Here is a 55778-nt window from a genome sequence, read left to right as displayed (position 1 = left end):
GATAATTTGTGCCCCGCCGGCTTTCGAGTAGACGAAACCAGTTCTTCTGTTGGAATAGCAGCACAAATATGATTCGGAACAAGGTCGCACAAGTGAAGCCAAATTTCTTCTTAAAGCCAGCTTCATTCAAGTGTTTGATGACCTTCAGTTCATGGAAAGCCGGCTTAATTTCTGCTGGCAGTTGATCAATGGATAGTTTTTGTTCTATCATATAGAGGACACCTCTTCTGTGTGGTAGTAGTGTGACTTCGACACTCTCACTTTACCAAAGGAAGCGGTGTTTTTCTATTTTTCAATCAAGGTATCTTATCGATCACAAATCCAGTACGCACACGGACTTAGGCTGATTTATTAGATGCGAAAGTTGAGTTATAAAAAAATTGGATTTAATAATTTTAAAGATATCGAAGACACATGGCACCAAGTTATTAAATAACCCATTACTTCTTTAAGATAACAGGGAACGCTAGCTCCATAACAACACCACGAGGCTGCCGAGGGAAATAATCGGTGGCCTCGTTAAGCTATTGGACAGCAGGATAGTTCAAGTAGTTATGATGTTAAAATGGATTCAAGCTCCGCTAAATGATATTTAGTATTGAGGGGATACAATGAGGATAAGATCAGATAGTTTGAATGCTCAGATTACAAAGAATGTGAAGATAAATTATCTTCTCTCTTTTCCCGAAGGTTATGGAGAAGATGAAGAAGTTAAATGGGGACTTATTATTTTTTTACATGGTATGAATATGAGGGGTGAGGATGTAACTAAGCTAAAGAGCTATGGAATTTTCGGTATTGGCCAGGGTTTATCATTACCGTTTGTTATTGCAGTCCCCCAGTGTCCAAGTGAGTCGTACTGGAATATGGAACGTGACGCGGTTATGGCTTTGGTTACTGAACTTACTACAAATCATCGTATAGATTCAAGCCGTATATACTTAATTGGATATAGCATGGGGGGATACGGAGCTTGGGATTTAGCTATCAACTATCCTGAAACGTTTGCGGCGATTGTTCCATTGAGTTCTGGTGGACAGGTATCTAAAGCAGAGCAGTTAAAAGACACCCCTATATGGGCTTTTCACGGGGCCTTAGACGATATTGTACCAGTAGATCAGATGTCCAAAATGATTCGTACAGTAGAGCAATATTCGTCAAACATTAAACTTACTATTTACCCAGACCTTGGGCATGACATCATGGAAAGCACCCTCAACAATCAAGAACTTTATACTTGGCTGTTGGAACAGAGGAGGCTTACCTAATGGGATATGAAAGTATGTTGACAAATAACTCAACATGTGTAAAATGGTAAGTAGTGGAAGGTGATAATAAATATGAGTGAATTTGGCGAGCTTCTCCGAAATCTCCGCAAACAAAAAAAAGTTACTCAGCGGCAGCTTGCTGATCTAGTCGGTATTGATTTTACGTATATAAGCAAAATCGAAAGCGGAACAATGGACCCTCCAGCAGAAGATAAAATCATACGTATCGCGGAAGTGCTTTGTATTGAACCGGAGGAGCTTGTTTTAGCAGCAAAAAAGGTGCCGAGCAGTTTTCAGAGGCTGATAACAGAAAACAGCAATATCCCTGTCTTTTTAAGAAAGGCTTCAGATCTTTCTCCGACGCAATGGAAGAAAATTAAAGAGATTATTGGCGAGTCGGAGGAGGACAAGACGAAATGAAATCGCCGTGTTTTATCTCACGTGAGCAAATGGAACGCTTAACCGAGCAAATATTAATGGACTACGGGTTCGACCCTTACGATAAAATGGTTAAATCCGCTCCGATTGAGGAAATCATCGAATTTCACTTCGACCTGCAAATATGTTGGGAGTCCATCGATCACTTGGATAAAGATGGTCTTGTGATGGCCGCGATTCTTCCGACTGAAAAGCAAATCATTTTAAATGAATCACACCGCGAGCTATTTGATAACAAAATTGGGACATACCATTTTACACTTGCACATGAGCTCGGTCATTGGGTTCTTCATACGTCGGAAACGCCGTATTTGCTTCGTTTGGGGAATAGTGAACCTGAACGGCCCACAAAAGTTCAAGGTCAGCCCTTTTTTTGCCGAAGCACTGCTCAAAAGCCAATGGAAGAAATACAGGCAGATTTATTCGCAGGATGCCTTCTGATGCCCCGTCCGATGATAGAACGCGCTGTAGGCCAATTGAGAAAGATGAGGAAAATCCATCTTTCTCACCTATACGGGCTAGCACACTGCTTACGGGTTTCCATATCAGCCTTATCAGTGCGATTAACTCAGCTACAGCTCTTGACTATAGATCAATATGGCAATGTGAACCGTCCGGGTACGTACACGCATCCGGCATTCGAGCAGCTGACCTTAGACATCTAATTTTTTTTAATCATCAAGTTGAGTTGATTATCAACACAACATTATAAGCCGAATTGGTTTATATAAATAGTATCCATGGGTAAGCTCTTTAAACATCTCTGCCGAAGCAGCATGGATACAGCGAATGTCGCAGTTATATTTTATATCGAGATGGAGGAATTACTTTGAAAAAAACTGTATTGTGCAATGGGCTGACCGTCATTACCGACCATAACGAGAAGGCAGTATCCACATTGATATGCTATTGGGTGAAAGCAGGCGGGCATTATGAAGCAGCTTATCCGCACGGCATTGCCCACTTTCTAGAGCATATGATGTTCCAAGGAACGATGACACGTACGCAGGAGCGAATCAATGAACTGGTAGAGGAGTGCGGAGGGCGAAGAGGCGCTTCTACTGGTAACAACCGGACAAAGTATTTCATTTATACGCCATATGATGAGTGGAAGCAGGGCGTTGAGTTGCTGACGGATATGGTGTTTCATTCTACTTTCCCGGAACAAGAATTAGCCAAGGAAAAGAAGGTAGTTATTGAGGAAATCAAACGAGCGGAGGATAATCCTCGGGAGCATGGCAGAAGAGAGTTGATGCGAATGCTTAGCGGGATGCACCCGGAGCGTGCCAACTGCTTAGGGACGGAAGCATCCGTATCCTCGATCACCCGCGATGATCTGCTTCGGTTTCATGAGCAATTTTATCAGCCGAGCAATATCGTGCTTGTGGTTACTGGTCATATTGATCATGCAGCGTTAGTTGATTATTTAGAATCATTGACGATTCCGGCAGCACCGGAAATGTCAGCACCGATTGTCTTGGATAAGCTAAAGCTTTGTCCGCTTGACGGCCGCACGATTCACATCGCTCGCGATATACGTCAGTCGCAATTACATTGGGGGATGTATGGGCCCTACATAGATTCCGAGGAGAGATACACAGGCTTCGTCGCCCTGCACGTGCTGGGTGGAGGCAGTGCTTCCAGGTTAGGTAAACAGATCCGCGGAGACAGAGGGCTTGCCTATGACGTAAGTGTTAGACTGAGTCCGGGGGTCAGCGAAGGGTTTATTACCGGATATGTCGCTACCGATCCGCAGCGTATCGATGAAGCACGCAATATCATTATCGCCGAGTTAAATCGCCTAAAGATAGAGCGGTTGCAAGATGACGAGCTGACCCGCGCTAAGAAATGGATAACGGCACGTTACCTGGTCGCTGAGGATTACCCGGAAGCAATAAACTCTCGGCTAGCGTCAATCCACTTGTTTCATGGTGCAGTCGATCCGAATGACTTTGTCGACAAAATTCGTACCGTTTCGGTGGACGACGTACTGCACTTTGCTGAAACCTATTTGAATGCTGATAAAATGCTGTTTGTTCAGGTTAGCCGCGATGGTGATGCGTTCGTAGCGGACTTGAAGAACGATGGACGAACTGCCTAAAGAGATGAGGATAAGATAGGGATGAGTATGCATGGAACGTTTTGTGCATCTTCACGTGCATAGTGAATACAGTTTGCTGGACGGGGCGGCCCGGATCGAAGAGTTGGCCGCCCATGCGGCCGAGCTTGGCATGACGTCGCTTGCCTTGACCGATCACGGCGTCATGTATGGAGCGGTACCCTTCTACAAGGTGTGTACGGAGCGGGGAATCAAGCCGATCATCGGCTGTGAAGTATACTTTACGTCAGGCTCGATACGCGACAAAGGAAGGCAGAATCAGCCGGTTTATCATTTAATTTTGCTTGCCAAAAATGAAACGGGCTACCAAAATTTAATGAAACTGATCTCGATCGGCCATATGGAGGGCTTTCACTACAAGCCGCGTATTGATGCCGAGCGATTGGCGGCATATGCGGAAGGGTTGATTTGCTTAAGCTCCTGCCTCAAGGGTGAGATCTCCCAGCATCTACTTCATGCAAGGCGCGCCGAAGCGAAGCTGGCCGCCGAAAGGTATCGGAATATATTCGGCGATGATTTCTTTCTGGAGCTGCAGGATCACGGGCTGACCGAGCAAAAGAACGTGATGCGCGACATCATTGCGTTGAGCCGGGAAACCGGAATCCCGTTAATCGCCACGAACAATGTTCACTATATTAAGGCGTCAGATAGGGCAGTTCAGGATGTGCTCGTTTGCATCGGCACTGGAAAGACGGTGGATGATGCTGACAGGCTGCGTTCTACGACCGATCAATTGTACTTGAAAAGCGGTGAAGAAATGCGCAGGCTGTTCGCTCACGTCCCTGAGGCATTGACCAATACGGCCGTCGTGGCGGACCGATGCAATCTGTTGCTGGAATTCGGCCGCTCGATTATGCCTGAATTCCGGCCGATACCCGAAGGGTTAACCGCCGGAGGGTATTTGGCGGAATTGTGTCGACAAGGGCTTACCGCCCGATACGGTTGGAGCCGGGATGGACGCCATGAGGATGATGATGGTGGCGTTACAGTCGATGCTTCTTATCGGCGGATGATAGAGGAAAGATTACAGTTCGAACTTACGGTCATTGAAAAAATGGGGTACTCCGACTATTTTCTGATCGTCTGGGATTTTATACGCTTCGCCCATGAGCGCGGTATCGCCACCGGGCCGGGTCGGGGCTCGTCTGCCGGAAGTCTCGTCGCTTACACGCTGAAGATCACCGATGTCGATCCGATCCGGTACGGCCTGTTGTTCGAGCGCTTCCTGAACCCGGAGCGGGTATCGATGCCGGATATCGACATCGATTTCGACGACCTGCGAAGGGAAGAGGTGATCGCTTACGTCGTGGAGAAATACGGCAAAGACCATGTCGCGCAGATCATCACGTTTGGTACGATGGCCGCGAAGGCTGCATTGCGCGATGTCGGCAGGGTAATGAACGTACCCTATAACGATGTTGACAGGGTCGCCAGAATGATTACCGGCCATCTCGGGATCACGCTGCAGGAAGCGATTACGGTCCATTCCGAGCTGAAGGCGCTTGCAGCCAAGCAACCCAAAACCGCAGAACTGCTCGACATGGCGATGCGGATCGAAGGGCTGCCCCGTCACATGTCCACGCATGCGTCAGGCATCGTTATTTCCCGCGAGCCGCTTACCCGGTACGTGCCGCTCCAAGAGGGAGCGGAGGGGACCGCTTTGACGCAATATGCGATGGAGCATCTGGAAGCAATCGGATTACTGAAGATGGATTTTCTAGGTGTGCGCATGCTCTCGATAATCGAGCGCACATTGCGCTGGATTCGGGTTTGGAACGGCATCAAGATCGATTTGCGGAAGCTGCCAGAGAACGATCCAGCCACGTATGCGATGCTGTGTCGAGGCGAAACGGCGGCTGTATTCCAGTTGGAGTCGGCAGGCTACCGGCGGCTGTTGAAAGAAATGAAGCCGTCGGTGTTTGAGGATATTATTACCGTCGGCGCATTGTACCGGCCGGGACCGATGGAATATATCCCTAAGTATATTAGGGCTAAGCACAGGGAGATGGAGACGGAGTATCCCCATCCGTCGCTGGAGCCGATATTGCGCGATACGTACGGGATTATCCTCTATCAGGAGCAGATCATGCATATTGCTGCCAAGATGGCGGGATTCAGCCTCGGCGAGGCCGACTTGCTGCTGCACGCCGTTAGAAAAAAGAAGCGCGAGGTGATGAACGAGGAACGCGCCCGCTTTATCCGCGGCAGCTTGCGGAAGGGCCACAGTGAGGCTGACGCCAACAAGGTGTACGACATGATCGTGCGCTTCGCCGACTACGGCTTTCCACGTGCGCACGCTGCGGCCTATGCTGTCATGACCTATCGTACGGCTTGGCTGAAGGCGCACTACCCCGTGCCGTTCATGGCGGCGACGCTGACGTCTGTCATGGGGAATCACCGCAAGGCGGCAGAATACGTCGATGAATGTCGACGCATGAGGATTGCGGTGCTGCCGCCCGACGTGAACGAAAGTATAGAGGGGTTTACTCCTGTTTATCTGCGACGGAGCAGCGAAGAGCAGAACGTGGGCTTGAACGCGGAATCTCCTGACGAAGATGCCGACTCGAGAGCGATACGCTTTGGGCTTGCTGCGATCAAAAACGTCGGAACGCAGGCGATCGAAGCAATAATCCGTGAGCGAAAAAGCGCGCCTTATGAAGATTTGCTCGATTTTTGCCGAAGGGTGGATTTGCGGGCATGCAATAAAAGGGTGATCGAATCCTTAATTTCGGGAGGGGCATTCGATTCTCTCCCCGGCCACCGGGCGCAGCTGCTAGCCGTACTGGAACGGATGATCGAGGCAGTGCTGAAATGGAAAAAGGACCGGGAGGAGCTGCAACTGCACTTGGTCGGCTTGACCGAGGAGGTGAATTGGACGATCGAATACCCCGACGACGCCGCTCCGTATACTCAGCTTCAGAAGCTCGCGCTGGAACGTGAACTGCTCGGTATGTTTATTTCCGGCCATCCTCTCGACGCTTATGAACCGCTGCTGCACGAGCTCGATGCTATGCCGCTTCATCAGCTGGCAGAAGAGCCGGCTGCAAGCGTGGTGATCGTGGCGGGGATGATCGTATCCTGCAAAAACTTCCTGACCCAAAAAGGTCAGGCTATGGCTTTCGTGGAGCTGGAGGATCGCATCGAAAAGATCGAGGTCGTCATTTTCCCGGAAATCTGGACAAAATACGGAAACTGTGTACAGAAGGAGCGTCTCATGCTCATTCGCGGCAAGCTGCAGCAGCAAGACGCCGGCGTCAAGCTGCTGGCCGACCGCCTTACGCCGTTGGACGAGCCCCGTGCGCGCGAGACCGCGCTGCGCTGGCGCACCGCACCAATGTCCCGCCCAGCCGCCGGATCGAGGCCGTGCGTTTTCTTGAAGATCGACGCTGCTCACGAAAACACGCAAGTCCTGAGCAAGCTGAAACAGTTGCTTCAGCAGCACAAGGGTCCGCTTGGCGTCATTCTTTTCTACGAGCGGAGCAAGCATTCCTTAAGTTTGAGCGAACAGTACAGCATCAAGCCGTCTCCACAGCTGTTCCAAGCGATTGAGGCGCTGCTCGGACCGCAATCCGTTAAAGTATAATCCACCCCAATAGGGGTTCTTACGAAGAAAAAGACGACCCTTATGCCCATAAACTGGGATGAAGGTCGTCTCGTCTTATTTAATACCCATTCATGTTCCAACAACGCAAGTTCTTCAGTGGCTTCGCCTGTGGCCCTGGTCTTTTTTCGTGTCGAAAGCAGGGATTTCCAGCCAAAACGAGGAATATGTCCTAAGAACTATATATAAATTAGTAGTTGAATGGGGAGCTTGGAGGGGCATTGACCCGCAAGCTTGAAGAGGTGACGGATGATGAAGCAGAAGATTCTCATTGTTGAAGATGAACCGAGGATCTCCATGGTTCTAAAGGCATTTCTGGTCAAAGCCGGCTATGCGGTGGAGCAAGCCTATAACGGCGACCAGGCGATGTCTTTGTTTGAGTCGTGGGAGCCAACGCTGGTGCTATTGGATGTCATGCTGCCAGTCATGGACGGATGGTCGGTTCTTAATTGCATAAGAAAACGAAGCGCTTGTCCAGTCATTATGTTAACGGCACTCAGCGATATTCATTATCGGCTGGAAGGACTGAATGGGGGCGCTGACGATTATTTAGTCAAGCCATTCATCGGAGAAGAGGTTGTTGCTCGCGTGCGAGCTGTGTTAAGGCGCTTGCCGCAGGTTGCGACAGAAAATTCGGCGATCTTCGGCAATTTGAAGATTGATTTTAATTCGCATAAGGTGATGCTAAACGGGGATGAGGTTCATTTGACGCCGAGGGATCTATCGCTGTTTCTATATTTGGCCAGTCATCCGAACCAGACATTGGATCGAAACCAGTTGATTGACGCTGTATGGGGAAGGGATTACATGGGCAGCGATCGAGCCGTCGATATGGCCATAAAACGGATTCGCCAAAGCCTTACGGAATGGTCCGCCGAAGATGGGGGGATCATTACATTGAAACGATTGGGGTATCAATTTCGTGTCAAAGCGAGAACGTAAAAGCCTGCTCTATTATTGGTCGATCCGTTACTTTACGATTTTATTTATCAGTATCATGATCCTTGGTTTGCTTGCCATGTATGTTTTCTACAGGAATGCGTTATCTACCCAATATACCAGTGTGAAGAACATGGCGGGCGAACTTGAGGCCATCGCCACAGATAATAACGGGAGGCTTCCCCAGACTCCCGATATGGAGGGGTTTTTAAGCACTCTGGCTGAGCGGCATAATCTTCATAGCAGACCCATCATGTTCATCCTTAATCGAGATGGCCAAGTTGTTCAACAATACCCCTCTGTGCTACCCGAGGAAACAAAGCAAGTGATGATGCGAATCACGGATATTATGTCTGGAGAGGCGCATGTTATCGAACTGGAGGCACAACAAGGCCAAGAGCCCTATTTAGTGGGCATATATCCGATTATTGTTGAATCCTCCAACACGGGTTTTGCATTGTACATGGCCCCTCAGCGTAATGCGCTGGACGGCATGTTTGCTTTCAGATATCCAAGGTGGATTCTGCTGGCGTCCTTCTTGTTTATAGGCTGGGGAATTGTGCATGTATTAACAAGAAGATTGATCAAGCCAATACAGGAAGCGGCCAACGCAGCGAAGCAAATTGTGTCCGGCAATTATAATTTGCAATTTAGGAATGATTACAAAGAGAGGGAAATCCATGAGCTTGCTCATTCGTTCCAGGAGATGGCGGATCGGCTAAATCGCTTGGAGAAACTTCGTACGCAGCTGCTGGCAGGAGTTACACATGAATTGAAAACACCCGTTACAGCCATCAGCGGGTTAGTTCAGGCTGTCCGCGGGAAGGTAGTTGAAGGGGAAGAGGCGGAAGTATTCCTGGATCATTGCATGAATGAATGCAATCGTCTGCAAAAAATGGTAGAGGATTTACTGGATTTCAATAGCTTTGCAGCGGGTAATATTCAGGTGGATCGCGAGCTAATCGGCATGCAGGCGATGTTGACCGATATAGTGGAGCGATGGAGTTGCGTTCAAGAGCGCCAGTCGATTGAAGTTAAACTGGAGGCGTCAGCTCCGGCGGCGGAACTTCGACTTTTTACGGATCCGATCCGTATCGAACAGATTCTTATTAATTTGTTGAATAATGCGAGAGATGCAATCGTTGAAGGAGGCGTAGTTATCGTTCGTCTGGATACAACCGCATGTTATTGCCATATTAGCGTTCACGATACAGGCTGCGGGATGCCTGTAGCCGGGCAGAAGGATATATTCGAACCGTTCTATCGCGGCGCAGAGAAAAGGACGCTTGTACACGGGCTTGGCCTTGGATTGCCATTCAGTCGAATGATCGCACGATCGTTAGGCGGCGATCTGGTATTGACTCACAGTTCTTCAAGCGGTACAACCTTTGAACTCATTCTTCCGCTTGAATCATAATATTCGATGATGACTAAAAACAACATTTTCATGAGGATCATGTTCCTTGTGGAGAAGTTGTTTTTTTTATTTCGACAACAATACAAATTTATACACGTTCTGACATTTCACTGACACTTTGGGATGGTAGTCTGTGACTGTTTCATATTATTTATAGGATAAAAGGAGTAGTTCGTATGAGTATGTGGATGGGGTATATCGTTCTCATTGTTCTGGTCGGAATATGTGCGATCTCGTTATGGGCGGTATGGAAGTTGATGCATCCTGCGCGCAAGCCGGTGCTGGTGACTCCCGATGAGGAGGGGCTGCAATATGAATCCATCACTTTCCGAAGCCGGGACCAAACGGTTAATCTGAAGGGATGGTTTCTTCCCGCTGTCGGCTCGCCCAAGATGACAATTATATTCGCGCATGGATACAGGAGCAACCGCCTCCAGCATAAGGTCGCTGCACTTGGGTTAGCCAAGGCTCTCGTTCAGCGCAATTATAATGTAGTAATGTTTGATTTCCGCAATTGCGGGGATTCTGAAGGGCGGTTAACGACAATTGGTCTGGATGAACAACAAGACATCCTCGGCGCCATTGACTGGTGCCAAACGTTCTGTAAGGGACGAATCGGCTTAATTGGTTATTCAATGGGCGCGGCTGCGTCCCTCCTGGCAGCAGCGAAGTGCGCGGAAGTATCTGGTGTCATTGCGGACAGTCCGTTCAGTGATTTGAATCGGTATTTGCTGGATAATCTGTCGATATGGTCCAAGCTTCCGAAATACCCGTTCTCCCCGCTTATGGTGCTAGCAATTCGTTTCATTATGAAGAAGAATCCGCAGCTCGTTAAGCCGATCGTATCCATACAGCAGATTTACCCTCGACCGGTCATGTTCATTCACGGGGATCAGGATGAAACGATACCGTGCGCCAACAGCGAAATGATGTCACAGCGATTTGCCGATACATTCAGCTACTGGAAAGTTCCGGGAGCCAAGCATACGGGTTCTTATAAGTTGTTTCCTGTGGAATATACGAATCGGGTAGATCACTTCTTCGATCGACTTGCAGGAGGCCATAGATAACATGAGATCAAAAGCCAAAATTACAGCAATCGGCAGTTATGTTCCTTCCAAAGTGTTAAGAAATGCAGATTTGGAGATGATGATGGACACGAGCGATGAATGGATCGTTCAGCGAACGGGCATACGTGAAAGGCGTATTGCGGCTAAGGATGAGTTCTCAAGTCATATGTGTATCGGGGCGATTGATGATCTGCTTACGAACTATGACGTATCGATCATGGATGTAGATATGATCCTGGTAGCCACCTATACTCCGGACTTTCCGACGCCTTCCGTTGCTTGTTTAATCCAACAACATTATGGTATTCCGGCTACGGGGGCGCTCGACGTTAACGCAGCTTGCACGGGATTTGTTTATGCGATGAACCTGGCAAATGGATTAATCACCAGCGGGCTTCATCAGAAAATTTTGGTGGTTGGCGCGGATACGGCATCCAAAATAATGGATTATTCGGATCGCACTTCCTGCATCTTATTCGGTGATGGAGCTGGCGTTGTTTTAATGGAAAGAACGGAGGATACGGGGGCGTTCGCCACACAGTATTTTGGATCGGATGGTCATGGAGGAAGTTATCTGTATCGCTCGGGCCTAAGAAAGGAGTTGTCAGGAAATAAGCTTGCAAGTAATGGGATGCTGGTGCAGAACGGGCGGGAGGTGTACCGTTTTGCCGTTGGGACGGTGCCGCAAGTCATACGTAGCATTCTGGATCAAGTCCGCTGGAGTGCGGATGAGATTGATTGGTTCGTTCCCCACAGCGCCAATCTTCGCATTGTCGAGTCCATAAGCAAGAAAATCGGTATTCCCATGAGCAGGACTCTGCACAGTATGGAGTATTACGGTAATACGACAGCTGCCAGTATTCCGCTTGCCTTGAGCATGGGAGTCAAGTCAGGTCAAGTCAAGGCCGGAGATCGACTGCTGCTGCTCGTCGGCTTTGGCGGCGGATTCACCTTCGGCGGGGTTATTGTGGAATGGACATTAGCGCCACAAGCTGCTATCCACCCGGCGAATGAGAATACGAAGGAGTATGAACATTCATGAATATAGAACGGATCAAATACCAATTGTTTAGAAGCACGACTTCTAAACAGTTGGTATTTGTATGCCCGAGTGAGCATTTGCTTTTGACAACCGTATTCGGTACTTGGCTGTCTGTTGCATACAACGGTAAGGCTGCCGCAGAAGAGAGGGGCGGATCTGTACATCGGACCGTATGGCTTGCTCCTTATGGCGGGATGACATTTAGTCTTATATGGGAACATTTGTTTTCATTTGACTCAAAACATGGTATGCTTATTTGTAACTAAACATGATTTCGGGTGAGAGCATATGCTACCGATTATTCGCATTTCTGTACGTGCACTGGTCGAATACGCGTTTCGCAGAGGCAGTCTGGAGTCTGGATTTCATGCGGCACCTACGTTCTCAGAAGGGACGCTTGCGCATCAGAAGCTGCAAAAGACGTACCAAGAATCGGACCTCAAGGAAGCACCGCTGCAGCACGAGTTCGAATGCGGGGACTTGCGTTTTCGGCTGGAAGGGCGCTGCGATGGCATCCGATTCCCGGAGAACGAACTTGTCACTATTGAAGAAATTAAGTCCACTCTGCAGAATATTAACCATATTGAGGAACACGCGCACCCCGAACATTGGGCGCAGGCTCAATGTTATGCGTATATGTATGCCGCGAAGGAAGGCTTATTGAAGCTGTGTGTGCAGCTGACCTATGTGCAGCTGGATACGGACGAACAAATTCATTTTCGGAAGGAGCAGACGACGGAGGAACTGGAAGGTTTAGTGCTCGGAATGCTGCAGATATATGCACCCTATGCAAGATGGACGGCTAAGCACGAACAGGAACGGAACGAGAGCGCGCGGAGTCTGTCGTTTCCTTATCCGGCCTACCGGGAAGGGCAGCGTAAGCTGGCCGGTGCCGTTTATACGGCGATCGCCGAAGGGAAAGATTTGTTCGCAAGAGCTCCGACCGGAACCGGCAAAACGATCTCGACCTTGTTCCCGGCCGTTAAATCGATTGGGCAAGGGCATCTTCAACGAATCTTCTACATAACGGCCAAAACGATAACCCGGACTGCGGCGGAGCATGCGATGCGCGCCATGGCGGATGCTGGCTTACAGGCGAAGACCGTCACGCTGACGGCGAAGGAAAAAGTATGCTTCAAGGAAGAGGTGCGCTGCTCGAAGGAGTACTGCGAATACGCAGATGGCTTCTATGACCGACTTAACGACGCGATGCTAGACATGTTGGAGCATGAGGCATCGATGGGCCGCGAGGTGATTGAACGGTACGCACGCAAACACCGGGTATGTCCGTTCGAGCTGTCAATAGAAGCGGCATACGCCGCGGATGCGGTCATCTGCGACTATAATTATGTGTTCGATCCGCGTGTGTCGTTGAAGCGGTTGCTGCAGGAGCAGCGCAAGCATACCGCTCTGTTGGTGGATGAAGCGCATAATTTGGTTGACCGGGCGAGGGACATGTTTTCTGCGGAGCTAGTAAAATCCGGTTTTCTCCATCTTCAGCGGGAAAGCAGGGGCAAGCGACGAGAGCTTGCCCAGGCGGCCAAGGCCTTGAATAAAATATTTATCGAGCTACGCAAGGAGGTGGGGGAGCGGACGCATTCGCTGCTTGACGGTCCGCCGCAAAGCTTGCTTGAACAGTTAGAGTTTTTTGCCGAAGCGGCCGAGCAGACGCTTGTTGCAGGCGGGGAAGAAGAGGGATTGACGCTCTTGAAAGATGTTTATTTCGCGGCGCAAAGCTTCCTTCGAATCGCAAAGTTGGCGGATGAACGGTTCGTCACCTATGCCGAAGTCGAGCGCAGCGAGGTCAGAGTGAAGCTTCTATGCCTAGATCCGTCCCAGCTGCTGCGACATATGAGCAATGGCTATCGGGCGAAAGTATTTTTCTCGGCAACGCTGTCCCCGTTCGGCTTCTACAAGGATGTACTCGGTGCCGGGGAGGACGGTTATACATTTGCGATTCCATCCCCCTTCTCGAAGGACCAATGGGAGGTGAGCATCGCGGCATTATCGACGCGATACCGAGACCGTGAAAGCTCGATGGCCAGGCTGGGATCACTGCTTCGAGAGCGGATCAGCAGGCGTATTGGTTGCTACTTGGTCTTTTTTCCTTCGTTTGATTATTTGCAGGCCGGCGTGGCCGCGTACGAAGCGGAAATGCCGGACGCCGATATCCTTGTTCAGGCCCCTACGATGTCGGAAGAGGAGCGGGAGCGGTTTCTGGACACGTTCCAGGCGGGAAGAGCCCGGACATTAGTCGGCTTTGCCGTATTGGGAGGCATATTTTCAGAGGGAATCAATCTGCAAGGGGACCGGTTGACCGGTGTCATTATCGTTGGTGTGGGGTTGCCGCAAATCGGACTGGAACGTGATCTGATGAAAAACTATTACAACAGAACAGGGCGGGACGGCTTTGATTACGCATATGTTTTTCCGGGCATGAACAAGGTGCTGCAAGCGGGCGGCAGATTGATTCGATCGGAGCAGGATCGTGGTTCTCTTGTGCTTGTCGATGATCGGTATTTACAGACCAAATACATACGATTGCTTCCTGAAGAATGGCGAGTTTAATTGGTATAAATCAGGATATGCTGTATCAGGGACAAAAGGAGATCTCGTAAAGTGAATCAATGCATGAAACCTAACATCCCTTTTTATTTGCAGCAGATAGGCGCACACCCCTGAGGGGGACTGCGCCTGTCCTAGTGTGGTTTTGGCCGATCCTAACACAGAAGTGAATTATTTGTTAGTAAAACAATTGACATATGCTAAATATGGAAGTATGATAAAACCATAAAATGAATGAACCGTTCATTCAATAAAATAACGATGAGAAGGTGTACGAAATTGATGGATAAAACAAATCATAAGGCGTGGAGCGTGCAGGGCAAATATGTGATCATTACAGGAGCAACCAGCGGCATCGGGCTGGCGGCGGCCAGGGAGTTGGCGGCTAGAGGTGCCCACTTGGGAATTGTGGCGCGAAGCCAGGCCAAGGGGAATGAGACAGCCGAACAGCTTCGGGCGCTTACTGGAGGCAATACGAATGTGGAAGTGTTCTTGGCAGACTTGTCCGATCAGCGGTCGATCCGCCGCCTCGCTTCCGAAATTTTGGCAAGGTGTCCCCGGATCGACATGCTGATCAACAACGCCGGTGCGATGTTCGTCAAACGGATACTGACCAAGGACGGCATGGAGAAAACTTGGGCCGTCAACCATCTCGCCCCCTTCTTACTGACGACGCTGCTCCTTGACCGGATCAAGATGAGCGGCGAAGCCCGGATCATCACTACTTCTTCACACGGACACAAGATGGCGAAGAAGGGCATCGCTTTCGACGACTTGACCGCCAAGAAGCGCTATAGCTTCTTGCAAGCCCTGATGGGCGGTGCCAACTTCCGCTACGGAGAGACGAAGTTAGCGAACATTTTGTTCACTACAGAGCTGGCCCGCCTCCTTGAGGGAACCGGCGTTGTCGCGAACTGCTTAGATCCGGGGCTTGTCGCTACCAATTTCAATCAGGATAACGGCATGCTGGCGCGGATGACGATGGCGGTCATGAAGCGATTTTCCCAAACGCCGGAAAAAGGAGCCGAGACGCTCGTCTGGCTGGCGGATTCGAACGAAATCAGCGGGGAGAGCGGCAGGTACTATGTCGATATGAAGGAAGCCATTCCCGCGGCTCCGGCCCGCAGCCAAGAAGCTGCACGGAAGCTATGGGAAGTCAGCGAAAGACAAACCAGGAACTCGGGAATAGGAGAGTGATGCTATTTTTCTCTGTGACATAAATTTGATTCCATGTCCAACCAATATTCATGTCCGTTAAAATAATTCCATAATTTGATTATTTATTATATTAATAACCATATAAATAATGTTATATTTGGTTTAGAGTTCTTTTTATGCGGAATAACATATTCATCCGACGGAGCTAATCGTGAGTGCGCTGCTAATCAATAGTGTTTATGCAAATAACCTCTCCCAACCACATGAAGTATGATGAAAGGAAGGAAAGGGAATGACACCTTTTGCTGCAAAAATTCTTATACTTCTGGGAAGTGTTTTTTTATACATTATAATGAAGCAAGTATTCAGAAATACATTAAAAGGGGAACAGACCGTTCCTTATTTATTTTTTATCTTTTTCACCCCCTATATAGCGTTTGCAGGCATTGTAATATTTTTATATTTGGTAAAAGTTGTTGCCTATTTGTTTATCGACTGATGCTCGCAGCCACAAGTGCAGTTTCATTCCAAATTCCTCCCGGATTGGTGCTCGCTACCCCGATTATGCGCTGACTTTAACGTCTTCATTTTGCGGTATTTTGAAGGCGATACACCTTTAGTGTCCCGGAAAATCCGCGAGAACGTATTATACGATCCGTAGCCGACTTCCAGTGCAATTTCAGATACGCTCATCTCGGTTGAAACGAGAAGACTGCACGCATGGCGGATGCGAAGATCTTGCAGGAAGTGGACGTACGTTTGACCAGTAGTTTTTTTTATGATTTCACTGACCCTGGAGAGGCTCAGAGCGAATTTCTGGGCAATTCCACCCAGCGTGATATTCTCTTGATAATTTCCGTTTATATAGTGGATGATCGGCCAGACGGATCCTGCTGAGTTACCTGAGGCGGGCTTCGCGCTTGGTGTTGTACCATTCTTCCTCCGATAGCGGTCGAACCGGATGAGAAGCTCCTTCAGCTTAGCCTGCAAATAGCTGTTCCGCCATAGTTCGCTGCTGACGTATTCCTCGATCATTTCCTCAAGCTGACTGTCCATCCGCGCTTTCTCTTTCCCCTCCAATTGAACGAAGGAAGGCAGCCCTTCAGTACCATTCACCATGCCGTTCATCAGTTCTTCCCGGTTCTGCTCTACGAGCAATTCCATACTGAATCGACAATTGTACAGAATGAGCTCCGATCCCGGATCGGTAAACAATTCATGGATTTGGTACGGCAGCAAAAAAGAAAACGTCCCCGCCTCCATACGATGTTTTACCCCATTGATCGTTTCCCAGCCTGTCCCGCTCTTGACGTATGAAAATTCAAGGTAATCCTGTCGGTGAGAAGGATAGCCTTTCTTCAGTCTATTAATCAGGAGCTCGAACTGGAACGGGCTGTCTTTCGTCGTATAGCCTTTCAAATATTTTGGAAAATGTGACATATGGGCTGGACCTCCCAGAAAAAATGGGATAATTATCGAAAAACACGTTAGGTTTTTTCCCTTCGTTTATTTTACCATAAATAAAGTAAGTGAGTGCTTGTAACAGGGATTGAAGCCATAATTGGATTCACAGCCGTTCGCAGACTAGAGGAGCTGGGCGTATTGTTTAGAGATTATCCCGCATCGTCACAGTCGACTGGCGATGACTTCGGGATACTTACCAATACTAAATTGGGGGAAACCGATATGAAAATGAATCGAATGGCCGCACTTTCACTACTATTGTTTGCAACCGCTTGCAGCAGCGGTAATGACGGCAAATCGGCCGGTGAGCAGCCCGCAGCAGAGAAGAACGCTCCGCCTCAGGTTTCGACTGAGCCTGTCACGATCAAATTCGCGCTGAGCATGGGATGGCTTGGACCTGACGAATTCCAAAAGTATGTTGAGGAGCCGGTGAAAAAGCGGTACCCGTACATTACGATCGAGCCCATCGATTTGTCCAAACCGGAGAATGGTTTTGATAAGCTGATGGCAGCTGGCAACATACCGGACTTGGTGATGACCGCTTCACCGATTATTTACCGGTTTGTAGGAACCGGAATGGAAGATAGTATCGAACCGCTGATCAAAAAATTCAATTTCGACCTTTCCCGGCTCAACCCGGTCGCCGTAGAATCAGTGAAGTCGGCTAGTCTGCAAAACAACTTAATCGGTCTTCCATGGACGATGCACTTCAGTGCGCTCTACTTTAATAAAGATATCTTCGACAAATTCGGTGTTCCGTATCCGAAGGATGGCATGACCTGGGAGGAGGCCAGAGAGCTGGCCAAAAAAGTGACGCGCAGTGAAGGCGGTGTGCAATATCGGGGTTTGGAGCCGGATAAAGCGACCCGCGTGGCTTCTGTGCTGTCATACGGCCTTGTCGATCCGGTAACGGAGAAGCCGACCGTCAATAATGATAATTGGAAAAAAATATTCGAGTTGCTCAAAAGCATCTACGACATTCCCGGAAACAATACACCCCGTTTGGCTGGCGGAGGTACGGATCAGTTTAAGAAAGAACAAACTCTCGCTATGCTGGCTTCCAATAACAACCTGCCGAACTTGAAGGATGCACAGGATTTGAACTGGGATTTGGTCCAATACCCGTCATTCAAAGAACGCCCCAACACCGGCATGCAGGTGGATGAGTGGATTCTTCACGTCACGGCGCAGAGCAAATACAAGGATCAAGCATTTCAAGTCATATCCACGATTCTATCCGACGAGGTGCAGACGGAAGTAGCCCGCAACGCAAGGCTGCCGATAGTGAAGTCCAGTAACATGGAGCAGGAGTTCGGCAAAAACTTGGCTTACTTGCAAGGGAAAAATGTGAAGGCGGCCTTTATGACCACTCCTGCGAAAGCGCTTCCGGTGAGCGTGTACGATTCGTTCGCGGATGGTTATATGTCCAATGCCATCGTCCCAATCATCAAAGGGGAGAAGGATATCAACTCCGCGCTGAGAGAAGCGGAAGAACAAATTTCGAAAAACATTGAAACGAACCGGCAAAAATAACTCGGCAATAGGATGAAAGAAGGAGTCAGGCTTGACGCAGTTTGGCGGTCTTCGCCGTTGTTTGCAATTTTCAATGGTTGGGTGCGATTGGGAGGGGGAACACGAGTGACTGGACAAAAAAGATTTGTATGGCTAGCGGCGCTGATTGCGCTGCTGGCCACCGCAGGTTGCGGGGACGGCGATGCGGCGCCGCAGGGCGCCCTGAATTCGGACAAGACTGGACCGATCGAGCAAGATACGACACCGATTACGCTGCAGCTTTATGCTTACAACGCTCTTACCGACGAGGAGTTCGCCGCATTTTTCAGTGATCCCGTAAAGAAGAAATATCCTCATATCACCATGGAGCTTGTCAAAAGTGGGCAAGGGCTAACGCCTTGAACCGGTACGATCCAACCACCTTGCAGGCCATGCGCATCAATGACGGACAGCAGAAGTTGGCCGGGCTGCCCTATGCGATGAACTATGCGGTTTTGTACTATAACAAAGATATTTTCGACAAATTCGGGTTCGACTACCCGCGCGATGGCATGTCTTGGAACGATGCTATCGAGCTTGCGCACAAAATGACCAGAACCGATAGCGGGGTCGACTACCAGGGCATCGATCCGACCGGAATCACTCGGGTTGGCTCGGGTCTGTCGCTGCCCTACGTCGATCCGAAGACGAACAAACCGCTGATCGATTCGGATGGATGGAACAAATCGTTAACTTTGCTTAAAGAACTGTACAATATTCCCGGTGTTGTCAAAGGAACCACTTTCAAATACGGAACCAATGCCTTTACGAAGGAAAAGTCACTTGCCATGCTGGCGGAGTGGGGCAATCTGATGTCAGGCACATTGGAGAAGGTAGCCAAAGACGGGGACAAGTTGAACTGGGACATGGCGTCCCTTCCGAATTTTACGGGGCTGGTCGGCACAGGCCGAGAGACCGATCTGCACGCGCTGCTCGTGTCCAAAACGGGCAAGCATAAGGATCAAGCATTCCAGGTCATCTCACTAATTGGCAGCGACGAAGTACAGCAAACCATCAACAGCAGCGGCAGGTTGACCGTGCTGAAAAAAAACGACGCTTTCAAAAAAAGCTTCGGTTCCGCTCTGACAAGCATGAAAGGAAAAAACTTCAATGCGATTTTCTCAGTCACACCGTCTCCCAATCACGTGCCGTCCCTATATGACAACATAGGCCGCACTGCTTTGAATAACGCCGAGAAGGCAGTCGCCTTGAATCAGAAAGACGTCAATACCGCCTTGAGAGACGCGCAGGAGGAAGCAAGCAAGGCGATTCAGTCTCAGCTGGCCAAATAAGGAAAGTTTTCAAAGACAACAAACGTATAAGGAGAGTTCTGAAACTATGAATATTGTCTATTTCCACACGCATGATACCGGGAGATACATCCAGCCTTACGGGTATGCCGTACCTACGCCTCATTTGCAAAGTTTCGCCGAAGAAGCGGCGCTGTTCCGCCAAGCATTCTGCGCCGGCCCAACCTGCTCGCCAAGCCGCAGCGGCCTGCTTACCGGAATGGCTCCGCATTCGAACGGGATGCTCGGTCTCGCCCATCGCGGCTTCCGGCTGAACGACTGCTCGCAGCACCTTGCCTCGTTCCTTGCCCGAAACGGTTATGAAACCGCACTCAGCGGCGTACAGCACGAGAATCACGGTGCGGGAGCGGTCAACGAGCTCGGCTACAAGCAAAACCTCAATCTTTTGAACGAAGCGCGTGGAGGCGAAGTGCGCGATTTGCAGACGGCCCGGCTCGCTGCCGAGTTCATCGGCAAGCAGGGGGACGCGCCGTTCTTCTTGACCGTCGGCTTGCATAACACGCACCGCGCGGAATTCGATTTCCCGCAGACGAGTCGTCCGGTCGATTCCCGGTACGTCATGCCTCCGCATCCGATGTACGACACGGCAGCCAACCGCAAGGATATGGCCGGATTTATCGCTTCGGCTGCGGTTGTCGACGAGTGCTTCGGCATTGTGCGGCAGGCCATCAAGGACGCCGGAAAATGGGACGACACGATACTCATCTTTACGACCGACCATGGCATCCCTTTCCCCCGAATGAAATGTTATTTGTACGATACGGGCATCGGCGTTTCGCTTATGATGCGTGTCCCAGGCAGGAGAGAAGGTCTAGTAATCGACACGATCGTCTCGCAGATCGATCTGTTCCCGACATTGTGCGAGATAACCGGAATAGCCCAACCGGACTGGCTGCAAGGCTGCTCGCTTGTGCCGCTGCTGGACGGCAGCGCCTCCGAAGTTCGCAGCGAACTATTCTCCGAGGTGACGTACCACGCCGCTTACGAGCCTATGCGCTGCGTGCGGACGGAACGCTACAAATTGATCCGCTTCTACGACGATCACGATCAGATTGTCATGTCAAATATGGACAACGGCTTGAGCAAACAGTTCCTGATGCAGCACGGCATTCGCGAGCGCAGCCGCTCCAAAGACATGCTGTTCGACCTGTATCTCGATCCTGTAGAACGCGAGAACATGATCGACGATCCCGCCTATGCCAGCATGGCCGCCGATCTGGCCGCGCGGCTGGAAAGCTGGATGCGGCGTACGGACGATCCACTCCTTCAGGGCTCGGTACCGGCACCTGAAGGAGTGCGTGTCAATTCGCTCGACAGCTTGCACCCGAATAACGGAGCCGGCCATTGAGGCTAACCGAACGCATGGGCGATAACTAGGTGGTGAAAAGACGGACGAGCTTGCCATCCAAAGCAAAGTCCAATATTGCCCGAATCTCATCATGTAAATGTGGCAGATAGATGAGGGAAAAGTTATCGCTCTTAGCCGGGGAAGGTCTCACAGACGTGGAGTAGAAAAAAGGAAGGGGGAGCTTTAACATTAATGAAAACATATATGATTGCAACCACATTGGTAACGCTCACATTGATGGGAGTCACGGGCTGTACAGCTTCAAAAAGCATAAGCACGGATAAGAACGCTCCGGTTGTCAGTACGGAGCCAGTTACACTCAAGGTGTATATGTATGGTTTAAAAGAGCTTACGGATGAAGAATTTAAAACTTATTTTTCGGATCCGATTCAAAAGAAATATCCGTATATTACCTTGGAGCCTTTGGTTGGTGTCAAGGGCTCTTTACCCGAAGAACTCATCACGTCGGGGAGTTTTCCGGATATTATCCTGACCAGCGTCGCCCGAATCCCGGAATTCATGAAGCTGCAAGTGCTTGAGGACATCAGCCCGCTCATCAAGAAGAACAGCATCAGTCTCGACCGATTCGAGCCTTCGATCATTGACTCCTTTCGATGGTACAGCGATAAAGGCGAAGTATTCGGACTGCCCTATTCCATTAATTTCGCCGCTCTATTTTACAATAAAAACATATTCGACAAGTTCGGAATTCCCTACCCGAAGGATGGCATGACTTGGGATGATGCGCTGGAGCTTTCGCGTAAGCTGACGCGGAATGTAGACGGAGTCCAGTACAAAGGTCTGGATACCGGCGGTGTGTCGCTAATGGGCTTCGGTTTGTCGCTGCCTTATGTTAACAAAGCGGCAAACAAAGCGGCGCTGCAAACTGATCAATGGAAAATGGTGCTGGACAAAGCCAAAGAATTTTATGAAATTCCAGGAATGATTGAGGGGGATAAGCTGCCGGGCGCAGGCGAGTTTACTTCGGATCAGAGGATGGCGATGATGGCAGCCTGGGGTAACGGGCTTACCGGCACATTCGAAACGCTGCAAGCTGAGGGAAAGCCGCTTCATTGGGATATGGTGACGATCCCCAATTTCAAGGAAGCGATGGGCTATTCCAGAGAAGCGGATTATCAACTGCTGATGGTATCCAAAACCTCCAAGTACAAGGAGCAGGCGTTTCAGGTCATATCGCATATAACCGGAGATGAATTGCAGGATCTCATTAATAGGAAGGGGCGGCTTACATCTCTGAAGAAGAACGACCAGTTCAAGAAGTCGTTCGCTGCCGATCTCCCTAGCTATAAGGGGAAGAACATGAACGCGGTATTCGGAGTCAAGCCGCAGAAGCTGCATGAACCGTCCGATTACGACGCCAATCTGAGAACACTCGTCAACAACACGTTGCGGGAAGTTGTTGTGAACAAGAAGGATACGAATACGGCTCTGAGGGAAGCGAATGAAAAAGGCGATAAATATATTTTAGACGAGTCGAATAAGTAAACTCCACCTGTTCCCGAACGAGGAAATCTCCGGACGTGTAAAGTACAAATAATGCATCCGAATGCAGATTCTTGGATCGATGGGGCATGCAGTTCAAGCAGCAAATCCATGAAAATGCACCTCGCGTTATGGTTTTTGGATGGTCGGGAAACCTCCATTTTACCATTTTTCGCTACGGTGCGTTTTTGCTTTTTATCCGATTTATTGGAGATCCTTCTTGGCCATTTTGAAAGGGGATACATATTGTTATGAAATGGAAACCTCAGTTTATCACCGTAATAGCCGTCCTATTACTTGCAGGCTGTACTTCAACGGAACAAACAGCTGGTCCGATGAATGATGCCCTTCAGCCGGCACGGCCAACAGAGCCTGCTGCGCAGCTGATGAACCAGAGTGATCTGCCCAAAGATTTATTTTACAGTAACCCGGTTATCAAGAGTGGAGCCGATCCCAGCGTGATTCGTACAAGCGATGGCAAATATTATGCCTATCCGACAGGAGGCAGTGGCATTAAGGGATATTCCAGCAGCGATCTCGTACAGTGGAAGGACGAGGGGCAAGTATTGAAGGCGATAGACAGCTTTGGAGACAAAAATTTTTGGGCGCCACATGTCGTTGAATACAAAAGCAAGTATTACATGTTTTACTCTGCGGTGAAGGGCGAGGAGAAGATGCATATCAACGTCGCGGTTGCGGATTCGCCTAAGGGTCCTTTCAAGGATATGCTGAAGGAGCCGCTCTTGAATTATGAATACGGCACGATTGACCCGTATATTCTGGTTGATGATGACGGCAAAATTTACTTGTATTACTCCAACAATCTATTACCGTTCGGAGACAAAAAAATCAGCGACATTAATGTTGTCGAATTGAACGAGGACATGAGTTCTTTAAAGGGCAAGCCAGTATCGGTGTCGAAGCCAGAACAGTCTTGGGAGAAGCAGAGCGGCAGCAATGAATGGAACGAGGGCGCTGCTGTTCTGAAGCATGACGGCACCTATTACTTGATGTTTTCGGCCAACTGCTACTGCAACCGCAAATATTCGGTGGGTTATGCCACTTCTAAAAGTCCGACCGGTCCGTTCGTTAAATATAAGGACAATCCGATTTTGAGCGCCGACCACACCAAGGTATCCGGACCGGGACATCACTCCATTATCCTGTCCCCGGACGGCAAGGAATGGTGGATCATGTACCACACGCACGCTGATGCGAAGAAGGGCGGAGGCAACCGCCAACTCAATATAGACCGGGTCGGGTTCCGCAGAGACGGATCCATGTACGTGAACGGTCCGATCATTACAGGGCAAATGCGGCCCTCCGGCACGACCGGCAAATGGAAAAACATCGCAGGCGACGCCGCGATAACAGTAAGTTCGATCAAGCAAGGCTTTTCGGAGAAAGCATTGAACGATGGCGAAATCGGACTGTACAAGCGCTTTGAACGGTACGATTGGGTGGCAAGCAACGAAACAGCCGGAGCTTGGGCGCAGCTGACCTGGCCGAATCAACGGGTCGTGAAGGCCGTAATGATCTATAAGAGTGCAAGCGGCTTAAGATCGATCCATACTGGCAAGCTAATTCTGGATGACGGCACGGAAATCAAAAATATCGAGTTCCCAACCGAGCCTGGTGCCGCCGCGATTGTTAATCTTGCGGAGCGGAAGGTCAAATCCATCAAAGTGGTCATCGAAAAAACGGCGACCAACGAAACGGGACTTTCTGAGATTGTGATTATAGGCGAGTAACGGGGCAGAAAATTGCTGTTTTTGTATATTCACCATTCCTTTAACATCAACAAAATCGCAACTAAACACCAACTAACCTTCGTAATATACTAACAATAAAAACTACCCATGAAAGGTGGAGGAGATCCGTTGAAAACAATTACATTGCCCGAAATTTCGATTCCGGTCTCGAAGCAGGCGGACGTCGTGGTGGTCGGAGGCGGTCCGGCCGGTATTGCCGCTGCCATTGCGGCGGCCCGCAACGGAGCGAAGACGCTGCTCATCGAGCAGAGAGGTTATCTCGGCGGAATGGCAACCGTGTCGCTTGTGCCGGCTTTTTGCCCGTTTACGGATAAGGAGAAACCGGTCATCCGCGGGATCGGGCTGGAGCTGCTGGAAGCCATGAAGCAAAGCTGTGGCGAAGATTACCTGCGTAAGTATCAGAACCGCCTGGACTGGGTGCCGATCGACGCGGAGGTACTGAAGCGCGTGTACGATGATGCCGCGCTGAAAGACGGGGTCGAGCTTCTGTACCACACGTTTGTCGGTCAAATCGTGAAGAACGAAGGGGGACGGCGCGTCGAAACGATTGTCACGCTCAACAAATCTGGCCTTGCCGCCGTTCAGGCCAATTATGTGATCGATGCTACGGGAGATGGTGATATTGCGGCGCTTGGCGGAGCACCTTTTCAAAAAGGGGGGGAAGCTGGGGAGCTGCAGCCGGGAACGATGTGCTATTTGGTGTCAAACGTCGACCGGGAGCGTTTTCTGGCATATTTGAAGGAAAGCGGAGATTCGGGGCAAATCCACCTCGCGGTAGAGAAAGCACAGCGTGCCGGAGATCTACCGCCGGGACGCGGGAAGGTATCGGGTCTTTCCTGGCTGGCGGACCATTTGGTCGGGGTCAATTTCGGCCATGTGTTCGGCATCGACGGGAAGAGCGCTGAAAATTTGACCAGGGGAGCGATCGAGGGTAGAAAAGTGGTTCAAAAGCAGATGCGGTTTTTGCGCAGCTATGTGCCCGGCTTCGAGCGAGCTCACTTGACGGTAACTGGGGAGCAAATCGGCATTCGCGAAACGAGGCGAATTGAAGGGGATTATATTTTGACGCAGGATGATTTCGTCCAAACGCGAAGCTTCCCGGACGATATCGCCCGCAACGCCTATTTCATCGATGTGCATCTGGCGACGAGCACCGACCGTATGAACATTTACCGGTTGCCCCCAGGACAGTCGCACGGCGTGCCTTACCGCTGTCTGCTGCCCAAGCAGCTCGACAACGTATGGGTCGCGGGCCGCTCCGCCTCGGCGGACCGAATCGTGCAGGGCTCGCTCCGGGTCATGCCGAACTGCTTCGCGATGGGGCAGGCCGCAGGAACGGCGGCTGCGCTGGCGGCAAAGCGGTCGCTGGCAAGCCGGGACGTCCCGGTCGCTGAGCTCCAGTCGCTGCTCATTCGCCAAGGTGCCTGGCTCGGCGAACGATTTCTCACTCATACGGCTTGCGGAATCACAAAGGAGGAATAATGCACGAGTGATTCAGTAATTGGGATGTTACTCGCAGTCCGTCATTTTGTTTACTGTGTCTCCTTCACAAAATGGTCCAAGCCAGGTTTGTCTCCGTCGCACTGAGCAGCGCCGTCGGCTTCACCCGCTCCATACGCTTAAAACCGGCTTGAAATGTAAGCGCAATCAGGCGAATACTCGGCACACGAAAGGGAACAAACATAAAAAAACGGAGGTCTATGGTCATGGTGAAAAAATGGAATTTGGCAGTCGTACTGCTGTTACTTGTGACGATGCTTGCGGCCGGCTGCAGCAGCGGAGGTAAAGACGCGAACGACGGAACGGGGACAAGTGCGAATCCGACCGCGAAGGAGATTACCGATCCGATTACGTTGACGTTTTACAACGGACAGCCCGGCGCCTTGAATTTCGACACCTTGGGCATTACGGAAGCGCTAAAGAAAAGATTTCCCTATATTACGCTGAATATTATTAATCGCGGAGACAAACAGGACTACAAGGATCTGATTGCAGCGGGGACGCTGCCGGACATTATTTATGAATCCGCCAGCTTCATGGTCAGCCGGATTATCGAGAATGGTTTCCAGTACGACATGCAGGAATTGGTGAAAAAATACAATTTTAATCTTCAACAGTTCGAGACGGCCGTACTGCAGCAAACACAATTTTCCAATACGGAAGGAAAGCTGTACGGATTGCCGTTCACCATGAACCGGTACGCCCTTTACTACAATAAAGACCTGTTCGACAAGTTCGCGATCGATTATCCGAAAGACGGCATGACATGGGACGACATTTACAATTTGGCCGTAAAAACTTCGCGCGAGGACCAAGGTACCACGTATATCGGCTTCGAAACGACGCCGAACAATATGATGCTGAATAACCAGCTTTCGCTCAGCCCGCTTGACCCGAAGGAGGATAAAGCGACCGTCAACACGGACGGCTGGAAAACCCTGTTCGAAAATTTGAAGCGGTTCTATGAAATTCCGAGCAACAAAATGGTTGCAGCCTCCGAAGTCAGTAAAGGCAATGTAGCGATGGCGCTGGAAAGCCACCCGATCATGATCAACTGGGCCAAGGTGAATCCGGGCATGAACTGGGATGTCGTTTCCCTCCCGACGTTAAAAGAAAAGCCGAATATAGGCCTCAAGCCCGCCACGCTCGCTCTATTCCTTACGCAAAACTCCAAATACAAGGATCAGGCGTTCCAGGTCGTATCCTATTTGTTATCCGAAGAGGTGCAGTCCTTGCTCGCCAAGCAAGGGGTCGGCACTCCGCTCGCCAGCAGCGCGGTCAAGAAAGTGTTCGGCCAGGACGTACCGGAGTTGAAGGGCAAAAATACGAACGCGTTTTATTTCTACAAGGACGCACCGCCGTCGCCACTGCGCGATCCGAAGCTGACGAATGTCAACGTTGACTTGGGTGTGGCGTTCACGAACATGGTCAATAAGAAAACCGACGTCAATACGGCTCTAAGGGAATTCGAGGATCAGATTAATAAGAATATCGAAACGGCCAAGCAAACCAAATAACCGGATAATGCACCGCTGACGCCGAGAAGGAAAATATCGACTCTATGAACAAGCTGGGCAAAGTAGAACGCAAGAACATGATCGACGAACCTGCCTATGCCAGCATTGCCGCCAATCTGGCCAAGCGGCTGGAAAGCTGGATGCGGCGTACGGACGATCCGCTCCTCGCGGGTCTCGGTAACGGTCCCTATCAATAGCTAAATAAAAACGTTCGACGCGGCTGCCGACATGTATCGGCAGCCGCGTTACGTTAACTGGCAGTTTTTTCATGACCAGGGGGGATACGGCAGGCATTTCCTTCGGAATCTGCTTCCGTCCTTTTCTCGTTCCCTTCTTTCGATCCTGTTCTTTGTTGACGGTCAGATAGATTGGCAATCAGGGGCAGGCCACTCCCGATAAATTCTGCTGTAAAGTACCGTAAATTTGTTCAGACGATTATCCATATTATTCAATGCTTTCTCCATTTACTCCCATTATGGAAGGCGTATAATTAGATTCGATAGCGCTTTCAGTTCCTACGATTTTCCATCTAAACACTTGGGGGGATTGGTATGGATAGAAATAGAAAGAGAACATTCGGGCTCCTGATGTCGGCAGCGGCATTCATTTTTGTAACCGCTTGCAATAGCGGAGGAACGGCGCCGACAGCCGAGACTGCGAAGCCTGTTGTGAATGACAAGACGGAGTCGGCCGATCTCGTCGTCCTCTCCAAGGTTCCATCCATCACCCAAGATGAATTCGACAGGACGATTGCCGCACCGATTCAAGCGAAATACCCCAACTACAAAGTGAAGTATATCATCGATGGGAAAGAAACGACGCTGGATAAGATGATGGTCGCCGGTCAGGCGCCGGATATTACGATCACCTCGATCGGAGGCATGTACAGCGCTTTAATTCCGCTCAGCCTGGAATATGACTTGACGGAGCTGATCAAGAAATACAACTTCAATCTGAACCGCATTGAGCCGTCAACGATCGAATCGCTGAAGAACGCAACAAGCAAGGGGGCCATCTACGGCTTGCCGAAGTATACGAATGGGGTCGTTCTTTTTTACAATAAGGATGTATTCAAGAAGTTCGGGGTGCCGTTCCCTACGGACGGGATGACCTGGGATGAAGTGCTGAAGCTGGCGACGACGATGACCCGGGTGGATAACGGGACGCAGTACCGGGGAATGGGCTTCTTCTACAGCAACATGCTGACGGAGAATCAGTTGTCTGCCCCATTCCTCAATCCGAAGGAAGACAAAAGCGCAGTCAACGGGCCATTGTTCCAGAAGCTGCTGCAGACCTACAAATCGTTCTACGATATTCCGGGCAATAAGCCTACGGAGGATTTGAGCGCGGATAAGGAGCTGACGGCGTTCCAGAAAAACCGGAATATGGCGATGGTCATGGCGCCGTTGTCCGGCTACGGCCGATTCGAATCCGATCCGGATCTCGATTGGGATTTGGTATCGGCTCCGACGTTTTCTGATCTGCCGAAGGTCGGATACCAGCCGAATACGATCTATTACTTCATAAGCAATGCGAATAAGCAAGCGGACCAAGCGTTCAAAGCCGTCGTCGAGCTGCTCTCGGACGATGTCCAGCTGCAGGCGAATAAGGAAGCCCGTCCGACGGTGCTGAATGATGAGAAGATTCGCGCTACGCTGGGAAGCAACCATAAGCTGTTCAAGGATAAAAATTTCAAGTCATTGTATTATAACAAATTCGCTCCGATCCCGCCGGCGAACGAGAAGCTGGCTCCGCTCGTGAATGCGTCTTCCATTGTGCAGAGTGAGTTCGCTGCCATGATCAAGAACAGCACGGATGTGAACACGGCGTTAAGACAGGCGGACGAGAAAATTAATCAAGCAATCTCGACAGCGAAGAATAAGTAAGCTCACGGGATGGAGCCTTGGCTGGACGGCAGGTAGCCGCCGCCAGGGCTGTTTCCGCCGTTCGAATAGGCACATTGAAATGTAAGACGATTATCCATATGTTCCGGACGATCTTGAATTTACTGCGGATTGGCAAGGGAGTATATTGAATTTATCAGCATACGATTGTGCTGGGATCATTCGCCGGATGCTGCGGTGCACAGCGGACTGGAGGGAGCTATGGAGAAGGAGTTTCTGCATCATTTTTACCCTAGAATCTTGGATGTCACTCATCGGGAAGCGGCTTACTGGGAGCTTCATCATTACCGCGTCGAACGTCCTGTGACGAATGTATTTAATCTTGTCTTTGTCTATAAAGGCGATGGTGTGCTTGTTCTGAACGGAGAGCGGTTCGAACTGAAGCCGGGCTGTGTCTTCCATGTCAACCCGGGGATGTGGATGGACATCAGCACGACGGCCCACAATACGCTTCACTATTATGGCGTTCAATTCCATCAGCTCAACATTCAGTGGGAGGGGAGCGAATGCCAGAGCACGATTACACATATGCCGCTGCCCTTCAAGCGGGTGCTGACGATGCCGACATTCGCGCTGCACAAGCAGGCCTCGGAGCTGTATGACAGCTGGCACTCGAAGGTGACGGGCTATGAATGGCAGGTGAAGCTGGGCTTGTTCGAACTGATGGATTCGCTCTGCAACGTGGTGATCGCTGAGCAGACGGAGCAGGAGAAGTCGTACCGGCAAATGGAGGACAGCGTCCGTTATATCCGGCAGCATTATGCGGAGGAGCTGAATCGTACGATTTTGGCCAAACAAACGTCCATGTCGGTGAGTCATTATTCCGCGCTGTTCAAGAATGCGGTCGGCATCAGTCCGCTGCAGTTCGTGGAGAAGGTGCGGATTGATCAGGCGAAATCCATGCTGACCAGTACCTCCAAGCCGATTAATGAAGTGGCTAAGGCGGTAGGGTATAACGATCCGCTGTACTTCACCAGGGTGTTTACGAAGATTACAGGCATGGCGCCGCGGGAATACCGTGGCGGCTGATGTCGTGAACATGGTAGCTGCAAGAAGCTTATACCATCTTGAAGAAAGAAGGTGCGCTGATGAGTGCGTTGAAAAGATATGATGTCCTGATCGCAGGCGCGACGTTCGAAGGACTTGGGATAGCAAGTGCAGCGGGGAACCGCGCCGTATTGATTGAACGGACGGGCGGTGTCGGTGTGGAGTTTACGGCCACCTACCGGCAGGCTGTTATCGACCGTACGCTCGCGGTGTCGCCTAGGGCCGAGGCGCTTCGCCAGGAAGCAGACGGCAGAAATATAATTTCGGCTGAAGGTGGTATACACTGGCCGGCTTTCGTGCCGATCCTGCACCAGGTTATTCAGAAGGAGCAGCTGGAGGTTCGGTTTTTGACTCGCATTATTGAGGTGGCGGCGGATCCTTCCGGGGATTATCGGGTCACTTGGATCGACGCGGCTGGCTTATCTACGGTGCTCGCCGGACGTATTGTCGATACGACTAACTTCTGTGAGACGGCGCCCCAAGCGGCAGCGGGCTATCTAGGGAAACGGCGGCTGAATGCAGTCATCCATAACTCGAGTGCTCCGGAACAGCAGCCCCCGGATTGCGACGGTTATCCGGTGCATGGGGGACGGTTCGCGACCGAGTGGATTACTAGTGCAGCGCTGGAAGCGGAAGACGATTGGGCATCAGCACGGGAGCGCTTGCTGGCGCATTGGGCGAAACGGCCGGAAGCGCTGCGTCCGTGGCAGCTCGCCACGATCGCCGATGGCTTCGATGTGGAGGTCGAGGCGGGTACCGGGATCGACATCGCCGATCGTTGGGAGTGGCGTCCAACAGCCCGGTATCGTGATCCGGTGGCGGCCTTCGAGGCTGGACTACAAAGCGCAATGGGGGTGCGGACGGCATGATCTTGTCAGAGCGTTGGAACGGGAACGTGAAGCAGAGGAGCTGTGAGTCTTCGTTTGACGAGGATTACGATGTCATCGTGGTCGGTCTCGGTACTGCGGGGGCGCTCGCTGCACTACGGGCGGGACAGCTGAGGCTGAAGGTGCTCGGCATCGAACGGATGCACGGGATGGGCGGTGTCGGGACGCTGGGTGGCGTTACGGGATACTACTTCGGCACACGCGGGGGAATCTATGAGGAGATCGACCAGCAAACAGCGGAGCTGGAGCAGGCGTTGTTCCTCAAGGCGAGCGGAGTGAATGCGAATGCGAAGAGCATCGTCCTGGAGCGGGCGCTTGCGGCTTCCGGTGTCGTGTTCCGGTACGAATCCGTAGTGCTGGGCGTGTATCTTGAGGATGAGCGTGTGAAGGGGCTGCGTTGGGTCGGGACGGATGGCACTGTTCAAAGTACATCGTGCCGGGTCATCATTGACGCTTCCGGTGAAGCAGAAGTATGTGCGCTGGCCGATTGCGCGGTACGCCGAGGGCGGGACACCGACGGACAGGTGCAGCCGTACTCCAACGTCGTGCAGTGGCTTAACAACAATCGGGTGGAGCACTACTATACAGATTCGGGCTATGTGGATGCCGGTGATCCGGAAGCGATGTCGGCCGCGATCATAAGTTCTGCGCTGCTGGAGACACACCTCAAGCCTTCCTACAGCGATGGCAGACGCATGCTGAAGGTTGTGCCGCAGCTCGGTCTTCGCGAAGGACGCCTGATTGTAGGTGAAGAGACGGTCACCTTCGGCGACTTCAGTCAAGACCGGTATACGAGCGAGCCGTTATTCTTCGCCTATTCGAACCTGGATAATCACAGCAAGGACGTCGCCTTCGAAAGCGAGGCGCAGCAGGATTGGTCGGTTGTGGCGAGTCTGTGGGGCTTGAACTTTACGATTCCAATTCCGAAGGGTGTGCTCATCCCGGCAGGCAAGGAAGGGCTCGTCATCGCGGGACGCAGCATGTCGCTCGACCATGAGCTGGCCAGCTGCATCCGGATGAAGCGGGATATGCAAAAGACTGGTGAAGCGGCCGCGGTGATGGCTTATCTCAGCATTACGAAAGGCTATGCCATGAAGGATATTCCTTACGCGGAGCTGCGTCCGCTGCTCGAGGAGACCGGCTGCCTGGAGCGTGGTGCTGGGGTAGAGTTCAAGGACAGCTCCGTGCCGGCGACCGATGCGCTACATACGCGCAAGTGGCTGACGGCTGTGGAGGACATCCATGCGGGCTTGTCCGGCACGAAGGCGGGCATTGCGATATGGTCTGCGAAGCGGCAGGATTCTGCCATCGTGCCGCAGCTGCTTGAGTGGCTGACCTCACAGGAGGAGCATCTGAGGAAGAACAGCGCGCTGACGCTCGGGCTGATCGGCGATGACGCCTGCATTCCTGTGCTGCGGGAGATGGTACGGGAACGGGATATGTTCGTGCCGTACACGAGCCGGAAGTATAACCAGGTGCGCGGGTATGCCGCGATCTACCTGCTCGGCAAGCTGGGTGATGCCGGCATCGTGCCGGAGCTGCTCCGCATTCTGAATAATTCCAGCTCCCTGCCGGCGATGGAGACGGAGGAGCGGAACTGGGAGTTCATCTCCAATCCGCAGGAGCTGTATTTCCAATACTTCTCCTACACGGTGATGGCGCTGTTCCGGATAGCTGAGAAGCATGCGGAGCTGCGGGACAGCATTGTAGAGGCGGTGCAAGCGCGGCTGGCGGACCCCGACTTGGAGCTGAACGTGACATTTAAGGGCTCCCGTGTCATCAAGTACTCGATGATCCCGCGTGTGCGCGAGCTGACGGTGAAGAAGCAGCAAGCCTGGAAGGGTGCAGCGGTGTAATAAGAAGGGCCAATCGGAGAAGCTGCTCCGGTTGGCCCTTGTTCGTTTGTGCATGGTGTAAAGATGGATGATGCACTTCGGGGTCTCCGTTTTTGAAGCTTTCGGATTGACAAACGGCCGTATTTGCGGTTTAATGATTAATAATTAGAAAATTATCTAAATAACTAAATAAGTGATTGGAAAGGAGGGATTGCTTATGCCGCTGAACGATGCGTTCAAAGCGTTGTCCGACCCGACCCGACGCAAAATTCTCGATTTACTGAAGGAAGGCGATCTGACGGCCGGCGAAATAGCGGAGCATTTTGACATTACCAAGCCGAGTATCTCGAACCATCTCAACCTGCTGAAGCAAGCGGAACTCGTATGGGTCGAACGAAGAGGGCAGCATATCGTTTATTCCCTTAATACGACCGTGTTCCAGGATGTACTGAAATGGATTCTGAATCTACAGCAACCGAAAGGATGATTCCTATGAAAAAATGGATTTTCCCCATTGCTGCGGCCGCAGTAGCCGCTTTGGCCAGTCTCTTTGCTTATGCCGATCTGCCCGAGTCGATGGTGATTCACTTCAACATTTCCGAGCAGCCTGACCGCTGGATCGCCAAGCCGGTGGGCGCGTTCCTGCTGCCGGCGCTTATTCTGGCGGTTTCTTGGACGGTTATGATGGCCGTCAAATTCGAACAGGACGCGAACAAGCGCCTACGCGTGGAAGCGAGCATCGGCGTGATCACCGCGATCGTATCCTCAACGCTGCTCGCGGTGCATCTCTTCACGATCGCCTACAATCTAGGCTATGAATTGCGCGTGGCTACGGTGACCACCGTGATCATTGGGTTCGTCTTCCTCATCATGGGCAATCTAATGCCCCGTTTGCCGCAAAACTCTCTGAACTGGCCTAAGCTGCCCGTTGACATCCAGCGCAAGGCGTCCCGCTTCATCGGCCGGTTCATGTTCGTGCTGGGCATAGCCTTTGTACTGCTGGCCGCGCTGCCCGGCCCGGCCATTTTCCCTACCTTCTGCGTTCTTCTGGCGGTTTTCATCGTGGTCACGCTCGGCGCATTCGTGCGCTACTTGCGGATGTAGATCCAAAAGTTATGCCGATTCTGTTAAAATATTAATTATTTATGAGGGGCGTTCAAATTGGATACTAAAGTGAATGAAATTGCGGAATGGATGTTATCTGAATTGAAATCATCTGGGATTTTGTATCAAGCCGATGCGGTTAACTATATAATAAAAAATTTTGGTGAAGCGTTTATTTATATTAACGAAAATGGAAATCAGTCAATATCAAAGGATGTAAAGAAAGCTTTTAAAAAGTTGCATGCTGGAAGAGCCGCGTGGGAGCGAGATGGTTTCTTTTGGGGTTGGACTTGATAAGCTGCAGGGGCGTGTATAAAACGACTTCGCTTTGGTCATAATGAATTTAGGGTAGCCATTCACGGAAAAAAGATCTGAAACTATATTACCGGATAAAAATCGCTAATGAATCCATTATGGAACTGTGAATAAATAAGTATCGCTTGAAATATAGTACTTTCCGGATTTATCCTTGTTGGACCTCAAATGAGAAGAAGGACTGGTCGAAAAAACCGATCCTTCTTTTTTTATTGCGTTCCTGCGAAAGAGGGCTCGGGCCATATGCTAAAGGTTAATCACGCTTGCTTGTACTACCTATTCTTTTTCGACAATAGAAGTGCTGTGCTCATCTACAATGTGACAAACTTTTTTCCAATGCAAAGGTATAATGTAATTATGTCACAATCAGAAATTCCTGTTTGTATTACAAACACTTGGGGAGATGGTCTATATGGACGAGCAGTTCATAAAGAGGCTGCACACGCTAAATCGTCGTGACGAATTAAGATCAAAACTATTGATCGAAGGTGTAAAACTCACTCTCAAACGTAAGAAGGAAATGGGTTTATTATATAGGTTTTTTAATAGTAAAAAGAACCTGGTCATTGCCAAAGGATGGAATTGAAGTTTTTTATAAAAAAACAAATTGACTTTCTCGATACGAGTTTAATAAACAACTGAAACGCGGCTGCCGGCATCGATCCGCAGCCGCGTTTCGTTAACGGGACAAAGTTCGATCAATCGCATAGCGTAGTTGAACGACGCCGCTGCCGAGGGGCTTACAGTCCAACAGTTGTACTTGTTTAAATCGATAGTTGTCTTTGTCGATCAAGAGATTTAACCCTCTGCCTTCCAATATGGGTGCTACGTTGAAAATCACTTCGTCTACAAGTCCTTGACCCAGGTATGAATTGTGGATATCCGCACCGCCGCTAATTAGGGCGGTCTGATGGCCCTTCTCCTGCAGGTAATCCAAGGCTTCCTCTGGCGATCTCACAACCTTTACGCCCGGGATTTCCGAGGCGCTCTTAGAAACAACAACGATATCGATATCGGCAAAGGGCCCTGGTCCACCGCTGCCACGCATTCCTTCGAAGGTCCGACGCCCGACAATGAAATTTCCTGCAGCTTTGGCGTGTGTAATGAAGTCGTCCAACGCTTCTTTTCTCGGCGGATTTTCGGGGCTGGATTGTGCATAATTGCCATTTGCGGTTAAGGTTGCCCATAGAATGGTTTTCATAGTCTTACTCCTCTTCATATTCGATTCGATAATTTTCGGATAGCTGCTGCCACCCGATCCGGACGATCCTCCTGAACGTAGTGTGAGGCATCTTCTAGAATTTCGGTTTCGTTCATCGGCAAATATTTCTGCCATTTGGCCATCTGTTCGAGCGGGAAGCCGGCACTATCTTTCGTTCCCCACACAATCTGTGCGGGCAATTCGGACAAATTCGACAGCTTCGACTCAATTTCGGCTAGCCACATTCGTGCTTTGCGGATATACCTTGGAAATACCCATGTCGGAATCCTGGACTTCGGAGTCGGGAATGGGTCGGTATAAGCTTTGCGCAAACGATCCGTGACTTTCTCGGTATGATATATTCCGTGCGGTACAATGACTTTGGCGAAAAAATTACGTTGTTTCTGAAGCCAGTACCCGATAGGCCAGCCCCCCATGGCGAGCGAGAACAATTTCATCGGCAATATTTTCGCAGGCCATGCCCAAGTATTCATTACGACGATGCCGCGTAAGTTTTCTCGATGCCGTACTGCGTAGTTCAGGCCGATCGGACCTCCCCAATCCTGAACGACTAATATAAAATCTTTCAAATCCAGAAGGCGAATGATATCCTGAATGGCTTCCGAATGCTCCTGTGGCGTAAAGCGGTAGCCGTCAGGCGCCTTCGACATCCCGAATCCGGGGTAGTCCGGAGCGATAAGGCGGAACTCCGTACGAAGCTCCTTAATTACGTTGCGATAAAGATAAGACCATGTAGGGTTGCCGTGCAGGAGAAGAACTGCCGGGCCCTGCCCTTCGTCGACGTAATGGATATACCCGTTACGGTAAGGCAGCCACCGGTCGGTGAACGGGTACTCCGCAGGGTCTAATTCAAACGGTCTATTCAAGTTGATCCCTCCTTCCTAACGAAATGCCCAGCATGTTTTCCCGCCCTTGCTTCACATCTTAATTGATCTATGCTACATTTGAAAAGTAGTTACATTTAAGTGCAATAGTTTCAAAAAATGAACTATGGAGTGGTCAAAATGATGGATCGATCTTGCCCTGGTACTGTTGAGCCTATCCTGGAAATCTTGGATGGGAAGTGGATGCTTCTTCTCCTATTCGAACTGTTCAACGGGAATCGACGTTTTGGCGAGTTACGTCGTAAGCTGCAACCGATTAGTCCGAAAACTTTGACAGATCGCTTGCGACTGTTAGAGGAAAAAGGAATCGTCACGCGTACTCTTTATCCAGGCGTACCGTTACATGTCGAATATGACCTTACCGAGAGCGGGAAGGCGCTGCAGCCGATTTTTGAAGCGATGTGGACGTGGACTCAGGAGCATGGCGCATATCTGCGGAATAAGACGATCGAGAAAGATCAAGAGGCAGAGAGGGAACAGTGAAGGCCATCCTGCAGAAGGATGGCCTTTTTCAAAACTTGCCGTTACAGACAGCGCGGAGATCCGTACCACAAGTAAAAGCTCCGGTCAGGTCATAGAGTCAGGCGACGTGTGGCCTGCTTCTACTTGCTTATTCATCCGTTTTGCGCATGCAAAGCTCCCGGAGGTGGAGGATGACGATTTGCTCCATCGTCTCTGGTGTGTATAGCTCCGGTCGAAGCAGTGCGAGGATCGTCAAGCCTTCGACGACTGCGGCCAGTCTAAGCGTTTCGAGCTCTATATCTATCGACGGGGGAAGAAGCTCAGCACTACGCAGAAGGCCGAGGACCGTTTTAGTCAGATGGTGAAGTCCGTCCGTGAGCTCGTCTTTTTTAACTCGCAACGTCGAGCTTGAGAGGGAACGAATGGCGAATACCCACCAGACGCCTGTTGCAGTTCGTTTTTCCGAATCCATAGGGAGTAGCTCTAAAAGTATTTCTTTCGCGGCTTTTATCGGAATACAGCTTATATCCAGCCCCTCTGCCTTGTGTGCTGCCCTTGTCAAAAAGTAATCCACGATAAACAGCAACAGCTCGTCCTGCGTTGAAAAATAATGCCGCAAGGCACCGGGCGACACCCCCGCCGAAGCGGCGATAGCGCGGATTGACGCATGCTCGATTCCTTTTTCTTCGATAATCCTCCACGCCGATTCGGCGATCAGCTTCCTTTTTTGTTCATGGTCCACGATTTTCGGCAACGATACCCCCCCTTGCCTTATTTAATACACTGTACTAAAATAAAAAACACAGTGTGTTATTTAGATGCTTATTTGGTTATAACGCATTGCGTTTATTCCGTCAATGGTATGGGAACTTGTCTGTACGGGAACTTGTCGTGATCGGCGAGAGGGGGATTTCGGTGCAGGACCAATCCAACGGAGGATTTCGTATGCATTCGAGCTGTTATATTTGTAAAAAGGCGTTTTATGTCCTTGAGGGGACTCAAGCTTACGGCCATGTGAAGCGAAACATGAAAGGAATGCATTGCTGCGAAGATTGCAAGTTTATGATCGAACTTGAAGCACGCCTGCAGTTCGGGAGGCGGCTGTTGACCGGTAAAGATTAGGTTTCAACATCGGCGCAGCGCTGCAGGAAAACCGTGGAGCTCCGAGGTTCCGAAGGAGTGCACATTTATTCTTGTAGTCCGGCTCCCTGCATAAAAGCGGAAAGCCCCGTCGTAACGGGTGCTTGCTGCTGCTTTTTCACCGGACGTCAAGCGCCTGAGCGGCCTGAACGTCCAGCAGCTTCGTTGCAAACCAGTTCGGGTACAGCGGCGCAGGGCGCGTCAGTTCATCCAGCGTCGCGATTTCCTGCACCGTCAGCTGCAGCCCTGACGCGTTCAAATTGTCTTCGAGCTGGCTCAACTTGCTCGAGCCGACGAGCACGCTGCTGACGTGAGGCTGCGCAAGCAGCCATGCGAGCGAGACCTGCGCCGGCGTTGCGTCGTGCGTGTGAGCAATATCTTTCACCGTATCCATCACCTTAAAACCCCACTCCTTGTCATGCGGTAAAAAATCAAACCCGCTCAGCCGATGTTCCGGATCGATCAAATGATGACGAGTATATTTGCCGCTCAAGAACCCGCCGGCCAGCGGACCCCATACGGTTAAGCCGACACCGCCGTTTTGCATGAAAGGCACCGTATCGTGCTCGATGTCGCGGCCGATCAGCGAATAGTACATTTGTCCGTTGATGAAGGGGGCCCACCCGCGTTCTCGCTGCATCTGAACAGCTTGGGCGGCCAGCCAAGCCGGCCAGTTCGAATAGCCGATGTACCGCACCTTGCCTTGCCGAACTAGATCGTTCAGTGCCTCCAGCGTCTCTTCGAGCGGTGTGAACGGGTCGGTTTTATGAACGATGTACAAATCGATATAATCCGTCCCCAAGCGAATCAAACTCGCCTCGCACGCATCGAACAAATGCTTGCGGGACAGCCCGGCTTGCACAAGCTCCGGTCCCATCCGCATGCCGGCCTTGGTCGCAATGACGACTTCCTTCCGGCGCGATCCGAGCAGACGGCCGAGTATTTCCTCGCTTAGACCGTCCGCATAAGCATTGGCCGTATCGAAGAAGTTAATGCCTGCGGCAAGCGCATGGTTGACCAGCTCCTGAGCGTGATCCTGCCCTACCTTGTAAACGCTCGGAATGTTCCCGGACCCGAACGTCATCGCCCCGAATGCGAGCTTCGATACGAGCAATCCGGAACGGCCCAATTGTGTATACTTCATATTTTCCAGCCTCCCATGTGGTTTGTTTATTGAATTTCATGATCTCAGTATATATAACGGCAGGGATTTAGTACTTGAACAATATGACCGCGATTTTGAACAAAATGCGCATAGGAGGGGAGGACCGCGTTGTCTGGGTCCCATTATTAGGATAAACTGAATGTAAAAGGATGCGAACCGTGAACGATCATGGCGTTTGGCGGTTGCGTAGGGATGAAGGGAGAATCGTGCAGTGCCGGATGTTCCTGTCGTATCAAGTGAATCTTTAGGATGGTCTGATTTGAAGCTGTGGGGGTGGGAAAGCGTTTCTCCGCAGGAGGCGTTCGAACCGGCCTTGCAGAGCCATCTGATTGTCATCCATGGGACCCCGCAGCCGGTGAAAGTGTTTGAGCGGGCGGACGGGTACCGGGGAGAAGGGGTAGCGAAACCGGGAGATATTAATATATTTTCAGCAGGCGATCTGTCCTATTGCAGATGGGAAGGGGAGCTTTCGTTTGTGCGCCTCGATCTTTCCACAAGACTCACCGATCAAGTCGCCGCTGAGCTGGAGCTTTTCAATACCGGAGACGCCATCGACTTCGGCAGATCTATTCGGTTGAGCGACGAGCGGATCGTACAGATGGTTCAGTGGCTGAGAGAGGATGTGCAGAGTGGCGGGCTGGGCGGACGGCTGTACACCGATTCGCTGACGCGGATGCTGACCGTTCATTTGCTGCACCGCTACGGCACGCCCTCCGGGCACCGGAGAGCGCTGCCACAGCGGATCGATCGGCGCCAGCTGGACGGCACTCTTCAGTATATACACGCTTACTTGGATCGAAATTTGTCCCTGGACGAGATTGCCGCCGCCTCTCATGTGAGCCCCTCCCATCTGGTGAGGCTGTTCAAGGACGCTACGGGTCTGACTCCTCATCAGTATGTGATTCAGGAAAAAATTCGCAGGGCGCAAAAGCTGCTGATCGGCGGGATGCCGGCTCACGAGGTCGCTGCCATACTCGGGTTCAGTGATCAAAGCCACCTGCACCGGCACTTCAAACGGCTGCTCGGAGTCACCCCGCGCGAATTTGTGCTTGCCATTCGTTAGTTCCAGTCGATAGTTTGAGACAGATTCCTTCGAGGAGGTTTATCCATTTTATGGACTTCAGAAATGTACGTGAACTCGATTACATACCGGTCATTTCAATTATAGATAATTGGTGGGGCGGTCGACATATGGCCGACATGCTGCCCAAGCTATTCTTTCAACATTTTCAAGACACAAGTTTTGTAGCCGAACAAGATGGTCAAATCATCGGCTTCTTAATCGGTCTTGTCTCGCAAAGCATTCCGACTGAAGCATACGTTCACTTTATTGGCGTGCATCCTGATTGCAGGAAAGACGGAGTTGCGAAATATTTGTATCAGATGTTCTTCGAGAAGATTCGGGAGAAGGGATGTAACGTAGTTCGTTGCGTCACATCTCCGATTAACAAAACATCAATAGCTTTTCACACACGTATGGGATTCCAGATTGAAAAAGGAACGGGTGAGGTTGATGGTGTACCCGTTACAATGAACTACGATGGGATAGGACAAGATCGAGTCCTCTTTGTAAAAGAACTTATCGGGTAACGATAGCTTAAAGAAACGTATGGAATCGGATAGGAGTGTGCTAGCCATGGACACGAGTAGACTAAAATCGTTGCGCGTGAAACAAATCATTTTCATCAATGCATGTGTTTGCATCATTATCCCGTTAACCGGCGGTCTCTTACTTGTTCTAGAGCCGTCGCGTTCGGATACTTACCTGATAGGCGTTTTTTTATATGGGGTCGTGTTGCTTTTTGAATGTTGGAGCCTCTTTTTTCCGAAGCATCTGCTCTTCATGCACGGTCCCCGATTTATGCGTGAAATTGCGGAATATGAACGGGAAAAGTTAGGCAAGAATCATGATCGAAAAGGGCGGATCGTTAGACTATTTGGCTTTACGTTCTTACTTGTGAATCAACTAGTGGCCTTTACTCGCATAAGGGATGACGATCCCATGCAAATCCGGGATGTGTCTGGGTTATGGACGATTATGGCTGCTCTAGTTTTAATCTTTATCTTATTGAGCAACGCGGCGATCCTATACCGCATTCACAAAATCGATCGTACAGAGCCGGGGCAATTCCGCTGGTTTACGCTTAAATCGTTGGCATTGGGAATTATGTTAGGTCTGGTCGCCGTGCTCCTTTTGAGTGTGGGATTCGGAATCGCGTTGCACTAGCGCTCTTTTGTGATCCACGAGTGTAGTCCCTTTCGCATGCAGCATGTATGATGGCTTTCGTTTAATTCATGTAAACCGTTACATAAAATACATCGGACATCGAAGCTACGTTCAAATCGAAGCATCCGCTTTCGTAAAGAGATTATTAAATCGTAATAAACCGTCAAAGTACATATTGTCGCAGCATAAAAGAGCGGTTATAATGTAAAGGGTTACATATATTTATCGGAGGTGGTGAACAAAGTCCATTAATAAACACTAACATGAGTTATTTTTTTAATCTTCAATGTAACGGGTTACATTGAAAAGCGAGTTCCAGAGGTGGTGAGGGGAAAGCCGTTTTTAGCGTAAGATCTGGATTCTGCTTGAGCGTATGCTGGGTGTTGTTACACATAAAAAATGCGGCTGCGTGGAAGTTGCAAGATGTCTACACAAACGGTTTGATTCGGCGAAAGTAACAATTTACGTAATAAAAATGGATAAGACTGCGAATCCGAGAATCGGTTCGTACATTCATGGGAGGAATTATGTTAAAGAGAAACTTATGGTTACTATTACCGACTCTATTGACCACCTTACCTCTGGCGGGTTGCAGTCAAGCATCCACGAGCAGCGATAACTCGAAGGCGGCAGTTGAAGATCAGTCGCCCGTTACGGTTAGCGTAGGATTTCTTCCCGGATGGTTGACAGAAGACGAACGGAAACAATATATCATCGACCCCGTTCATCAAAAATATCCATGGATAACCGTAGAAATGAAGCCTTACGAAAAAGGAAGTTCTCTTGCCGAGCTAATTACCGCGGGTGCAACGCCCGACATTCTCATCGACACCAACATTTACGGCTTTAGCACCTGGTCCGACCTTGGATTGATTACCCCTTTAACCGATTTGATCAAGACGAATAAAATGGATCTGAATCGTTTCGAGCCGGAAGTGCTGGATGCGATCAAAGCGGCTACCCAGCGAAGCGATCTGGTTGCCATCCCGTACACCAGGCATTTTTCCGCTTTATACTATAATAAGGACATTTTCAATAAATTCGGCGTTCCCTATCCGAAAGACGGCATGACCTGGGAACAAACGTACGAGCTTGGCAAAAAGCTGACAAGAAATGAAGGCGGAATTCAATACCGCGGTTTGGAGGTCAACGTCATCGAGCGGATGGCTTCACAGCTGTCCCTTCCTTATGTCGATCCGAAAACGAATAAAGCGCTCGTCAACACGGATCAATGGAAGAAGGTGTTAGACTTTGCGACCAAAGTCTATCAAATTCCAGGCAACAGCCAAATATCTACCTATGGAAAAGCGGCCGAAACGATGCTCAATGGGACATTGGCCATGTACGCCTCGCTCAATGATATTATGGGTTACAAACTTTATAACAGCCCGGATGTATGGGATATGGCGACTTACCCGGAATGGCCGGAAGCACCGGGTCTTGGTGCGCGGGCAGATGCCAATGCGATGGGAATATCACCTACAAGCAAAAATAAAGATGCTGCTTTCAAAGTCATCATGGCGATGACCTCCGATGAAGTCCAAATGGATATGTCGAAGCATGGTAAATATCCCGTCATGAAAGATCCTAAATTCGCGAGTTCTTTCGGTGCGAGTATGGATTTTATGAAAAATAAGCATATTGAGGCCATTTACAAAACGAAACCGGCCAAAACGTTTATTCCAACCAAATACGACTCCATTGCGATGTCGGCGATGAATGCGGCGGTAAGTAAAGCGGTTAAAAACAACATTGACTTGAATACTGCGCTCAGAGAGGCGGAAGAAAGCATCAACAAGCAAATTAATGAGAGGGTAACTGCAGGGAATTAAACGCGGTCTGCCGCGGTGAAAGAACCTTGGGGGAGGTATATTCATTGGAGATGAAACCGGAAACCGAGAACTCAACTGAACTGGATTCGACTATAGAAGGACAATCCGAACAAGCGCAAGCACCGCGAAACAGCCGGATCAGCCGCAGAAAATTGTTGGCCGCCATTGCCGTGACCGGCGCTGCCGCTGTTGCGGGAAGATTGTCGAATGCAGTTAGCGGGCAAGCCTCCGTTTCGTCGAGCGTGTACGGGAATGGGAATGAGAATGGGGGAATCAATGTTGTGGATTATCAGCACCTCATTCCGAACCAAACCGCAGATCCCGCCGATTGGAATTGGAGCCCCGCTTTTCAAGGCGCATTGAATGAAGCCAAGACCGGCCCTGTACAGGTTATTGTTCCTCCGGGTACATATAAGTTGAAAAGTCCGCTTAAAATATACCGAAATACGCATCTTAAGCTCAATATGGCTACACTTGTCCGTTCGTTTGCGGGCGCGTTCCTCTACAACGGGGATCCGGGAGAAACGTTTGGCGGATATGACGGGCACGGGAATATCATCATTGAGGGCGGCGTATTTGAAGGGAACATCGCTAATTTCCCTAATGGATATAACGCAATCATTTTGCTCAGGGGCAGGAATATTACGTTCAACAATGTCGAAATCCGCGATGTTGTTGGAGGGCATGCCGTCGATATGAATGCATGCGAGGACGTATCATTCCACAAATGCCGGTTTCTTGGATTTCGCGATCACACGGGAAATAATGATTTTCATGAAGCTATCCAGATTTCCAATCAGACGAGCGACTCGCTCGGGTCGGATCCGAATGGTTTTGGCATCAACGACGGTACGCCTTGCCGGAACATTCGCGTGACCGACTGCTATTTTGGCGCCAGCGGAACGACGGGCACGCAAGCATGGGCTGCAGGTGTAGGAAACCATAGTGCAGTTCATAATTTGTGGAACCAGAACATCAAAGTATACGGATGCACCTTTGAAGGGATGACGTATGCGGGGATTCGATTATTTAAATTTTCAGATGTGGAGATATCAGGAAATACGTTTATTGGTTGTACGAGAGGAGTGAAGCTGGACAGCGCATGGGGCGGTTCGTCCTTGGCCAACAAGGACGGGGCCGGGGTGAATTCCAAATTGCCGCAAGCAGGGAAAAATATCCTTATCGCCAAAAATATTTTTAAGGATATAAAAAATGAAAGTGTGGTCGTTACAGGTGCTGCATTCGGAACGATTGCCGCTTACTACGATAGCGTAAGCATTCTCGGCAACCTATTCGATCATCAAGGGATTGCATCGCCTTCAAGCAATGCGAATGTCATTTATCTTTCTTGGGTAAGGCAGGCGAAAATCGATCATAACAGCATAAAGAAAGGATACCGGGGCGCTTATCTGGCGTATGTTGCTGATGTTATCATCGGTGATAGCAATTCCGTGACAGACATTACCTCCGAGGGCATGATCGTCACAGAGCATGATGTCTCCTTTAACGTTCCAATATCCGGGGAGCCGGGCTATGATGCCTCGATTACGGCGGCTTCGGTTAAAACTTGGTACAAAAGCAAAGGGTACACAGCCAACATTCAAATCGGGCGTTCCCGGTTAAAACAGATCGGCCGGACGGGAGTCTATTTGAACTATGTATGGGGGTTCAAAATCGACGGGATCACCGTAGATAGCGCCGCCACGGCGACTGACGCGGACCGCGACGCGATCCGGATCGAGAACAATGCGAGGAACGGTGAAATTTTGTTCCCAACCGTAATCAAAAATCCCGATTATAGTTCCGGAACGGGCGGGGCGAACCGGTATGCGGTGAATGTGCTGAGCAACTGCCAAAATATTCGGCTCCAGGCGGGAGAACTGGAAGGGAAGGCATCGCAGACTATCCTTCTAGCCGGTACGAACGTATGGTGCGGCAATTACGTTTATGCGCCGAACGGGGCAAGGTATAAAGCAACGATCGGCAACGATGGCGTGCCCGTTTACACCAACGGGTAATCTCGGCTGTGTTGCCGAAACGATAATCCTTCAGGCAGACACCTGCAATTAATCTTGTAATTGATTGTGGGTGTATTTGTGTCTGTGTCCACAAAATTGTCGGGGAGGAATTTTTATTGACAATATAAACAGTAATTATTACTATTAATTTAGATTCCGGATTAATCTGCAAACGCACCGGTTGCATCCGAAGGATGGAGAAGGATGTTACGCAGGCGGCAATCCGAAAGGAGTTGAACGACGTCTAATCGTAATAATTACAAGTATAATATGCAAAGGTGGAATTGCAATCATGAACCAGTCCAAACGATTGCTGCGCATCTTGATTGGGAGTCTTGTTATCACTTTGGTTGCTGGTTGTGCTCAAGCGACAACGCCTGGCAGCCGGAATGAAGAGCCCAAGACGGCCTCGGCATCGGAACCGTCCCAGCAGTCTTTAACGTTTCAGGATGATACAGGCCGATCGGTCAGACTAAAGGCCGAGCCTCAACAGATCGTCGTTCTTTCGCCGCAACTGCTGGATCTGTTATATGCTGTCGGTGGTACCGCGATCGCCAGGACATCCGCGTCCGGAGGAAATGTGCCGGAACAGGCAAAACCAATTGAAGACATTGGCGGCATGACGACCGTGAATACGGAAAAGCTGTTATCGCTCAAGCCCGATTTGGTCATCGGTTCCCCTAACTTTCATTGTGACTTGACCCCTATTTTGGATGCGAGCAGCATTCCCTTCGCTCTGTTCAACCTGAGTACATATAAGGACTTAAAGGAAAAAGCACTCCTGCTTGGGAAACTGAGCGGTTCGGAAAGCAAGGCGAATGAAGAGCTGTCGAAGCTGGATCAGCGAATCGGGCAATATACCGGGAAGGTACCTGCCGATAACACACCGACTTTTGTGATGCTGAACGTGACCCCGTCCAGCATCTCCATTCAGCGGACGAACACGGTAGGGCTGGAGGTCGCGAACATGCTGAAGATGAAAAACGTAGCGGAATCGCTGGATTCACCGCAAAACAGCCAATCTACGGCTCCGTACAGCCTGGAAAAGCTGGCCGAGCTGAACCCGGATTACGTGTTCATTCTCATTCACGGTGCAAAGGAGGCAGGCGAGAAAAAAATCCAGGCCGATTTATCCAGTCAACCCGCCTGGTCTTCGCTGCGGGCCGTGAAAGAAAGGCGGATGGCCGTGCTATCATCCGATCTGTTCCTATCCAATCCCGGCTTCCGCCTGGATGAATCGGTTGCCTCTCTGGCGAAGCTCGTGTACCCGGAGCGTTTCAGCAATGGAAAATAAGCGGGATCGGATCACGGCTTCTAGGGGAGTGTTCGTGCTTGCCGCCTTGTTTGCGGCCGCGTGTTTGGCGGTAGCATTCAGTATAAGCTCCGGGGCGGTCTCGATTTCACTTGGGGACATATGGAAGTATTTGTTCCAAGGCTATGACGGCTCCCTGAAGGACGTCGTGTGGAACATTCGCTTGCCGCGAACGCTCGTCGCAGCGCTAGTGGGGGTCAATCTGGCATGCTCGGGAGCGATATTGCAAGGGGTGATGCGCAATCCGCTTGCCGATCCGCATATTATCGGCGTTTCTTCGGGAGCCGGGCTTTTCGGCATCATCGTTTTGATTTTATTCCCGCACATGACCCGTCTGCTGACACCGGTCGCGTTCATCGGCGCGACAGGGGCGTCAGCTCTTATTTATGTGCTTGCCTGGAAGCAGGGAATCAGTCCGGTTCGTATTATTCTGGCTGGTGTCGCCGTCTCCGCTTTTCTCGGTTCGGGCATTTCGGCTTTGCTGGTGTTTTACAGCGACCGCGTTCATGGCGCGCTGATGTTCCTTGTCGGCGGATTGTCCGCCAAAAGCTGGCCGCAGCTTTACACCATACTGCCTTATTCGCTCACTGGCGCTCTTTTGGCTATGGCAGGCTCCACGCACATGAATGTGCTTTCGCTCGGAGACTCCAACGCAAGAGGGCTGGGGCTGCGGGTCGAAACGACCCGTTTTGTGATGACCGCCGTCGCAACGCTGCTTGCGGCCAGCGCGGTCAGCGTTGTCGGTCTGCTCGGATTTGTAGGTCTGATTGTTCCGCATACCGCCAGGCTGATGATTGGCGGCGATTACCGCTTGCTGATTCCGGCTACAGCTCTGCTCGGGATTGCCGTGGTCACGTTCTGCGATACGGTAGCCCGCCTGATGTTCGCCCCGGTCGAGCTTCCCGTCGGGATCATCATGGGAGTGCTCGGTGCGCCGTTTTTTCTATTTTTGCTGAGGAGGGAAGCCGGTTGAAAACATTCCTCGTGGAAGACGCGACGCTGCAATATGCCGGCAGATCGGTCGTTGAACGGCTGAATTGGCATGCGGAAGCGGGAAAAATATACAGCATTATCGGTCCGAACGGATGCGGCAAGAGCACGCTGCTCAAAGCGCTCGCCGGACAGCTCAAGCTGCAGAACGGCTCGATTCTGCTAAACGGCAATTCGCTTAGCGGCTTCGCACCAAGGCAGTTGGCGCGGGAGCTGACGCTGCTGCTGCAAAGCCAGGATCAGGCGCCGGATATGACGGTGCGCACGCTGGTCGGTTACGGACGGTTCCCGCATAAGCCCGCTTGGGGACCGATGCGGAAGGAGGATGAAGCGATCGTCGATTGGGCTCTGGAGCAGACGGGAACGCAGTGCTTTGCCTCGCGAAAGCTTAGCGAATTGTCCGGGGGCGAGCGACAACGGGTCTGGATCGCCATGGCGCTGGCCCAGCAATCTCGCGTCTTGCTACTCGACGAGCCAACGACATTCCTGGATGTCAGCCATCAGCTGGAAATTCTGGAGCTGGTGTCGAAGATCAACCGTCAGCACAGCGTTACCTTCATCATGGTACTGCACGACATTAACCATGCCGCCGCTTATTCGGACGAGATCGCCGTCATGAGGCAGGGAGGCTTGTACGCATGCGGTAAGCCGGAGGCAACGGTCACCACGGCGATGCTTGCCGACGTCTTCGGCGTGGAAGGACATGTTGATCGGAATCCGAAGGACGGCCGACCGTTCTGCTTCATTACGGGGCTGCTCCGCAAGACCGGACCGCAGCGGCAACAGCCGGAACGGGCTGAGCCTATTGAGCCGGCGGTTGCAGTCGGCCCGGTTGGAGAATAGACAAGAATTGGCATCCGTCGCAACACCTATGAGTGATGAGACGGATGATACCGTAAGCTGATTAGGAAGGGGGATTACTATGAAACCGATGCATAACGTGTTTCCTTTTACTGCGATTGTCGGACAGGAAACGATGAAACTTGGACTGCTGCTGAATCTTATCAATCCGAGACTTGGAGGCGTTCTGATCCGTGGCGAGAAAGGAACGGCCAAGTCGACGGCGGTCCGGGCGCTTGCCGACTTGATGCCCGGCCTGAACGTCGTCAATTTGCCGGTCAGCGCGACGGAAGACCGCGTGGTCGGAACGCTGGACATCGAACACGCGATCCGTCAAGGGGAGAAACGGTTCGAGCCGGGGCTGCTGGCAGCAGCACACGGACATATTTTGTATGTGGATGAAATCAATTTGCTCGATGATGCGATCGTCGATGCGCTGCTTGATGCTGCTGCGATGGGCGTCAACACGGTTGAACGCGAAGGGGTGTCGCACTCGCATCCCGCGCAGTTTATATTGATAGGCACGATGAACCCAGAGGAAGGGGAGCTGCGTCCGCAACTGCTCGACCGATTCGCGCTTTCGGTAGAGGTTAGCGGAGAGAAAGACGTTCCGAGCCGGATGGAAGTGATTCGCAGGAGGCTCGCTTTTGAGTCGGATCCCGAACCGTTCCGTCAAAGGTACGGGCAAGATCAAATGTTACTGCAGGAGCGAATTGTTCAGGCGAAGGAACTGCTGCGGCAAATCGAGCCAACGGAAGAAATGCTCGAATGGACTGCGAACATCGGCATACGGCTGGAAGTGGACGGCCATCGGGCGGATATTACGCTGATGAAAACAGCGATGGCGCTTGCTGCGTACCAAGGACGGACCCGCGTTCTTCCGGAGGATATGACGGAAGCGGCGATGCTTGTGCTGCCGCACCGGATGCGTAAGCGCCCGTTCGAAGACCAGATCGGCGGGGTGGAGGAGCTTCGGCAGCAGCTCGGCAATTTGTTAACGGAGGGCGCGCATGTTACATAAGCCGCCAGCTTATCCATTTTGCGCTGTCGTCGGTCAGGAGCAGGCCAAACAAGCGCTTCTGCTTTATGCCGTGAATCCGCGTCTTGGAGGGGTATTGCTGAGTGGCGAGCAGGGCACGTCCAAGACGATCTTGATTCGCGGTCTTGCCCGTCTGCTGCCGGGGCGGCGGTTTGCAGACATTCCGCTGCACGTGACCGAGGACCGGCTGTTGGGCGGGCTGGATGCCGAGTATGCTATGCAGCGGGGAGAAAGACGGCTTTCGCCGGGATTGCTTGCGGAAGCCGACGGTCAGGCACTCGTGGTCGACGAAGTGAATTTGCTTCCGGAACGGATGATAAGGATGATTTTGCTCGCAGCGGAGGCGGGGTATTGCAATATTGAGCGGGAAGGAATTTCTGAGCGGCGGTCGTCACGTTTTTTGCTGTTCGGGACGATGAACCCACTAGAAGGGAATTTGTCTCGGGCACTCCATGACGGCTTTGGATTGTATGTTCGGATGGAGGCTGAACGGAATCCGGCTGCGCGAATGGAAATTATTCGCCGGCGGCTTGCGTTCGAACGGGACCCGGAAGGTTTCGTCCTAAGGTACGAGGACGAAACCTCAGCATTGCGCGAAAGGATAGAGCAGGCTTGCCGCCGATTGCCTGCCCTGCGAGCCGATGAGGCTGCGTTCCGGCTCGCCGCCGAAATCGTCAGGGCATCCGGATGCCCAGGCCATCGGGCGGATATCCTATTGATCGAATCCGCGCGCGCCATCGCCGCCTGGGAAGACCGTTCAGTTGTAGGGTCGGAAGACTTGCGGAAAGTGGCGGGCTACGTCCTGCCGCACCGCATGCGGTCAGAAGCAGATGCACCGCCGTCTGCGGAAGCCCACGATGGCCCTGCATCCGGTCAAGCACCGCAATCGCCGCATATGCCGAACAGGTCCGCGCTCGAGTCGGGGGCGGACCTTCGCGGGCAGACACAGGACGGAGAGCCGCTGGAGAACACTTCGCGCCAGCGCCAACTGGACGGAAGCGAAGAACCACAGGAGCGTCCTGATTTGACGGGGCCGACCGTTGCGCGCGACATTATCGAGCGGATCGGCCGGGATTTCGCTGTGCAGCGATTTGCCTTTGTCCCGCCTCGAGCCCAGGATTACGGAGGATCGGGGAAACGAAATAAAACGGGACCTGGGGCAGGAAAGGGCCGGTACATTCGGGCGATCACCCCGCGGGGTAAGGTACGCGATCTGGCCTTCGACGCGACGCTTCGGGCGGCAGCGCCATTTCAGCGTCTGCGAAAGGCGGGGCATTCTTCAACTGATGCCGCACCCGGCAGGGTCATCGTCAACAAAAGCGATCTGCGCGAGAAGGTGCGGGAGAGCCGTGCGGGAACTGCGCTGCTCTTCGTGGTCGACGCCAGCGGCTCGATGAATGCCGCCAAGCGGATGAAGGCCGTAAAGGGAGCGGTATTATCGCTTCTGCGCGACGCTTACCGACAACGCGACAGCGTGGGCTTGGTGTCATTCCGGGGGGACCGCGCCGAGCTGCTGCTTGATATAACCCGCAGCGTCGAGCTGGCTGAGCGCAGACTCCAGGCCATGCCTACCGGAGGAAAGACGCCGCTATCGCTCGGTCTGCACAAAGGCGCGGAGACGATCCGCGCGCTGATGCGAAAGAAAAGCGGACAGGTGCCCGCCATGATCGTGATCACCGACGGCAGGGCGAACGTAAGCAGCGGTTCGGGACTTGATCCATGGATGGAAAGCATGGACATCGCTCGGCGTATCGCAGCGTCCGGTATGCAGACGCTAGTCATTGATACGGAACAAGGGCTTGTGCGGCTGGGTTTGGCCCGAAAGCTCTCCGACGCGCTGCATGGCCAGTATGTTCGGCTGGAAGAGCTGGAAGCAGGACGTATCGAGCGTATTGTTCGCACGATGCTGTAGTATGCATTTTATTCCTTAGATTACAGCGGATATTTTATTTTGTTTCATAGAGATCCGGTTATTTTTAAGAGGAGAAGGAGGGCATTTCGATGAAAATAACCGTATTGACGGGCGGAGAGATGGCGCTTGCCCATTTGGCTGAAGCGTACCGGACGCTTGCGGAGGAGCAGCGCCGCCGGTTCAAGCTGGAGCTGATCGATCTCGGCGCGGAGCTTACCGACGCACAAAGGATACATATCGCAAGTAAACTCGAAGCGGCCGACCTTGTAATAATCGATGCGCACGGTGTGCGAAAGGAGTCGATTACATATGTCGGGCGCATCGTTCAGAATCGTTCGGCTCACATGGTTCCGGTTGGAAGCAATGATTCCGATATTCATTCAGTGCTGCGCCTGGGCAAGCTGACAGCCGGCGATCTGCCTGCTCAGCGGACACCGTACGCCGGAGAGCAGCTTCCCGTTGATAAAAGAACGGATTACCGCCATTATGTCCGGTTGACCGAATATTGGCGCGGCGGTGGAGCAAATAACATGCTTGGCCTGCTCTGTCTGGCAGGCCGGATGTATGGCGGCTGCACTTACTTGCCGGAGCCGTCCGAACCGGTATACGTACGGGAGCTGTGCATTTTCGAGCCGACGGAGCGGAAGGCATTCTCTTCCTATGCTGCGTTTCGGGAAAGTCGTGGTTACGCCGGAACGAATGTTCGTCCTATCGTAGCCTTTTTCTTTCTGGGCAACGGCAACCCGGCGAACGCCGGGGATTGCATCGGACAACTGCTGAGACAAATCGAGGTGTTCGCCGATGTGCTGCCAATCGCTTTTCCATCGGTCATGAATATTTCGCTGCCCCGGCTGCGCGAGCTGATGTCGGGAGACGGCCGGCCTGTGAATCTGATCTTGAACTTTTTGCCGTTTCGCCTTGGTCTAGGTCCTGTCTCGGGAACAGCCGGCCATGGCGAAGCTGCACAATTGCTTGAAGCATTGGAGGCGCCCGTACTTCATCCATTTTTCTTGTCGAGCACGACGTTCGAGGAATGGAATCAATCGACCCGGGGACTGGCGCCGTCGCAATATCTCGTTCAGGTTGTGCTTCCGGAACTGGACGGCAGCATTGAAACCTATCCGATCGCCGCATTGCGGCATGACGGGGAGGACCCGGAGCTGGCCGTTTCCTTGAACAAGCTGGCGTTGATACCTGATAGAGTGCAGCGGCTCACGGATCGCGTCCGGCGCTGGCTTACGCTGCAGCGCAAGCCGAACCGGGACAAGAAGCTCGCCCTGATCTGTTACAATTATCCGCCCGGCGAAGCGAACGTGTTCGGCGCTTCCTTCCTCGATACGTTCGAGTCGGTTTCCCGTTTGCTTACTCAACTGAAGCAGCGGGGGTATGGCGTGGAAGAAATGTCCGCGGAGCAATTGCGTGCCCGTTTCATGGAATGCGGGCTGGTCAATTCCGGAAAATGGTCCGGCGAGCGGGCGCCAACCGGCATGATCCGTTATTGTGATCCCGCCTTTAGCGCCAAGCTCAAGCGTAAGGCGTGGGGGGCAGACGCCGCAGAGCATTGGGGCGAGCCGCCCGGCGACGTGATGACGGAGGAAGGCGCCTTCCTGATCCCCGGCATTATGAGTAATCAGGTGTTTATCGGTCTGCAGCCGTCACGAGGCATTCACGAAGACCCGGAGAAATCGTATCATGACCGTTCGCTGCCACCGACCCATCAATATACGGCATTTTATCAATGGATACGCGATGAGCTGGAAGCGGATGCCGTCGTTCATGTCGGCACGCATGGCACACTGGAGTTTCTGCAGGGGAAAGAATGTGCCATGTCGGGCGATTGCGTGCCGGACGATCTTGTCGGTGATTTGCCGCATCTATATTACTATTACATTGGCAACCCGTCTGAGGCGATGATTGCCAAACGGCGCAGTCATGCGGTGCTGATCGGGTACCAGGCCCCTCCGTTCACGGAAGCGGAGCTGTATGGAGAGTGGCTTGGCCTGGAGATGCTGCTGCACGAATACCGCGAAGCGGAGCAACTGGATCCGGAGCGATGCGAAGACATTCTTCGGAAGCTGCAGGAACGTGCGGAATCGATGCATTTCTCCGGTACAACGCCGGAGGCGATGGAAGAGGAGCTGTATCGAATGAGACGTTCGGTCATCCCAAGCGGTCTGCATGTGCTGGGCGATGGATATTCTTCTGAAGCTGCGGCAGCTCATATGCGCTTCGTTCTGCGCCATGAGCGGGGGGACATCCGCTCGTTGCGCCGCTTGCTTGCCGATCGCAAAGGATGGGATGCTGAGGCGCTGGCTTCAGGCAGAGACATGTCGATTCTGCGGGAGCTGGATCTGGAAGCGGAGTCCATCGTAGAGATGTTTATTCGAACCAAAGAGCTGCCATCTCCGTATGCGGGCGAGCGACCGGAATGGCGTACGGCGCTGCTCCGGTCGCTGGAGTATGGTTATCAGGCGTACGAGAGCACACTGGCGAACGAGGAGATGGAAGGACTGTTACGTGCGCTCGAAGGAAAATACGTGCCGGCTAAGCTTGCTGGTGACGCACTTCGCAGTCCCGAGGTGCTCCCGTCCGGACGCAATTTGTATCAATTTGATCCGCGTGCCGTACCGAGCACAACAGCCGTCGAACGCGGAGCGGTCGTCGCCGAAAATTCGATTCGGGAGTACCGGGAGCAGCACGGCGTATATCCGGTAACGACGGCAGTCGTCGTCTGGGGACTGGAAACGTCGCGGACACAAGGCGAAACGATTGGACAAATCCTTCATTACCTGGGCGTACGCATCAAAGGCGGAGGCGGCAGCGGGGCGTTCCGGACCGAATATGAAATGATCCCGCTTCAGGAGCTGGGCAGGCCGCGCTTGAACGTTGTTGTCCATATGACGGGATTATTTCGTGACATGTTCCCGAATCTGCTCGACGATTTAAATCGTATTTTCCGTCAAGTATCCGAGCTGGATGAGCCCGAGGCGCTCAACTATTTCAAGGCCCATACGAGAAGAGCGGCGGAACAACTGCTCTCAGCCCGTTACGACGCAGAGCGGATTGCGGATTTGGCCAGCGCTCGCCTATTCGGTCCGGCGGAGGGAGCGTACGGGACTTCAGTTACCAAGTTGATCGAAACGAAGCATTGGACCGAAGAGGCCGAGCTTGGCCATAAATATGGAGAAAGCCAGCAGCACCTATATAGTCTGAAGTCACGCGGACGTGCAGAGCCGGAGTTGTTCCGTTCTCATCTGCAGGCGGTCGACATCGTCTCGCAAATTCGCAGCAGTCATGAACGGGAGGTAACGGATTCCGACCATTATTACGAATATTTCGGGGGATTGTCCAAGTCCGTGGAGCTGGCGAAAGGAAGCCGTCCCGAAATCCACATTACCGACACGACCGGAGAGCGGATCTTGACGGAGTCGGCCGAACATTCCATCGCCCGTGGGGTGCGCACCCGTCTGGCCAATCCGAAATGGATTGATGCGCTGCTCAAGCATCCGTATCACGGGACTCAAACGATTGCCCGCCGTTTCGAGTACGTACTCGGTTTGGCCGCCATGACCGGCAAAGTTGAGCCTTGGGTGTTCGATCAGCTGCATGCCGTTTATGTCGAAGACCCAGAGAGAAGCCGTCAAATGAAGGAAAACAATCGATGGGCTTATCATGCGATGATCGAAACACTGTTGGAAAGTCATCAGCGGGGGTACTGGCAGCCAAACGATGAGGAACTGGGCCTCCTGCGACAAAAATATCTCGAACTGGAAGGGGACTTGGAAGAATCCGCTCCAGTGCTGTAGTTGTTGTGATTGTTTCTGCTTGGGCACTCTGATATGTCCACCACTCAGATATGTACCCACGTCGAGAACAGGCAGTTTGTCGAGGCCCGAGCTAGACTCATTCCTATTATCCCTACTTTAAAGTAGGTAATTAAGGCTCAATCTAAAAATCAGTGCTTGACAGTTAGCTGAATAATCGATGTCGGTTACATTCAATAAGAATGCCTGCGATGTAGCCATCGCGATTACGGGTGAAATAATGGCGGCGTTGAAAGG

Annotated in this window: 44 protein-coding genes and 1 pseudogene; 39 read left to right on the top strand and 6 right to left on the bottom strand. The window is 51.4% G+C overall.

All coding sequences use genetic code 11. From position 1 onward, the window contains the following. A pseudogene (locus KXG62_RS27970) lies at positions 1–211 on the bottom strand (IS4 family transposase); the annotation flags it as partial. Positions 212–632: 421 nt separating this feature from the next. Between KXG62_RS27970 and KXG62_RS27965 the strand changes: the two are divergent. The 11 genes from KXG62_RS27965 to KXG62_RS27915 all read left to right on the top strand — a co-directional run bounded on the left by KXG62_RS27965 (position 633) and on the right by KXG62_RS27915 (position 15656). Continuing rightward, positions 633–1268, top strand: a complete 636-nt coding sequence (locus KXG62_RS27965; RefSeq protein ID WP_246627673.1) for a carboxylesterase family protein — start codon at positions 633–635, stop codon at positions 1266–1268. Between the two features lie 72 nt (positions 1269–1340). Continuing rightward, positions 1341–1688: a helix-turn-helix domain-containing protein gene (locus KXG62_RS27960; RefSeq protein WP_218095322.1), complete on the top strand. Its 348-nt coding sequence runs from the start codon at positions 1341–1343 to the stop codon at positions 1686–1688. After that, positions 1685–2371, top strand: a complete 687-nt coding sequence (locus tag KXG62_RS27955) for an ImmA/IrrE family metallo-endopeptidase (protein WP_218095321.1) — start codon at positions 1685–1687, stop codon at positions 2369–2371. The genes KXG62_RS27960 and KXG62_RS27955 overlap by 4 nt, the downstream gene beginning before the upstream one ends. A 164-nt stretch (positions 2372–2535) precedes the next feature. Further along, a complete protein-coding gene (locus tag KXG62_RS27950; RefSeq protein WP_218095320.1) occupies positions 2536–3807 on the top strand; it encodes a M16 family metallopeptidase in 1272 nt (423 codons plus the stop codon). A 31-nt stretch (positions 3808–3838) separates the two neighbouring features. After that, positions 3839–7408 (top strand): DNA polymerase III subunit alpha, encoded by a 3570-nt coding sequence (locus tag KXG62_RS27945; protein ID WP_218095319.1) that lies wholly within the window; start codon positions 3839–3841, stop codon positions 7406–7408. A gap of 267 nt (positions 7409–7675) precedes the next feature. Next, positions 7676–8368 carry a response regulator transcription factor gene (locus KXG62_RS27940; RefSeq protein ID WP_246627672.1) on the top strand — a complete coding sequence of 231 codons (693 nt, stop codon included), beginning with the start codon at positions 7676–7678 and terminating at the stop codon, positions 8366–8368. Continuing rightward, positions 8349–9782: a sensor histidine kinase gene (locus tag KXG62_RS27935; protein WP_218095318.1), complete on the top strand. Its 1434-nt coding sequence runs from the start codon at positions 8349–8351 to the stop codon at positions 9780–9782. Before KXG62_RS27940 ends, KXG62_RS27935 begins: the two co-directional genes overlap by 20 nt. Positions 9783–9958: 176 nt before the next feature. Beyond that, the gene (locus KXG62_RS27930) at positions 9959–10852 is read left to right on the top strand and encodes an alpha/beta hydrolase (RefSeq protein ID WP_218095317.1); all 894 of its coding nucleotides are present in this window, start codon (positions 9959–9961) and stop codon (positions 10850–10852) included. A gap of 1 nt (position 10853) precedes the next feature. Beyond that, complete coding sequence (locus tag KXG62_RS27925) at positions 10854–11894, top strand: ketoacyl-ACP synthase III (protein ID WP_218095316.1); 1041 nt, start codon at positions 10854–10856, stop codon at positions 11892–11894. Positions 11895–12182: 288 nt separating this feature from the next. Beyond that, a complete protein-coding gene (locus KXG62_RS27920) occupies positions 12183–14462 on the top strand; it encodes an ATP-dependent DNA helicase (RefSeq protein WP_218095315.1) in 2280 nt (759 codons plus the stop codon). A gap of 279 nt (positions 14463–14741) precedes the next feature. Beyond that, entirely contained in the window at positions 14742–15656 is a 915-nt protein-coding gene (locus KXG62_RS27915; RefSeq protein ID WP_425517384.1) for an SDR family oxidoreductase, read from the top strand. 483 nt (positions 15657–16139) lie between these two features. Here the strand turns inward: KXG62_RS27915 and KXG62_RS27910 are convergent, their stop codons facing one another. Beyond that, complete coding sequence (locus tag KXG62_RS27910) at positions 16140–17057, bottom strand: AraC family transcriptional regulator (protein ID WP_218095313.1); 918 nt, start codon at positions 17055–17057, stop codon at positions 16140–16142. 246 nt (positions 17058–17303) lie between these two features. Between KXG62_RS27910 and KXG62_RS27905 the strand changes: the two genes are divergently transcribed. The 16 genes from KXG62_RS27905 to KXG62_RS27830 all read left to right on the top strand — a co-directional run bounded on the left by KXG62_RS27905 (position 17304) and on the right by KXG62_RS27830 (position 34653). After that, positions 17304–18614: an ABC transporter substrate-binding protein gene (locus KXG62_RS27905; RefSeq protein ID WP_218095312.1), complete on the top strand. Its 1311-nt coding sequence runs from the start codon at positions 17304–17306 to the stop codon at positions 18612–18614. Between the two features lie 105 nt (positions 18615–18719). After that, on the top strand, positions 18720–18995 hold the full coding sequence (locus KXG62_RS27900) for a hypothetical protein (protein WP_218095311.1): 276 nt from the start codon (positions 18720–18722) through the stop codon (positions 18993–18995). After that, complete coding sequence (locus KXG62_RS27895; protein ID WP_218095310.1) at positions 18992–19924, top strand: extracellular solute-binding protein; 933 nt, start codon at positions 18992–18994, stop codon at positions 19922–19924. The genes KXG62_RS27900 and KXG62_RS27895 overlap by 4 nt, the downstream gene beginning before the upstream one ends. Positions 19925–19970: 46 nt before the next feature. Then, positions 19971–21290: a sulfatase family protein gene (locus tag KXG62_RS27890; protein WP_218095309.1), complete on the top strand. Its 1320-nt coding sequence runs from the start codon at positions 19971–19973 to the stop codon at positions 21288–21290. A 330-nt stretch (positions 21291–21620) separates the two neighbouring features. Further along, positions 21621–22796, top strand: a complete 1176-nt coding sequence (locus KXG62_RS27885) for an ABC transporter substrate-binding protein (RefSeq protein WP_218095308.1) — start codon at positions 21621–21623, stop codon at positions 22794–22796. A 248-nt stretch (positions 22797–23044) separates the two neighbouring features. After that, positions 23045–24544, top strand: a complete 1500-nt coding sequence (locus KXG62_RS27880; protein WP_343223532.1) for a glycoside hydrolase family 43 protein — start codon at positions 23045–23047, stop codon at positions 24542–24544. Between the two features lie 129 nt (positions 24545–24673). Further along, a complete protein-coding gene (locus KXG62_RS27875; RefSeq protein ID WP_246627671.1) occupies positions 24674–26047 on the top strand; it encodes an FAD-dependent oxidoreductase in 1374 nt (457 codons plus the stop codon). Positions 26048–26271: 224 nt separating this feature from the next. After that, positions 26272–27582 carry an extracellular solute-binding protein gene (locus tag KXG62_RS27870; protein ID WP_218095305.1) on the top strand — a complete coding sequence of 437 codons (1311 nt, stop codon included), beginning with the start codon at positions 26272–26274 and terminating at the stop codon, positions 27580–27582. 44 nt (positions 27583–27626) lie between these two features. After that, complete coding sequence (locus KXG62_RS27865) at positions 27627–27779, top strand: hypothetical protein (RefSeq protein ID WP_218095304.1); 153 nt, start codon at positions 27627–27629, stop codon at positions 27777–27779. Positions 27780–28133: 354 nt separating this feature from the next. Continuing rightward, positions 28134–29468, top strand: coding sequence for an ABC transporter substrate-binding protein (locus tag KXG62_RS27860; RefSeq protein ID WP_218095303.1), 1335 nt, complete (start codon positions 28134–28136; stop codon positions 29466–29468). A gap of 219 nt (positions 29469–29687) precedes the next feature. Next, on the top strand, positions 29688–30515 hold the full coding sequence (locus tag KXG62_RS27855) for an AraC family transcriptional regulator (protein ID WP_218095302.1): 828 nt from the start codon (positions 29688–29690) through the stop codon (positions 30513–30515). Positions 30516–30574: 59 nt separating this feature from the next. Beyond that, positions 30575–31402: an FAD-dependent oxidoreductase gene (locus KXG62_RS27850; protein WP_218095301.1), complete on the top strand. Its 828-nt coding sequence runs from the start codon at positions 30575–30577 to the stop codon at positions 31400–31402. Next, positions 31399–33276 (top strand): FAD-dependent oxidoreductase, encoded by a 1878-nt coding sequence (locus tag KXG62_RS27845; protein WP_218095300.1) that lies wholly within the window; start codon positions 31399–31401, stop codon positions 33274–33276. Before KXG62_RS27850 ends, KXG62_RS27845 begins: the two co-directional genes overlap by 4 nt. A 202-nt stretch (positions 33277–33478) precedes the next feature. Continuing rightward, on the top strand, positions 33479–33742 hold the full coding sequence (locus KXG62_RS27840) for an autorepressor SdpR family transcription factor (RefSeq protein ID WP_218095325.1): 264 nt from the start codon (positions 33479–33481) through the stop codon (positions 33740–33742). Between the two features lie 5 nt (positions 33743–33747). After that, positions 33748–34359, top strand: coding sequence for a DUF1648 domain-containing protein (locus tag KXG62_RS27835; RefSeq protein ID WP_218095299.1), 612 nt, complete (start codon positions 33748–33750; stop codon positions 34357–34359). Between the two features lie 57 nt (positions 34360–34416). Next, positions 34417–34653, top strand: coding sequence for a DUF6953 family protein (locus KXG62_RS27830; RefSeq protein ID WP_425517383.1), 237 nt, complete (start codon positions 34417–34419; stop codon positions 34651–34653). Positions 34654–35353: 700 nt separating this feature from the next. Here the strand turns inward: KXG62_RS27830 and KXG62_RS27825 are convergent. Beyond that, positions 35354–35875 (bottom strand): dihydrofolate reductase family protein, encoded by a 522-nt coding sequence (locus KXG62_RS27825; protein WP_218095298.1) that lies wholly within the window; start codon positions 35873–35875, stop codon positions 35354–35356. Positions 35876–35889: 14 nt separating this feature from the next. Continuing rightward, positions 35890–36762, bottom strand: coding sequence for an alpha/beta fold hydrolase (locus KXG62_RS27820; RefSeq protein WP_218095297.1), 873 nt, complete (start codon positions 36760–36762; stop codon positions 35890–35892). A 138-nt stretch (positions 36763–36900) separates the two neighbouring features. Here KXG62_RS27820 and KXG62_RS27815 point away from each other — a divergent pair, with 138 nt between their 5' ends. Next, positions 36901–37263: a winged helix-turn-helix transcriptional regulator gene (locus KXG62_RS27815; protein ID WP_218095296.1), complete on the top strand. Its 363-nt coding sequence runs from the start codon at positions 36901–36903 to the stop codon at positions 37261–37263. Between the two features lie 127 nt (positions 37264–37390). Here the strand turns inward: KXG62_RS27815 and KXG62_RS27810 are convergent, their stop codons facing one another. After that, the gene (locus tag KXG62_RS27810; protein WP_218095295.1) at positions 37391–37996 is read right to left on the bottom strand and encodes a TetR/AcrR family transcriptional regulator; all 606 of its coding nucleotides are present in this window, start codon (positions 37994–37996) and stop codon (positions 37391–37393) included. 504 nt (positions 37997–38500) lie between these two features. Then, positions 38501–39526: an aldo/keto reductase gene (locus tag KXG62_RS27805; RefSeq protein WP_218095294.1), complete on the bottom strand. Its 1026-nt coding sequence runs from the start codon at positions 39524–39526 to the stop codon at positions 38501–38503. Positions 39527–39806: 280 nt separating this feature from the next. Here KXG62_RS27805 and KXG62_RS27800 point away from each other — a divergent pair, with 280 nt between their 5' ends. The 11 genes from KXG62_RS27800 (at position 39807) to KXG62_RS27750 (ending at position 55523) form a co-directional block, all read left to right on the top strand. Further along, positions 39807–40610 (top strand): helix-turn-helix domain-containing protein, encoded by an 804-nt coding sequence (locus KXG62_RS27800; RefSeq protein WP_246627670.1) that lies wholly within the window; start codon positions 39807–39809, stop codon positions 40608–40610. A 50-nt stretch (positions 40611–40660) separates the two neighbouring features. Then, positions 40661–41137 carry a GNAT family N-acetyltransferase gene (locus KXG62_RS27795; protein WP_218095292.1) on the top strand — a complete coding sequence of 159 codons (477 nt, stop codon included), beginning with the start codon at positions 40661–40663 and terminating at the stop codon, positions 41135–41137. Positions 41138–41183: 46 nt separating this feature from the next. Then, positions 41184–41774, top strand: a complete 591-nt coding sequence (locus tag KXG62_RS27790) for a cytochrome c oxidase subunit II (RefSeq protein WP_218095291.1) — start codon at positions 41184–41186, stop codon at positions 41772–41774. A gap of 527 nt (positions 41775–42301) precedes the next feature. Beyond that, complete coding sequence (locus KXG62_RS27785) at positions 42302–43606, top strand: ABC transporter substrate-binding protein (protein ID WP_218095290.1); 1305 nt, start codon at positions 42302–42304, stop codon at positions 43604–43606. Between the two features lie 50 nt (positions 43607–43656). Continuing rightward, positions 43657–45624, top strand: a complete 1968-nt coding sequence (locus KXG62_RS27780) for a glycoside hydrolase family 55 protein (protein WP_246627674.1) — start codon at positions 43657–43659, stop codon at positions 45622–45624. Between the two features lie 292 nt (positions 45625–45916). After that, the gene (locus tag KXG62_RS27775; RefSeq protein WP_218095288.1) at positions 45917–46918 is read left to right on the top strand and encodes an ABC transporter substrate-binding protein; all 1002 of its coding nucleotides are present in this window, start codon (positions 45917–45919) and stop codon (positions 46916–46918) included. Continuing rightward, positions 46908–47909 carry a FecCD family ABC transporter permease gene (locus KXG62_RS27770; protein WP_218095287.1) on the top strand — a complete coding sequence of 334 codons (1002 nt, stop codon included), beginning with the start codon at positions 46908–46910 and terminating at the stop codon, positions 47907–47909. Before KXG62_RS27775 ends, KXG62_RS27770 begins: the two co-directional genes overlap by 11 nt. Then, positions 47906–48769 (top strand): ABC transporter ATP-binding protein, encoded by an 864-nt coding sequence (locus KXG62_RS27765; RefSeq protein WP_218095286.1) that lies wholly within the window; start codon positions 47906–47908, stop codon positions 48767–48769. Before KXG62_RS27770 ends, KXG62_RS27765 begins: the two co-directional genes overlap by 4 nt. A 79-nt stretch (positions 48770–48848) precedes the next feature. Next, positions 48849–49787, top strand: a complete 939-nt coding sequence (locus KXG62_RS27760; RefSeq protein WP_218095285.1) for a magnesium chelatase ATPase subunit I — start codon at positions 48849–48851, stop codon at positions 49785–49787. Next, on the top strand, positions 49777–51717 hold the full coding sequence (locus KXG62_RS27755) for a VWA domain-containing protein (RefSeq protein ID WP_218095284.1): 1941 nt from the start codon (positions 49777–49779) through the stop codon (positions 51715–51717). The genes KXG62_RS27760 and KXG62_RS27755 overlap by 11 nt, the downstream gene beginning before the upstream one ends. Positions 51718–51806: 89 nt before the next feature. Then, on the top strand, positions 51807–55523 hold the full coding sequence (locus KXG62_RS27750; protein ID WP_218095283.1) for a cobaltochelatase subunit CobN: 3717 nt from the start codon (positions 51807–51809) through the stop codon (positions 55521–55523). Positions 55524–55778: the final 255 nt, after the last annotated feature.

The sequence above is a fragment of the Paenibacillus solanacearum genome, assembly GCF_910593845.1.
Taxonomy (GTDB): Bacteria; Bacillota; Bacilli; order Paenibacillales; family NBRC-103111; genus Paenibacillus_G; species Paenibacillus_G solanacearum.
This window is presented reverse-complemented; position numbering and strand designations above follow the sequence as displayed.

Excerpts from the sequence above, each read along its gene's own strand:
- KXG62_RS27960 (WP_218095322.1), top strand. The coding sequence starts at position 1,341 with ATGAGTGAATTTGGCGAGCTTCTCCGAAATCTCCGCAAACAAAAAAAA.
- KXG62_RS27955 (WP_218095321.1), top strand. The coding sequence starts at position 1,685 with ATGAAATCGCCGTGTTTTATCTCACGTGAGCAAATGGAACGCTTAACC.
- KXG62_RS27945 (WP_218095319.1), top strand. The coding sequence starts at position 3,839 with ATGGAACGTTTTGTGCATCTTCACGTGCATAGTGAATACAGTTTGCTG.
- KXG62_RS27940 (WP_246627672.1), top strand. The coding sequence starts at position 7,676 with ATGATGAAGCAGAAGATTCTCATTGTTGAAGATGAACCGAGGATCTCC.
- KXG62_RS27930 (WP_218095317.1), top strand. The coding sequence starts at position 9,959 with ATGAGTATGTGGATGGGGTATATCGTTCTCATTGTTCTGGTCGGAATA.
- KXG62_RS27925 (WP_218095316.1), top strand. The coding sequence starts at position 10,854 with ATGAGATCAAAAGCCAAAATTACAGCAATCGGCAGTTATGTTCCTTCC.
- KXG62_RS27920 (WP_218095315.1), top strand. The coding sequence starts at position 12,183 with ATGCTACCGATTATTCGCATTTCTGTACGTGCACTGGTCGAATACGCG.
- KXG62_RS27915 (WP_425517384.1), top strand. The coding sequence starts at position 14,742 with ATGGATAAAACAAATCATAAGGCGTGGAGCGTGCAGGGCAAATATGTG.
- KXG62_RS27910 (WP_218095313.1), bottom strand. The coding sequence starts at position 17,057 with ATGTCACATTTTCCAAAATATTTGAAAGGCTATACGACGAAAGACAGC.
- KXG62_RS27905 (WP_218095312.1), top strand. The coding sequence starts at position 17,304 with ATGAAAATGAATCGAATGGCCGCACTTTCACTACTATTGTTTGCAACC.
- KXG62_RS27890 (WP_218095309.1), top strand. The coding sequence starts at position 19,971 with ATGAATATTGTCTATTTCCACACGCATGATACCGGGAGATACATCCAG.
- KXG62_RS27885 (WP_218095308.1), top strand. The coding sequence starts at position 21,621 with ATGTATGGTTTAAAAGAGCTTACGGATGAAGAATTTAAAACTTATTTT.
- KXG62_RS27880 (WP_343223532.1), top strand. The coding sequence starts at position 23,045 with ATGAAATGGAAACCTCAGTTTATCACCGTAATAGCCGTCCTATTACTT.
- KXG62_RS27870 (WP_218095305.1), top strand. The coding sequence starts at position 26,272 with ATGGTGAAAAAATGGAATTTGGCAGTCGTACTGCTGTTACTTGTGACG.
- KXG62_RS27865 (WP_218095304.1), top strand. The coding sequence starts at position 27,627 with ATGAACAAGCTGGGCAAAGTAGAACGCAAGAACATGATCGACGAACCT.
- KXG62_RS27860 (WP_218095303.1), top strand. The coding sequence starts at position 28,134 with ATGGATAGAAATAGAAAGAGAACATTCGGGCTCCTGATGTCGGCAGCG.
- KXG62_RS27855 (WP_218095302.1), top strand. The coding sequence starts at position 29,688 with ATGGAGAAGGAGTTTCTGCATCATTTTTACCCTAGAATCTTGGATGTC.
- KXG62_RS27850 (WP_218095301.1), top strand. The coding sequence starts at position 30,575 with ATGAGTGCGTTGAAAAGATATGATGTCCTGATCGCAGGCGCGACGTTC.
- KXG62_RS27845 (WP_218095300.1), top strand. The coding sequence starts at position 31,399 with ATGATCTTGTCAGAGCGTTGGAACGGGAACGTGAAGCAGAGGAGCTGT.
- KXG62_RS27835 (WP_218095299.1), top strand. The coding sequence starts at position 33,748 with ATGAAAAAATGGATTTTCCCCATTGCTGCGGCCGCAGTAGCCGCTTTG.
- KXG62_RS27825 (WP_218095298.1), bottom strand. The coding sequence starts at position 35,875 with ATGAAAACCATTCTATGGGCAACCTTAACCGCAAATGGCAATTATGCA.
- KXG62_RS27815 (WP_218095296.1), top strand. The coding sequence starts at position 36,901 with ATGATGGATCGATCTTGCCCTGGTACTGTTGAGCCTATCCTGGAAATC.
- KXG62_RS27805 (WP_218095294.1), bottom strand. The coding sequence starts at position 39,526 with ATGAAGTATACACAATTGGGCCGTTCCGGATTGCTCGTATCGAAGCTC.
- KXG62_RS27795 (WP_218095292.1), top strand. The coding sequence starts at position 40,661 with ATGGACTTCAGAAATGTACGTGAACTCGATTACATACCGGTCATTTCA.
- KXG62_RS27790 (WP_218095291.1), top strand. The coding sequence starts at position 41,184 with ATGGACACGAGTAGACTAAAATCGTTGCGCGTGAAACAAATCATTTTC.
- KXG62_RS27785 (WP_218095290.1), top strand. The coding sequence starts at position 42,302 with ATGTTAAAGAGAAACTTATGGTTACTATTACCGACTCTATTGACCACC.
- KXG62_RS27780 (WP_246627674.1), top strand. The coding sequence starts at position 43,657 with ATGAAACCGGAAACCGAGAACTCAACTGAACTGGATTCGACTATAGAA.
- KXG62_RS27775 (WP_218095288.1), top strand. The coding sequence starts at position 45,917 with ATGAACCAGTCCAAACGATTGCTGCGCATCTTGATTGGGAGTCTTGTT.
- KXG62_RS27770 (WP_218095287.1), top strand. The coding sequence starts at position 46,908 with ATGGAAAATAAGCGGGATCGGATCACGGCTTCTAGGGGAGTGTTCGTG.
- KXG62_RS27760 (WP_218095285.1), top strand. The coding sequence starts at position 48,849 with ATGAAACCGATGCATAACGTGTTTCCTTTTACTGCGATTGTCGGACAG.
- KXG62_RS27755 (WP_218095284.1), top strand. The coding sequence starts at position 49,777 with ATGTTACATAAGCCGCCAGCTTATCCATTTTGCGCTGTCGTCGGTCAG.
- KXG62_RS27750 (WP_218095283.1), top strand. The coding sequence starts at position 51,807 with ATGAAAATAACCGTATTGACGGGCGGAGAGATGGCGCTTGCCCATTTG.